Origin of the sequence: Micavibrio aeruginosavorus ARL-13, from assembly GCF_000226315.1 — a bacterium.
Taxonomy (GTDB): domain Bacteria; phylum Pseudomonadota; class Alphaproteobacteria; order Micavibrionales; family Micavibrionaceae; genus Micavibrio; species Micavibrio aeruginosavorus_B.
In genome coordinates, this window is the sequence record NC_016026.1 from 1895350 (window position 1) to 1953020 (window position 57671).

Here is a 57671-nt window from a genome sequence, read left to right on the forward strand (position 1 = left end):
CACATCACCCGACCGCGTTTTGAAGAAGTTTTTGACGATACGATCTTCCAGAGAATGGAAGGTGACGACAACCAGACGCCCGCCCTCCTCCAGAATATGTTCGGACGCGGCCAGAGCGCGCTCCAGCTCACCCAATTCATCATTCACGGCGATGCGCAGGGCCTGGAACGTGCGGGTGGCCGGGTGAATGTCATTGGGTTTGCGACGGCCCGGCATGGCTTTTTCAACGATGGATGCCAATGCGGCCGTGGTTTCAATCGGCGCGACGACACGCGCATCAACTATGGCACGGGCAATGCGGCGGGAATGGCGCTCTTCGCCGTAATTGTAAATCAGATTGGCCAGATCGGTTTCATCCATATCACGGACAATGTCGGCGGCGCTTTCGCCCGCGCTTTGATCCATGCGCATATCCAGCGGACCATCAAAGCGGAATGAAAAACCACGATCGGCATTATCAATCTGCATCGACGATACACCGATATCCAACATAAAGCCCTGAACGCGGTCAATGCCCGCCTGATCCAGCAGATCCCGCACATTGCCAAACGTGCCGTGTAACAAAATCAGCTTATCGCCGTATGTATCCTTCCACGCGACGGCGCGGTCATGCGCGGTTTGATCACGATCAATCCCGACGATGCGGCATCCCGGTGCGCGGTCCAGCGTCGCGCGGGAATATCCGCCCGCACCAAACGTGCCATCAACGTAGGTTTCGCCCGCAACGGGCGCCAATGCCGTTAAAACTTCATCCAGCATCACTGGAATATGCGGCGCTGTATCCTGAATCATGATGCGGCCCCCCCGATGATGGAGGGCAGCGTCAAACCTTTATCCCGCGCATTGGCACGTGCGTGAACCTGACGCGCTTTCAAGGCGGATGGTTCCCACAATTGGAATTTACGACCCAAACCGACGAACGCCACCTGATCCGCAATATTGGCATGCGCAATTAAATCCGGCGTCAACGTCACGCGGCCATCGCCATCGAACGCCATCGGCGTGGCATCACCGAAAATGGCGGTGGCCAGATCATCCTGTTCGGCGGAGAACAAATCGAATTGATCGAGGCGCGTGGCCAGATCATCCATCTTCGCACCATCAAATCCTTCGAGGCAGGCATGAACGGGCGAACGGAATACAACAATGCCCTGAAACGCCTGTGCGCTCAGAGCGGTGCGAAACGCCGCCGGAACGGATACCCGTCCCTTGCGGTCAACGCGATTGATGTATGTCGAAAGAAACAACGCCATGGAGGACGAATGCGTTCCGTTTGCTGCAAAGGGTTCATGTCAAAGAAGGTCGAAGGCCGGCGCCAGCTTCACAGTCCTGACAAGCGCGAATCACGGAACGCCCGCCACGGTGAAACATGGTTCTATATGGGATATCATGGGATGGCATGGAATTCAACGGACGCACCACCCAAAAACCCCGGTTTTCCAAGGGTTTCGGGCACCCCGCTTATCCACAGAGGCGCCCCCAAAATGGGGAAAAGAGAAATGCAGGGAACCCTTGTAAAACCGCATCAAAATCGCTTTTCGCCCGACCCGTTCAGGAACCGAAACACAGGCTTATCCCACCCCAACACACAGAGTTATCCACAGATTGACCCCCATGTTTTTGAATTACCCCCCAGCAGCCACCCAACACCCCTGCCGCCCGCGTAAGCACCGGCCTCAAAACCCGCAGAAATCCACAGCTTTGCTGACCACCCCGCTAAAACGAAATTTTATTATGAAAAAATTGATTGCTCCGCAAGATTCGTTATGGTAAACCATCGATCGTCCTGGCGACAGTGTGTGGAACCGGGACATGTGTGTGAAAAACGAAAACGGGCGCAATACCGCGCCCATCATTTGTGTGTGGGGAGATTTTCCATGATTGCTATTCTGTTACTTCTGACCTTGGCCATTAATGGCGGCCTGTATGTGGGCACCATTTTGCACACGGCCGTTGAAACCGCACGGTTCGATCAGGTGCTGGACCTCTATCAAAAACTCTGGGGCTAATTCGCTCCACCCTGATGTGTCATTCCCGCGAAAGCGGGAATCCAGAAGACCGGGACAATATGCGCCCTATTGCTCTGGATCCCCGCTTTCGCGGGGATGACAAAGAAAAGAAAAAAGCCGCCCCATTTTCAGGGCGGCTTTTCACAAATGAAATAAAAAAACCAGAGCGTCTGTAAGCCGGGTTCTGTATCCATCCGAAGATGGATGATGGCCATTCATCTGGGATGCGTGTTACCACGCACCTCAAGCAACCAACCCGGGCCGCGATGCGGAAACGCACCATATGCGGCCCCTATTCGGTCTTGCGTCCGGTGGGGTTTGCCATGCCGTCCCTGTTACCAGGTCCGCGGTGCGCTCTTACCGCACCGTTTCGCCCTTACCTGTGATCCCGAAAGATCCATCGGCGGTTTGTTTTCTGTTGCACTGTCCGTCGGGTCGCCCCGCCCGGGTGTTACCCGGCACCGTGTTTCCGTGAAGCCCGGACTTTCCTCACCCATCTTGCGACAGGCGCGGCCATCCGACCCTCTGGCGTCGCCACCATCGGGGAAATCGTATGGTTTTGCAAGAAATTATGGCGTTGGCGCCTTGGCGGCCGTGTTTTTCATCCGCAACAGCCAATGCAGCCGCGCCGCCAATTCCCGGTCGCTCCGCCCCCGGCGGGCCGGGTCAACGAAGGCATCGGGCTGAAAATGGCGTTGGAACGCCGGGATCAGCTCATCCAGCTTCAAACGCGGGTCATACCCATATTCCGTCAACGCCCGGTGCAAATCCGCCGCATTGCCAAGGAAGATATCACCCAGATCATAATCACGCTGGTCCGGTTGCGGCCACAGGCCAATGCCGCGCGCGGCCAGCCACGCCCAATCCAGCTTTTCACCCGGGTCCGGTTTGCGCGTCGGCGCAATATCGGAATGGCCCAAAACATAATGGGCCGGAATCGGATTGCGCGACAAAATACCCTGCACCAAAACATGCAACGCATCCATCTGCGCCTGCGTAAAATCGACGTAGCCGTAATTAATGCCGGGATTGACGATTTCAATGCCGATGGAATGGCTGTTGATATCATCGCGCCCATCCCACCATGACGCACCGGCATGCCATGCGCGTTTATCTTCCGCCACGAATTGCGTGACGGTACCGTCATAATCAATCATGTAATGCGGACTGACCGGCCCCGGCGATTTTTGCTTCGGCGGGTTCGTGTCCATGTACACATCTTCGGCATCCTGCGCCGTTTTTGTTCCGGTGTAATGCAGGATCAAAACGGTGGGCGCAACACCGCCCGCCCGTTCGTTGAAGTTTGGTGAATGTTTTGTCCGCATGGTCATGGTTGATTATGCCGCTTTCTTCAAACCTTTTTGCACACCCCAGTCAGAGATGAAACGCAGAACCAGTTTGGTCAGCTTTTGCCCGGCAATTGCCGCCCATTCAATGGTTTGATCGTGGCTCAAAGCCTCGTCACCCATCCCAGCGGCCATGTTGGTGATGGCGGAACACCCAACAACCTTCAACCCGCAATGACGCGCGATAATGCATTCCGACACGGTGGACATGCCCACCGAATCCCCGCCCATCGCCTTCACCATGCGGATTTCCGCCGGGGTTTCGAATGTGGGGCCGAGGAAACCGGCATAGGTTCCCTCGATCAACGGCGTACCAATGGCGGCCGCGGCATTGAACAACATGCCGCGCAATTCGGCATCATAGGCATTATCCATCGGCGGGAAACGCGGGCCCCATGCATCGTCGTTCGGCCCCGCCAGAACGTTCAGACCCGTAAAATTGATCTGGTCGGCAATGGCAATCAATTCACCCGCCGGCGCTTCCGGACGCAACGAACCCGCCGCGTTGGTCAGGAACAAAACCTCAACCCCCAGCGTTTTCATGGTGCGGATCATCACCTTCAGCGGGGCGGGACCCACACCTTCGTACAAATGCGCGCGGCCCTTCAGGAAGATGGCTGGAACACCATCAATCGTACCGGCGATCAGGGTGCCGGCATGGCCCTCAACACTGGGGCGCGGGAAGCCGGGCAAATCGGTGTATGGGATGGTGGCCACAACATCCGCCGCATCGGCCACACCGCCCAGACCGGAACCCAAAATCACGGCGATTTTCGGCTGCATCCCGTTCAAACGGTTCAGAATGATATTGGTGGATTCGGCAATCGCGATATCCAGATTTTCATGTTCTTTCTTGCGGCCAAAAATGCTCATTACTCGGACTCCTCTTCTTCATCGTGAATTGTAAACAAAAACGCCATCCCGACAATCCAGAACAGCAAAATACTGATCATTCCGGCGCGCTGTGTTTCAAAAACCGCCACAGCCAGGCCATAAACAAACGGCCCCACCATCGCCACGGCCCGCCCGGTAAAGGAATACAGACCATACGATTGCGCCACCAGTTCCGGCGGCGACAAACGGGCGACATAGGTCCGGCTGGCCGATTGCACCGGGCCAATAAACAGGCCGAGCGCCAACGCCAGGAACGTAAACAGCATCTTATCCTGCGCCAGCAAGACAGCCGCCCCAGCCAAAATCAGCCCGGCCAGAGACAAGATCAACGTCTGGCGCGATCCACGGTCATCATCCATGCCCGCAAACAAGGCCGCCCCAATGCCCGACGACACGTTCAGCAAGATGGCGAAGATCAGCAAATCGGTGAACGACATGGCGAACGTCGCCGCCGCGTACAGCCCGCCCATGGCGAACAACGTGTTCAACCCGTCGCGGTAAATCGCACTGCCAATCAAGAAGCGGACCATATTTTTCTGCCGCCCCACGGTATGAACAGAGTCTTTCAACTGGCGCAGGCCGCGGCGCACGGATTCCATGATGGAAATTTTTGACCGCGCCACATCCCCCGTCCAGATCAGCATCGGGATGGTAAACAACCCGAACCATATCGCCACCAGCGGCGCGACCAGACGCAAATTCTGGCCGCCGTCCTCCGACACAGGCAGAAAGGGCGGAACATCACCAAGCCCGACCAGCCCAAACAGAGACAGCGCCAGACAGATCAATCCGCCCATATACCCCATACCCCACGCCCACCCGGACACACGCCCAATCAAACGATGCGGGGCAATGTGCGGCAGCATGGCATTGTTGAACACCAAGGCAATTTCATAAGAGACGTTTGCCATCACCAAGAGCGTCAGCACAAAAGCAATATTGCCCGGTGAACCATTCGGCTCGCCAAAATACATCAGGGCGGTACAGACGATACAGATCGCGCTGAAAATCCCGACCCAGGGTTTACGCGCACCAAAATGGTCGGCAATCGCCCCCAAAATCGGGCTGAGCACGGCGATGATCAAACCGGATATGCCAATCGCCATACCCCACTGCGCCGTGCCCGATACTTCGTTACCGACAATATTGCGGGCAAAAAAGACGGAGAAGATGAACGTAATGATCACTGTGGCAAAGGCCGAGTTCGCCCAATCATACAGGCACCATGCCGCAATTGATCGCCGTGTTGTGCGATCAAGCTGTAAAGGCGGCGATGGGACCATTGTTGTGGCCATACCGGAAGACCCAGTCATAGGGGGCCTTTTCTCCTGTTTCCAATGAATTAGATAGTTATAATAGCTAAACGATTGGACCTGAAATGAAAAGCCGGATTCCCCCATTATCCCGCCTCTTCCCGCTGATTTTGCTGGCGATTTTGCTGGCTTTTTATGCGGTTGCAGCAAAAGCGACCGATGGGGCCGTGACGGCCAAACCCAACAACCCTGATTTGGTGAGTACCATGCCCGACAATCTTCCAAAAGCGACCTTTGCCGGTGGATGTTTCTGGTGTCTGGAAAGTGAATTCAGAAAACAGCCCGGCGTTGTTTATACCGTTTCCGGCTATGCCGGGGGCCATGTTGAACATCCCAGCTATGAACAAGTGAGCCAGGGCCGCACTGGCCATGCCGAAGCGCTGGAAATTTATTACGATCCCACAAAAACGAATTACCAGACATTGCTGGATCACTTCCTGCGCCGCGCCCATGATCCGACGACGAAGGATGCGCAATGGGTCGATCACGGATCACAATATCGCTCCGCCATTTTCTATCATGACGAGGCACAGAAAAAGATCGCCGAGGACACCATTGCCCGGATCAACGCCGAAAAGATCTATAAAAACCCCATCGTGACGGAAGTAACGGCGGCCCCCACCTTCTGGCCCGCAGAGGATTACCACCAGCAATATTACGAGAAGTACGAAGGCCGCACCGGGCAAGCCCATGTCCGCGTGATTGCGAAAGAGAAAATGAAGTCAGAAAAATATGGCACGAAATAACGATTTAAACGGTGCTGTATTGCATATCCGCCTGTCCCCCGGCGCATCGTCAGACGGGTTTCGCGGATGGATGACGGATGAACAGGGGCGCGATGTCCTGAAAATCAGCGTGACCGCCATTGCCGAAAACGGCAAAGCGAATGAGGCGTTGATCAAGCTCCTGTCCAAAACACTCAAACACCCCAAAACCGCGATTGAAATTCGTAGCGGCCACACGGACCGGAACAAGGTTTTGTATTTTGACGGGCTGGCGGCGGATACGTTGGCCAGCCGACTGCCCCGTTGATATCCGCATAATAAAAAAGCCCCCGATTACGGGGGCTTTTTAAAAAATCTCTTTTGCTTATGCCGCGGCTTTCAACAAATCCGCCATCACGATATGCGTGACCGCGAACAAATAATATCCACCCAGTTGATACGCACTGTCGATGGCCACGGCGTTCAGCGGATAACCCGTATAAAACGCGCCCATAATGGTCGGCGGCATCGCAAACGCCACCCACAGCAAACACGCCAGAGAAATCAGGCCCGGAGCGGAATGAATATCCATCGCCACGACGAAGAAGGAGAAGAAGAACGCCGCCATCATCCACAGCATGAAAGACACAACGATGGGCAACGGCGTGGGTTGCATGTCACCCAGTCCCTTGCCACGGGCCTCCACCCATTTTTTACCCAGCACCTTCGGATGATACCAGAGCAGACCCAGAAGGAAGGCCGCCATGCCCGATACAACGGTTTCAACGATCGGAAACGCAAAGCCTGAAAATTCCATTCTGATCCTCCTGATAAATTATTTTTTAAAGTGGACGCCCGGTTAGGCCTGGCGCGCCACCATCAATTTCTTCAATTCGGCAATCGCCTTCGCCGGATTCAACCCCTTCGGACAGGCGTTGGTGCAGTTCATAATCGTGTGGCAACGATACAGGCGGAACGGATCTTCTAATTGATCCAGACGTTCGCCCGTGGCTTCGTCGCGGGAATCGATAACCCAGCGATAGGATTGCATCAAAATGGCCGGACCCATAAAGCGGTCGCCGTTCCACCAATAGCTGGGGCAGGATGTCGAGCAGCAGAAGCACAGAATGCACGCTGCCGGACCGCGCCCGTCAGTACCGTTCAACAGGTCCGCATCCTCCGCGCTTTGCAGACGTTCGCGCGTCGGGGCTGGGGATTCCGTTTTCATCCACGGTTCAATCGATTGGTATTGCGCAACGATGTGCGTTTGGTCCGGGACCAGATCCTTCACCACCGGCATATGCGGCAGCGGAGAAATTTTGGCGTCGCCGCTGATCTCGCTGATCGGCTTCAGGCAGGCGAGCGTGTTTTTCCCGTCGATGTTCATCGCGCAGGACCCACAAATCCCCTCGCGGCAGGAGCGGCGGAAAGTCAGCGTGGAATCGACATCGTTCTTAATATGGATTAGCGCGTCCAGAACCATCGGGCCGCATTTTTCCAGATCGATTTCATAGCGATCCTCGCGCGGGTTCTCATCCTTCTCCGGATCCCAGCGATAGATCTTGAACGTTTTTTTCTTCTTCGCGCCCTCGCCCGCGGCTTTCACCGTGCGACCGGGTTTGACTTTGGAATGCTGAGGCAGAGACAATTGAACCATGATGGCAGACGTCACATTGAAGTTTGTTGGAAAAACCCGCCCGTCGAATATTCCATAAAACAGTATAAATCGGGAGCGGTTACGCTTCCTTTAAAGTACGCTTTTGCAGACGCAAAGAAAAGGCGAAAAAACGCCCTTTTCCTGTGAAAAATGTGCGGGTTAGATCGATTTTTCAGGGGAGGATGTCAGGACGGATTGATCGAGCCCGGCTTCAAAGACCGCAATGTGTTCACGGCGACACAGGCTCCTTTGATCCCGCCATTCACCACGGTGGTAAAACGGCGGCTCAAATCATCGATCTGGGCATCATGGCGCGCGCGTTGCGCGGTATCCAGCGTTGGTTGAAATTCCGTCTGCAGGCGCTGGATCTCGTCGCCAATGGCCTTGCGGGCCTTCAGCCGCAAATCCCGGGTCATGTCGTTGACTTTATCATTAAACGCTTCCCACAGGCTCCGACGCGGGTCCGGCGGACCGCCAGAGCCCCCGCCACGGCGGCGCTCTTCCGCCTCGACATCATGCCAGGTGGCGGCGCGAACCTTGGGAATTTCGTTATAATAGGCCAAAATCGCATCCTTTCGCGGGACGAATACGACAATTATCGCAACAAAATACCACGAAAAGAGTTAAAACAGCAATAAAACACCCCTGACCTTACGGTTTAGGGGCGTCTTTCGTCTTATGAATCTGCTGGATCTGCCAGGTCACAAAATCGCGCACCGAAACGGCCACCCGCCCATCCGCGCCCGCCGGCGGGAAATAATCAGGCCGCACGCCATCCGCCACCTGATTGAATTTCTTCAACGGGGTCAGGATAACATCCGGATTCGGGTGCACGAAAAACACGATTGTCTGGCGCGGGGAATGCGCCTCAACACGGTGCCATGACGGTTTCAAATCATTGTTGGTCATCAATCCCAACATCATGCCGCCATTCAGGATCAGCTCGTCATCGCTCTCCGCAACGACCGCATATTCATGGCCATCACGCGCCGTGACGAACAGGCCCGGTTCATCCGCGCGCAGCCATGTCAGGAAGTTCAAATCAAGATGGTTCGCCGCGCTACCCGCCTTTGGGTAATGCAGCAGGCGCATCATGCTTAAACTATCCTGTAATTTGTCATCGAAGAAGGCCTCGTCCTCGCCCATATAAACCGCCAGCGGCTTCACCACACGGGCGGTTAAATCTTCAAACGCGGAATACAACGACATCATCGATGGTTTGAAGGATGATTGGCGCGGCACAGTCAGAATTTTTTGCTCTTGCCCGGCCAGTGGATGACCCGACGGCAACCGCGCGCGAATGTTCCATTGTTCTTTCATATCGGGAACATCTTGCCCGCGCGCCGTTTCATGGTTGCGCGAATACCCGATCAGCCCCTCATTGCCATGCATCTGATGGCGGTCTTTGGTTGCCGGGCGCTTGCGGAAAAACTGGCGCGCATTGTCCTCGGCCTGGGTGATGATGTCTTTTGAAATACCGTGACCACGCACGCGGACAAACCCAAAATCGTGGAATGCTTTTCCGAAGGCGGCGGCAAAGGCGGCCGGATCGGCATCATAGTCACGCAAATCAAAAACGGGGATCATGGCCCGGTTACTCCCTGATAAGTGGTACTTTATTATTTTTCATACTGATTCCACAGGGGCCGCGCCCTGTAAACCCCTGCCCCGCGGGATTCCGCCCCCAATCCCGCACTTTTCAACGCCCCGCCACTCTGGCATCCTCAAACCCAGCTTATAACCCTGACTTAAACAAAGGATACCCCCATGCCCATCGTCCAGATCCATTTGATCGAAGGCCGCACCGTGGACCAAAAACGCGCTTTGGTCGAAAAGGTCACCGCCGCCGTGTGCGAAACCGTCAACGTCACCCCGGAACACGTCAAAATCATCCTGTCCGACATGGCCAAGCATGATTATGCGATTGGTGGGGTGTTGAAGCTGGATGCGCAGAAGTAATTCACGCACCACACGACATAAAAAAAGCCCCCGATCACCGGGGGCTTTTTGTTAATCCTTAGTACACACGCGCCTTTGGCGGGACCGCTTCGACTTCGTCGGTCAGGGTGTGCAGATTGACCGGACGGTAGCCGATGGAGTGGCTGCCATCTGCGCCAACCCATGTCACGCTGTGCTTCAGCCAGTTCTGGTCATCGCGTTCGGAGAAATCTTCACGCGCATGCGCGCCACGGCTTTCCTGACGGTTCAGGGCCGATTGGATCGTGGCGACGGATTGATACAACAGGTTATCCAGCTCCAGCGTTTCAACCAGATCGGTGTTGAACACCAGCGAACGGTCGGTCACGCCGATATCGCCGCGTGCAGCAAAGCACTTCGCGATTTTCTCACAGCCTTCGGCCAGAACATCGCCCGTGCGGAACACGGCGGCGTGGTCCTGCATCGCCTTCTGCATTTCGAGGCGCAGCTTCGCCGTCGGGGTTGAACCCGATGCGTTGCGGTAGCCATCAAAACGCGCCAGCGCGCCATCCAGATGATCGGACGGCAGAGCGCGGTGCGGCGCGCCCGGACGAACAATATCCGCCGCGCGGATCGCCGCAGCCCGGCCAAACACGACCAGATCGAGCAGAGAGTTGGAACCCAGACGGTTCGCGCCGTGAACAGATACGCATGCGGCCTCACCAATCGCCATCAGACCCGGCACCACGCGGTGCGGATCATTGGCGGTCGGGTTCAGCACTTCGGTATTCACGTTGGTCGGAATACCGCCCATGTTGTAGTGAACGGTCGGCAGAACCGGAATCGGTTCCTTCGTCACGTCCACGCCAGCGAACACGCGGGCGGATTCAGCAATACCCGGCAGGCGGGAATGGATGATATCCGGGTCCAGATGCTCAAGGTGCAGGTGAATATGGTCCTTATCCTTGCCAACGCCGCGCCCTTCACGGATTTCGATGGTCATGGAGCGGGATACAACGTCACGCGACGCCAGATCCTTCGCGCTCGGCGCGTAACGTTCCATGAAACGCTCGCCCTCGCTGTTGGTCAGGTAACCGCCTTCACCACGAACACCTTCGGTGATCAGGCAACCGGCACCGTAAATGCCCGTCGGGTGGAATTGAACAAATTCCATGTCCTGCATCGGCAGACCAGCGCGCAGAACCATGCCGCCGCCATCGCCCGTGCATGTGTGCGCCGAGGTGCAGGAGAAATACGCGCGGCCATAACCGCCCGTCGCCAGAACGGTCTGGTGACCGCGGAAGCGGTGCAGCGTGCCCGTGTTCAAATCCCACGCCAGAACACCCGCACATTCGCCTTCCGGCGTCATGATCAGGTCGAGCGCAAAATATTCAACGAAGAATTCAGCCTTATGCTTCAGCGCCTGTTGATACAGCGTGTGCAAAATGGCGTGGCCCGTCCGGTCCGCCGCCGCGCATGTACGTTGGGCCGTGCCCTTGCCGTAGTGCGTGGTCATGCCGCCGAAGGCACGTTGGTAAATCTTCCCTTCCGGTGTGCGCGAGAACGGAACGCCGTAATGTTCCAGTTCGATAATCGCCGGAATCGCCTCGCGGCACATATATTCAATCGCGTCCTGATCGCCCAGCCAGTCCGACCCCTTGATGGTGTCGTAGAAGTGGAAACGCCAATCATCTTCGCCCATGTTGCCGAGTGCCGCGGAAATACCGCCCTGCGCCGCAACGGTGTGGGACCGCGTCGGGAACACCTTGGTGATGCAGGCGGTTTTCAAACCCTTTTCCGCCATGCCAAACGTGGCGCGCAAACCCGCGCCACCGCCACCGACAACGATGACATCATAGAAATGATCGACGATTTGATACGCGTTGGTCATGATTATGCGCCCTTACGCAAATGCGATTTTGAGGATGGAGAAAATGCCGGCAACGCCAGCCGCAATGAATGCCAGGCGGATCGCCGCCAGCTTCACAATCTTGAATCCTTCGTTATGCACGTAATCCTCAACCACCACCTGGGTGCCCAGAACGGCATGGTAGAAGGTCGACAGGATCGTCAGGATCATCAGCACGGCATTGACCGGATGCGCCAGCCATACGGTGAACGTTTCATACGTCCACACCGGCATTTGCGTGACTGTCCAGATCAGCCAGCCCATCAGGACAAGGTTGGACACGGCCGTAATGCGCTGGTGCCACCAATGCGTTACACCGGAATGGGCCGCGCCCAGACCGCGCGCACGCGCCAGCGGATTTTTATGCGGTGTATCGTTCCATTTCATCGACATGTTCAAAAGCCCTATTAGAATTGTTTCAGCGCGATCAGCATGGAATCCACATCGGACCATGGGCAGACATACCACCACAACGCCGCCGTGGCGGCGAGAGCGCCAACCAGAACGAGCCAGCCGCTTTCTTTCGCCGTTTTAATTTCAAAACCGCGCCCGATATCCCAGAACAGGTGGCGAATGCCATTCAGCCCGTGGAAAATCAGCGCAAAGGTCCAGCCGACCAGAAACAGTGTGCCCACCGGATGGGAGGCCGCCTTCTGGAAGAACGCATACGCCTCTGGTCCGATGGCCGCAGCCACCAGCATCCACACCAGCACAAAAGCGCCAATGGCCAGCGCCATGCCGCTCATCCGGTGCAGGATGGACAGGGCCATGGTGATTTCCCAGCGATAAACCTGAATATGGGGGGATAACGGGCGGGGCCGTTTGGTGGATGTGGTCGGTTGCATGGACGCTCCGGCAAAAGACAAAAACAGATTGAATTCAGGCGGTTATAATAATACTGCGCCGCATGAATGCAACCCTCTTTCGCCGGAGAATCCCCAAAATTAAAAGATGATTTTTGTTTTAAATCAAATGGATAGAATTATTCCCCTGACTTAAACGCCAGCGCCACACCGTTCATGCAATAGCGCAGGCCCGTCGGGGCCGGCCCGTCTTCGAACACATGACCCAGATGGCCGCCACAATTGGCGCAATGCACCTCGGTCCGCCCCACCCCGATTTTATAATCCGTCGAGGTTCCGACAGCGTCCGGTGTAATCGGCTGGGTAAAGGACGGCCAGCCCGTGCCGGAATTGTATTTATCGGATGATTTAAACAAAGCCTGATCGCACCCGGCGCAATGAAACACGCCCGCCCGCTTTTCATCGTTTAAGGGCGACGTAAAGGCCCGTTCGGTCCCATGGTCCCGCAACACATGATAAGCCTCAGGGCTCAGGCGCTTTTTCCACTCCGCATCAGACAGGGTGAAGGGAAAAGACTTGGCATCCTGTGTCGTTTTCTTGTCGCCGAAGAGACCCATGGCCCATGCTCCTTGTGTCAAAATGGTGGCGGCGCCCACAGCGCCAAGACCGGATAAAAATGCACGTCTATTGATCATGACCGACATCCTTGTGTTCCCCAGTAAGAATAGACCTCTGGCCGCAAATGACCAGAGGCCTTAAAACACTTAGGAAACAAGCTTTTCTTAAGGCTGGGCGTCGAACCAGCTGCGCGGCAAGGCGTTGGGGGCAGCGTATTTTTTCTCGCTGATCGCACTGCGTTCCAGATTGGCCCAAACGTTGAACACTTCCTGAAGACTGGTCGGGCCGGCATAGGGTTCACCCCGTTTTTTCAGCACGGTAAACCAGGGCAGATACTGCGTTTTTTCGATGGCATAAAAAACATCTTCAACAATGTCCTGGCCACGGGCCGCAACGTTATAAAACGCACACGCCGTTTTGACCGGCATCAACAGCATATTGTTTTTATACAGCCGTACATCATGCGGATCAGGCGACATGGCAATCGCAATCCGCAGCGCATTTGTTTTTTCGCGCATGGATTCAACATCCGGCATCACAAAACCGCGATCAATCGCTTCCGCCATAATGGCCTGATGCAATCTGCTGTCCAGCACAGCATCCATACGGTTTAACAACGCACAGCTTTCAAGATACAGGACCAGATAGGCCCGGTAGATCATTGGATGGACTAAAACTTCCCTGCTTCTTACTGGGGCGCTCATTTGCGGGCCTCCTGTTTCTTTTTTTATTATCGGGCCGGGCTCCCTGTGCCCGGCTTTGTCAGGCGATTACATATACTCCCGCACCAGAATTTCTGCAATCTGCACGGCGTTCAGGGCGGCGCCTTTCCGTAAGTTGTCGGCAACGCACCAGAAATTCAGGCCATTTTCGACCGTCACATCCTCGCGCACGCGGCTGACGAACACGTTATCTTCGCCCGCGATTTCCGCCGGGGTGACGTATTCCATCTCGCTTTCAAGGTCGATCAGGGTGATGCCCGGTGCGCCCTGCAACGCCCGTTTGGCCATGGTAGCATCAATATCATTTTCAAATTCCACATTCACCATCGCGGCATGGCCGATAAACACCGGAACGCGCACACAGTTGGCGCAAACTTTGATTTTCGGATCGAGAATCTTCTTCGTCTCCACCACCATCTTCCACTCTTCTTTCGTCATGTGATCATCCATGAACATGTCGATTTGCGGAATGACGTTGAAGGCGATGGTTTTGGTGAACACTTCCGGTGCGGGCGCATTGTTCATGAACACGCCGCGCGTCTGGTTGAACAACTCATCCATTGCGTCTTTGCCCGCGCCGGATACGGATTGGTATGTCGATACGACAACGCGTTTCACAATGGCCAGATCGTGCAATGGTTTCAACGCCACGACCATTTGAATGGTGGAACAATTCGGGTTGGCGATGATGCCTTTCTTTTTATAATCGGCAATTGCGTAGGCATTCACCTCCGGCACGACCAGCGGGACATCCGGGTCCATGCGAAAATGGCTGGTGTTATCAATCACCACGGCACCGGCCGCGGCGGCACGCGGGGCAAATTCCGCCGACACTTTCGCACCGGGGGATGACAGGACGATATCCGTCCCTTTGAAATCATATTTCGCCAGATCCTGAATCTTCAGCGTATCGTCGCCAAAGGACACTTCGCGCCCCGCCGACCGGGAGGAAGCCAAAGCCACAACATCATCCACCGGGAAATTCCGTTCGGTCAGCGTCGCCAGCATTTCCCGCCCGACATTGCCCGAAGCCCCGACAACCGCCACTTTGTAACCCATAAGAACCCTCATTTTCCGGTAGATGAAATTAACCTTCCTTGTGATAGGATGAACGGGTTTGGAAGACAAGCCCCTCTTAAAACAGGCCTATACGACCCACCATGTCCCGCCTTACGCAAAATCGGGAATTTTTTGAAAATGTGCCGCTGGGCCTCTGCCTGCTGCGCCATGACGACGCCGCCGATAATGGGGGCGCGCTGGATATTCTGTTTGCTAACCATGCCATGATTTACATGCTGCGCCCGCCCAAGGGCGTGGAGGGCCCCGCCATTGCCGGACCGTTTGATGTGATTGGGCGGTCGCTGGATGAAATCTGGCCCAGCCCGTCGATCTGCGATCTGGTCAAAAAACTGAAAAACGGGCAACCGCCGCGCGACATCACCCTGCCCATCTATGACGATGATGATGGCCGCCAACGCTGGGCCAAAATTACGATCAGTGAAACGGAATTCGAAGGTACTGCCTGCTACGCCCTGTGGATCACGGATATTTCCGCAACCAAAGAAGCCGAAGCAAAATTGCAACAGGCCGTGCAGGAGGCCGACCAGGCCGCCGAAATGAAGTCAAATTTTCTGGCCACCATGAGCCATGAAATTCGTACACCGATGCAATCGGTCTATGGCTTCCTCGAACTGATCTCCGAAGAAAAACCGCCCGCCGCCATTCAAAATATGGTGGATACCGCCCGTGGCTCCGCCGCTGGCTTGCTGGAAATTCTCGATGACATCCTCGATCTGGCCAAGATTGATGCTAACAAGATGGAGCTGGATGTTTTCGAAGTTCCCGTGCGTACGCTGGTGCGCGGGATTTTAGAAGCCCTCTCGGTCCGTGTTATCGGTAAGAACGTCTCCCTGCTCGACAACATCGAATCCGATGTACCGTTCGTTATTATTGGCGACCCCAAACGCCTGCGCCAGATTATTATGAACCTGGCGGGCAATGCGTTGAAATTCACAGAAAGCGGGTCCGTGACCGTGCGTGTCAGCACGAAGGCCAAAGTATTACAGCCAAAAGACAACGGCATCATCCTGCGCATCGAAGTGGCCGATACCGGCATGGGCATGACGCCAGAGGTGATGGCGCGGTTGTTCCAACCGTTTAACCAGGCCGACAACACAACATCGCGCAAATTTGGCGGGACGGGTTTGGGCCTGTCCATCTGCCGCCGTTTGGTTGAATTGATGGGCGGGCAAATCGGTGTTGAAAGCACGCCGGGCGAAGGCTCCGTGTTCTGGTTCGAAATTCCGACGGAACAGGTTTCAACCGATTCCCCGACCGTGAATTTGCCAGCTTTGGACGGGCTCAGCATTTTGTCGGTCGAGGATCACCCGCAGGGTGCGCGCGAGATTGTGAAGTCTCTGCAATCCATGGGCGCGACGGTTGAAAGTTGTGGCACTGTCGCCGAGGCAATGGATCTGATCCAACGCCGGCCGTTCGACGTGGCCGTGATTGACCAGGGCTTGCCCGACGGGCTGGGCATTGATCTGATCCGTAACATCATGCAAATCCGTCCCTTTATGGGGCTAATCATGTACACGGTGCGGGATGATATTGGCCTGCAACACACATTGCAGTCTTTGGGCGTCACTTACCTCGCCAAACCGGCCAGCCGTCTGGGCCTTGGCACCGCCGTGATGGATGTGGCCAGCAAGGTCAGCCGCGTCAAAATCGACGGCCCGCGCCGCCTGCTGATCGCCGAGGACACCGCCAGTGTGCGCGCCGTTCTGGAACGGCAGTTACAAAAACTGGGCGTCGATGCCGATTTCGTGGTGAATGGACAAGATGCCCTGAACGCCCTCGAAACCGGGCTCTACGGCATCTTGCTCACCGACCTGCATATGCCGGGTGTGGATGGATATACGGTGGTGGCCACCATTCGTGATTCCGAACGGGACCGTGACGACGATTCTCATATGCCCGTCATCGCCCTCACCGCCGACGTGCAGATGGCACAGCGCCAGACCTATTTGGCCTATGGGTTTGATGAATGTTTGCTGAAGCCCGTATCGCTGGGGCAATTTAAACGCCTGCTGATCCGCTGGGGATTATTGAACGAAGGGGGCGATGCGCCCGCATCATCCAACACCGCACAGACCACCACGGCATCACCTGGTGGCTCCATCGACATTCCCGCCTTGTGCGAGCAGATGGGCACAGACCCCGCCGAAGCCATCGACATGATGCGCATGTTTGTCGACATGACCGCCGCACAAATCGACGCCCTGCAACGCGACGCCGCATCGGGGTCCTACGCCGACATTCGCGAAACGGCCCACAGCCTGAAAGGGGCCGCACGATCGGCCTGCTGCAACCGCCTGGGCGATATCGCCGCCCGCATTCAAAGTGACGCGGAAAATAATGTGATCAATGCCGATTTGATTATTTCCGCCGCCAAGGAATTTGAAGCCGTACGGGCGGCGGTTGCGGCGTTGTGATATGATATTTTGATTTAAAACAAAGCAATATGGCGGGCATTTGCCCAATCCCCATCGATTGTCATGCCCGCGACTTCGTCGCCCGTAGCTTTATGCGAAGGGGGAAAGCGGGTATGACAATGAAGATAAACCCAACGAAACCTAAATCAATTCGGACAGCCAGCTTCCTGGAACACGGTCGGTGAACCTTTAATTGTCATCCAGACGCGGAAGCATGTGGAATTGGCTGGGCACTCAACACTACCGTCAGTATCCAGATCCACCGCCGACCCGCCCGCGACAATTGTATCCGCCTCACACTTGCCAAATTTTTCTTCCAGCTTGGCCAAAGCCGTTTGCAGATAAGAGTCGCTCTTCGTCGTGTGGGTCCAGAAGAAAATCCCGTCATCCCCGTTATAATATTCCCATTTTTCAAACAGAGGTGGCGGCGGCGGCAGGAATTTTCCCGTCTCGGCCGTAAAAATGCGTTTGTGATCCTGATCATCACCAGGATTACCGGGGCAACGCAGATATTCAACAAAATCATCGGCATCGGCAGGCGGGGTTGCGCCTGTGAAGTGCGTCGATGTGGGCTTGATGGGGAATTTTTTATTCGCCCCCGGGTCACTGCCTGTCGGGCTGTTATCAATCGTGTTATCCCCCTTTTCGTGCAGGATCACACATTCCTGAATCGCGGTACGGATATACTCCGCCTGTGATTCAATTTCAGAAATGGTTTTAAAGGTGTTCTGGCTCTGCGTCTGTTGGCCCGATGGCTCCATAAAACTCAGCGTCAGCGCCGCCAGCAACGCAATCGCGATCAGGATGTAGACCAGCGCGCTGCCGCGCTCACGCTTCCGCATATCTTGCTGTTGTATTTTCGCCGAACCAACACCCATTTTAATCACCTTTTTAAAAATACCGCTGTGACCATTATACAAAAGAAAAGCTGGCCATCCAACCCTGGACGACCAGCCTTTCAAACTCAAGCGAAACAGGTCAATGCAAGGGGATCCCCCCCGCACTCTGCTTACCGTTCAACCAGAACGTGGTAGTAGACGTAGTCACCAGAGTTGTTTGCATCATAGCAACCAAACGGCTGGCCTGTAAAATCGAGACCAATCGTTACCGCAGCCGAACCCGGAGCTGTGTAACCTTCGTTCATATAGTTGGTGTTACCACCCTCTTGAGCTCCCGTCGGAATATAGTTCGGCCCGGTAGGAATAGCGTCACCATTCGCATCATTACCGCCTGTAGCAACAATCCCAAGCTCATCGTTAATTTTTCGGCAAACGTTTCTAGACATACCAGGCAGGAAAGCAATCAAGTCATTCCCCCCTGCGCCGTTGATACCAACGTTTGTAATCTCGGCCTGCATGTTAAAATACCAACGACCATCAGCACCAGCTTCTAACATATCAGCCGATGCATTTGTAAACACTGACCCACCGCCTTGCGGGTGAAACACACCGTAGTTTTCTTCCCCAGCGATTGAAGCAAAATCCGACGGTGGATTGAACAGAAGGTCTTCAACCTGTGCACCGGCAATAATCATCCGGACAATTGAAGTCCGAATGCCAGCCGGATACTGTGTCAGCTGCGCTGAGCTAATCAAGTTGGTTTCACCGGACGCGTCACCCGAACCCGAACGGGTGGATTGCGTTACGGCGTAGGACAGGGCGGCAAACAAGGCCACCGCGATCAGGATCAGGAACAGCACGTTCCCGCGCTCCCCCGAACGTTTATTTTCAATCATTGTTGTGGTCATTTTCCACTCCTCTTTCGCTCGAAAAAATGTTTCAGTCGGTAGTATGCAATGACATCCGGCGACAATCCACCATAAATATTAATTCGGCTTGTCGACAGAAACCTTATTCACCTTCAACAGGGCAATCAATTTATCTTTGTCGCATTCGCGGCCCACGCACATACGATCCACCGTGACACGCCAACCGGCGCCGCCATTTTGCATATGGCCGATGGCTTCGCGAAATTCGGCAAAGCGCGATGTGTCCGCTGATGTCACCTGAATGCTGGATCCCGAAGCCTGAATTTTCAGGCCCCGGTAAATTTGCGCCAGGTTTTCAGCAAAACTTTTGACATCGGCCGCAGGAACCGGGATATCCGTCACCTTTGGCACCATGGGCTTCAGCGCCTCAACCTGTTTCAGTTCAGCGCGCAGGGTAATCATTTTCTGGGTCTGGATGGTGGCATACAGGCCGAGCGCGCCAGCGGCGGCCCAGGCAATGCCCGCGGCAATCAACGCATTCTGCCCCGCCGTTTGTGGCAGGTTTTCCAAAAAGCGGTTTAAATCTTCACTGGCCTGCGGCTTCATATATTTTTGAAGCGACCGCCAGTCGAACGACTTGAAGTCCAAAATTATAACCCTTTGACCCGATCAGTTCCTGTCGGTTGATCCGACTTTATGAACCTTAATATAATATCTTAAAGACAAAGATTTAAAAGCTCTTTAAAGGCGTTAGACGTGTTTTTGCATGTTGCGACAGCACCAATCTGAAGCCTTTATTAACAAGGACGCACTATCTGGAAAACGCCCCCATCACAGTGTTACGACGTTCCCACCAAACGCACCCGGCCATCGCCCTCGATCCCCGGTTTGATGGTTCCACGAATCGGCCCTACACCCTGGCTGAACGATTTTGGCACCAGCGCTTCCCACTCAACCTTGCCGCCCTTAACCTCATAACGCACCAGCGTTCCTTCGATCGTGCGCAACGTGTCCAGCAACTCCTGAATCCGCACCATGTGACGAATGGTGTCCGACTGCAACGCGCCATAGGCATTGATCATCAGATCGTTGGAGAGTTTTTCACTGTCCGCCTTCACCTTGGCCAGGTCGCGTTTGACAAACCCCGTCATCAGGAATTGCAGAACAATGACACCGACGGCCAAAAACGAAACAGCCAACCCGGAATACAGCAACACCATCGCCGTTGCGCGCGACAATTTTTCGGTACGCAGGGCCCGGTTCCGCCACGGAATGATGGTCGCAACATCCGGGTTGATGGTGACAAAGTTCGCATCCATGCTCTGGATACGCGGCAACAATGTACGCGCCGCGCCGATATAAACCTGCATCCGCGCCGTTTCCGGATCCCACCGCAAGGCGCTGGCCATACCTTCCTGTTCATACAGGTAAACCGTTTCACGATCCCAGTATTCGCTGTTTCCCGGCAACGCCGCCGCCAGCGGACACCATGTATCCGGCGCACTGGCCAGGGCCACAGACGGCACGGCCAAGTACCAGCAGCGCCCGTCATCGACCGTGTAACAATAATGAACACGTTCCGTACCGCACGCCTGGGACGCGGCATTCCAGACCGCCTCCTCTTCCGTTCCCGGAATATGCGGTAACGATCCGCCAAAAATTTCAGACGGCAGGAAAGGGGAAAGATCGGTGCGGAAATCCTTCGCCTCGCCCGCGATAATGTCGGCCATGCCCGGTCGCATACGCGCCGGCCCCTGATCCGCGCCAACGGACGCCCCCGGCGTTGCACCCGCCCGGGTCATTTTTTTCAATGTGTCTTTCGTCGGGAAAGCCATAATTTTACATTGCTCCGCTCATCAGGCCGCCCATCATGCTGTCCATGCTCATGTTCATCACGGTCAGGGCGTAAATGGCGCTACCAAAGGCGATGGTGAGGTAAACACCGGTGAGACCAAACGCGATCCAGACGATCAGGCTATGCTTCGTCTTCGCCGCGGCCGCACGCATTTCTGCGATTGACTCCAATACTGTAGCAACTTGTCCCAGATCGGACAAGCTGGCCAGTTCCATACGCTCGCTCCGGCTCAGCGGGGCACGGTCCAGCGCCGACCCCAGCCCGACCCCACGCTCCAGCTCGGTATTGGCCTCGGTCCAATAGGCCGCAACCTCCGGCACCGTCGTGGCTTCGGATGATTGTTTCAGCGTATCGGAAATCGGCACCAGCCCGCGCAACATACGCGCCGCGGCCATCATCGAATCCACAAAACCCAGATCCCGCAAATAGGCGCCGATCAGCGGGATTTTCCGTACAATCCGCGCCGTCGGCCAGTCGGTTTTCCCCTTGTTAATCCAGAAGGAGATAACCGCCCACGCCATAAAGGCCCCGGCGGCAAAAGCCGTAAAAATCAGGATATCCCACGTCAGCGCCAGTTGCCCGACCACACGGGTGAATTTTTCCTGCTCCGCCGGGTCGGTCGGGGCGTTGTTTTTGAACCAGTCCAGAACCATGCCCCGGCCCCAGAACAGCGATTGCACAATCGACACCACGTCGATCGCCAGCCACGACATGGTGGCCACGATGGCGCGGGTGTTGCGGCGTTTCTGTGTAATCGAGTGGATCGCGTGCGGGATACCATCCTGCAACTTGTTCGCCCGTTCACTGGCCGCCAGAATGGCAATGGTGCCGTGGTCGAAAATGCGCAACGCTTTGAGCGCGTCAATCACGCCCAGGCCACGCGCCAACGCTTCACGCGCAGGAGCCAGAATGTTCTGGCGCATCGGGTTGGTTTCGGCCTGAATAATCCGCCAGAACGCCACGCCCGGCGATGTCGCCGTGGACCGGAATTGAATCCCGCGCAACAATTGCACCTGCCACCATGTGGACCGTGCCAGCATCCGCTCCATCGGGGAGCGTTCATGCGGACGGATCGAGAGGACGTAACCGCCCTTCTTCGACACAGCACGGCGCACATCATCCGCCGTCGGCAGATAAAAAGATTCCACAGCGGTTTTTGGCCCACTGGAGGAATCATACGCAATTTCGGCGACCCATTGCTGCATAGCTTGAATAAATCAGGTTTGGACTCTAGACCAAGGCGGGCACGTTTGCCCTGCCCCTTATTATAACGGCAAAAAGCTTAATTTTCCAGATTCGAGAGCGCGAGTTTCGGATCCACCAACCCGCTGAGGACCAGATCCACCAGCCCCTCGCGGCGCGTGTGGACAATCACGCCCCCGACATGCAACACCGCGTTCACGTTGGACATCAGCGCTTCGTAAATCTGGTTCCGCTGCGCCGGGCCCATGGGGATCATCACGGCGTCCAGCAGCAATGTCCGGCCCATAATCCCCGTGCGGTTGCACAGATCACAGCCCGAGCTGTTGTGCGTACGCACGATAGCGTCCGGGTTAATGCCCAGCATGTAAATTTCTTCCTGGCTCATCGCCTCGCCGGCGCGCGTTTTGTGGGCGCATCCCTGACACAGCGTTTTCACCAAACGCTGGTTCATGATGGCCTTCACCTGTTGTGCCAGGGTAAAGGTGGATGACCGCTCCCGTTCATGCGGCATCAATGAACGCAGGCGTTCAAATGTCTGCAACGCCGTATCGGCGTGAATGGTGGAAATAACAGTGTGGCCGGATTCGGCGGCCCGCAATGCGGTTTCAACCGTATCGCCATCCCGCATCTCCCCGATCACGATATAATCGGGATCGTGACGCATCGCGGCGCGGATCAAGTCAGCAAACTCACCACCGGGCATACCGGGGCGAACCTGCCACTGCGTCGCGTAACGCAATTCATATTCAATCGGATCTTCAATCGTCAGAACGTGGCGACGGCGACGGTCAATCTGCTGAACGCACGCATACAAGGTTGTAGTTTTACCGGAACCCGTCGGACCGGACAGCAGGATCAAACCACCACCGCCCTTAATATCGGGCGACAACAACTGCGACAAATAATCCGCCACATCCGTATGGCGGCGGAACAATTCGTCAAACCCCTTCAGTGACGCGCGGTCGAGCAAACGCAATGTGATTTTTTCACCGTCCTGCGCCTGCGGCCCGGCAGCCACACGAATATCGATGTTCCGGCCCTGCCACATAAAGGCAAAACGACCATCTTTCGGTGTCGTTCGATCACCGAAGTTCAAACCGGCATCCCGTTTGATCAATGTCGTCAGACGCGCCATGGCATCGGACGGCAGCAAGTGCATCGGGATCATGTCACCGTCAATACGGTAACGAATCCAGTTCGGCGTATCGGGGTTGTTATCCTGCAAAATGTGAATATCCGATGCGCGCATCTGCAACGCTTCGGCCAGCATATCGCGCTGGAATTGGTTCAGCAGCAAACCATTGTCCGTATCGGACAACCATTGCGCCAGCGTCTTCTCCGTCCGGTCCGCAGACAGATCGTGCACAGCGCGCAGTGTTTCGAGTAACTCAGCCCGGTCCCAAACCTCAATCTCAATTCGCTCAACAACCAGGCCGGACCGGTTTGCGGTGGACAACAAGGCTTTGATCTGGCGATCATTCAGTTCGTGCAGGGGCGCAACGCGCAACACGCCATCCTGTAAACCGATCAGGTGAATGGACAGCGGCAACCACGATTGCACTGGCAAAATCGAACGCAGCTGGTCCCCGGACGCGCGGTCACGCAAGCCCTCTTCTTCGGCTTCCGCACCACCGGCCACCGTAGCCCCGGCCATTTCCAGCAACTGTTCCGTAGTTCGGGACACGCCCTGATCCATCAGGATCGCGCGTTCCTTCTGCACCATGTCCAGATAACGTTCGCGGCCTTCGTTCGCGCGCATCCGGCGACGATCCGCCCACATGCGACGCTCCATCCCACCGGGCGCACCTTGTTCCGCCTGACGGCGGTCAATGCGCTCACCCGGCATGCGGCGCTCCTCCCCTTCATAGGAAGGGAAAGCATCGGGGTGGTTCTGGTCGTCTGGATAGTCCTGATCGCTCATCGCTTCAGGTCCTTATGGCGTTGGTGTCGCGCTGGTGGACGACGAGGATGTCGACGAAGATGATGTGGTCGATGACGATGAACGGCCCGGGCCCACATTCACAGAATTGGACGACAAAGCGCGATCAAACAGCAACAGAACTTTTTCATCACCGCTTTGGAATTCAACGCCACTGGAACGGATATTGACGTTCCACAGGAAACCACCAATAACAACTTCTTCGCCATTAAAGACGATACGGCTGCCACCCGGGCCGGTGATAATAGCCCGTTTTGGTGAGTGTGACGTCACCGCGAAACCATCCAGCACCGTGGCCGGATCAATATCGTTATCACGAACGATAATTTCCTGACGCGTTTCACCCGACGAGCTGGTCACAACCGTTTCGGCCAGACGAACAGCCTGATTATCCTTGCTGACAATCCCCGTGGCCGTCCCGCGAACCGGCAGAACGAGAATGCCGCGTGCGCCATCGTGCATAATTTGGATGTCATCCAAAATCGCCCCTTCACGCACCGGATTCCACACGACCGTCAACGGGCAAGCCTGCACCGGTTCCAGCATCATGTCCGGGGCACAGCCATTTTTCGAAATCGACAACCCCGTATCCGTGTTGGACAAACGAATGTCATTCAGAGTCAAAGCCACATCACCCGCGTTTACCAATGACACCGTCATGGCGGAAGATGTGGACACGCCCGTTTCAAAGTTCACTTCTTCCTGAGAGGATACCAACAACCCTTTGCCCGGGATTGCTTCCGGGAACGGTTTGGCCTGCTCCAGATCTTCCGGATCGAATTCGCCCAAAATGGGTACGCTGGCCACGCTGGTTGGGCCAGAGTGTTCAACAACAAGCACGCCAGACACCTGACCACGCAGGATCGGTGACCAGATCACAGACACGATACAGGCCTGCCCCGGCCCCAATTTTGCGCAATCGGTGCGGAAGCTGATCCCCGATTTATCGGCAGCCTCAACATAGATGGCTTCAATATCAATGGCCTCGGACGTAATGTTCCGGAACACGACCGGTTTGACGACGGGCTGGCTGGTGTCGACATCTTCGAAATCCAGCTCCGTTGGGATGGCTTCGATATCACTGCGGAACACATCGGTATCATCATCGTTCGCCTGCACGTCACCCACGACTGTGGCGGTGACCAGACGGGTGGTCCCGCTGTGGCGCATCAGCATTTCAATACGAAAACGTCCTGCCTGCAAACCCTTGACCGACAGACCAATGGCGCACACGGCACCGGGCGGCAGCATATCGTCCGGCGACGATCCCTGGCATTCATTGATCGCCACAGACGCGGACACGCTGGATGACGGATACAGATTGATGGCACCCGTCTGCAACGGACGCCCACTGTCGTTACGGAACAACACCACGACCTGCGCCGTGGACCCCAGTGAAATCTGGCCCGTATCGACGTTGGGCTGAACCGGGGTCAAGTCACCGATCACACCGCCCTTGCCCGTCACGTTCCGGCCCGGATCATCAAATGCGCTCTGCGCGGCGGCCTGCGATGAAAAACCGGTCCACAACAACCCTGCGCCAACAGCGCCGATCACACATGCACGCAAACCCCGTGAAATCAGGGTGTGTGCGGACGATGGGGCCATATTCAATAATGTCATCATCGGATCATTTACCTATCAATATGTTCCGGTCAGCCGGCCGGATTCGAGAAGATCCACCGGAGCCCCGTTATTAGACGGTGCCGTCATGCGTGCGTCGCGGGCCAGCGTTGCCGGTCGCTGCGTATCCAGCGGCGCAACCTCGACCGACGAATCCATCGGCGCGCCGGCCGCGGGAACAACAGGCGCGATCGGCGCAACATTGGCCTCCGTCACAGGCGAAACGAACGCCTCACCGCCCGTTGATGTCGCCACAGGCGCAGGTGCCACATAAGGCGTTTGCCCCGGTGACGGTACGTCCGGATTTACCGGCGCATCGGACGGGGTCGGCATGGCCGATCCGCGAATGGCATTACGCTGCCCTTCTTCCGAATTCGTGTACACCACCACACGCGGACGCAGCAGGAAGACCAATTCCTGGTTCGTTGTTACGGTCGAACGGTTGGTGGGCACAATCGGCTCCATCAGCCCCAGACCGTTGGTATTGAAATTGTCCGATTCCTGGACCAGTCCAGCGATCAGAACGGAATCGCCCGGACGGACGCGCACCTGGGTGTTCAATTCACGCTCGGTCGTGCGCGGCAACTGAATGGTTGTCGACCCACCGCCGGTGGAGTCAAAGGCAAAATCCTCAATCTCCAAAACATCGGTCAGGGCGATTTCAATATCGGCATAGACGGTCGCGTTATCCCACGCGCTGCCGACCGTCAGGGTAAAGCCCGTATCCACCGAATCCGTGCTGACCGACGTGGTCGATTGACCGTTGTCCAGAGTTTCGGAGATTTCCGCGACATAGTTCTGGCGTTCCGCCGCGCGCAAACGTGCCTCAGACCCTGACAAAACGGTAATTTGCGGTTGGGATACGGTTTTCACCGCACCAAATTGTGACAGGAAGTTGAAAATTTCACGGGCACTCAAGGAACCATCCGCACCCTCAATCCCCTTTGTCGTCGGCAGGCCGATGCTGATCGGGTTGGTGAACCCCTCGCCCAGCGTTGCATCATTGATGCTGAACCCGGTGCCAAACTTGCCCAGATCGGCCAGCATATCCCAACGGATACCCGTGGCGTTACCAGCGTTCAGCGACACTTCCCAAATATAGGTTTCAAACACGATCAACGCGGTCGACGCGCGCATGCGTTGGAAATACCGCAACGCCATATCGGCAGAATTTTGGTTCGCCGTATAGACCAATGTGCGGGTCGAACTGTCGATAATCGGCGACGTCCCGACAATTGCCGCCAGACCAGCGGCCACGTTCTGCATGAACGATTCATCTTGGCTGATCGGCGGGATTTTTACGGTGAAGGTCTGGCTTTCTTTCACGACCAGAACACCATCTTCGAACGAGCAATAAAGCTGAGCCAATCCGCAGACCTTATTCACGACGGAACTCAACGGTCCGCGCAAATTCGCCACAGTGATGGTGCGCGTCAGACCTTCGTTGCTTTCAAAGGCCAGCGGCACATCATAATCCGCCAAAATCAACTGCAACGCACCGGCCAAAGTTTCACCGCGCAGCTCCAGCGGCCCCACCATGTCATTGGGCAGCGGATCATCCATGGAAATTTCAGGGATCAGAACATCGCGCCCCAGTGGCAGATACATCACACTGTCCGGGCGTTCGTTGATGGCTTCCTTGCGCTCTTCGGCAAAGGCTGGCGCGGGAATATCCAGATCGCGCGCGCCCGGCACGTTCGCCTGCGCACAGCCCAGCAACATCAACGGCAACAACGCAGCCGACATCAATTGTCGCGCCATACCTTTACGGTTCTGCATCTTGCGTGCGTGTGTATTCATCATCATGTCCCCCGGGTCACCAGCACCCGTTCAATCGCTTTAATCAACCTGTCTTTCACAACCGGCTTGATCAGAACAGCACCGACACCCCACTTGGCCGCCTGTTCCAACAAATCGGTCGTTTGATCGCCCGTCACAAGAATGACCGGCGTTTCCAAATCTCTGCCGCGCACCGCGCGAATAAAATCCAATCCACCCATCGGCTCCATACGCACATCGACAACAGCCGCCGCAATATTGGCGCTCATCAACCCGAGTGCTTCGTGGCCGTCTTTTGCTTCCACCGTTTCATGTCCGGCATCTTTCAAAAAACGGACGATTTGCATCCGTACAAAATCATTGTCTTCGACAACTAAGATCTGGGCGGCGGACATGGGACGAGCCGGGAACAAAAGAAGGACTGGAGGGTGGTCTGACGTGATTCGCCAAACCGGATAAATCATAACAAGGGTAAACAAGGAACCCCTTTGATGCAAACGCTTTTGGCGCAAATCCGTGGTTTCCGGCCCGCGACACGCAAATATTAACGATTGCTTCAGCTTCGTAAAATCGCTGTGAATCACCATGCCCCCGCATATTGAGCCCCACCCCGCCCGGGTGTAGGGTCAGCCCCATCGTTTTTCCCGATAAACCGCCTCATAAACCGATGGAAAGACTGGCATGTTGGACTGGGTGGCGCTGTTATGCCTTGCGGGCGCGATTGGATTGCTGATCGCGCTGGCCATCATTGATCTGAAAACCTGGCTGCTGCCCAACGTTTTGGTCGCGCCCTTTGCTCTGCTCGCCATCATTTTCCATTTTGTCGCCCCCACCCAATCCCTGCCTTTGCCCGACATGATCGCCGGGGCAGCCCTCGGCTTTGGCGTATTATGGATTATCCGTTATTTTGGCAGTCGTTATTATGGCCAAGACGCGCTCGGCCTCGGCGATGTGAAATTGATGGGCGCCGCCGGATTATGGTTAGGGACTGAGGGCATCACACTGGCTCTGACCCTTGGCGCAACCGCCGGGTTACTGCACGGGCTGGGCGTCGCCGCCCTGACCGCGCGGCGCGAAGGCGGCCCGATGAAGCTATCCCGCCTGCAAATTCCCGCCGGCCCCGGCTTCGTTGTCGGCATCTTGTGTGTCGGGGCCTATCAATACATGCATTTCCGGATCGGGGGGTAAACAACAATGACTGGCGCACTGAGCAATATCCGCGTTCTCGACCTCTCCCGCGTGCTTGCGGGGCCGGTTTGCACACAAATTCTGGGCGACCTTGGCGCCGACATTATCAAGGTTGAGCGCCCGGGTGAGGGCGACGACACCCGCAAATGGGGCCCGCCCTATCTGCTGGATGAAAACGGCGCGCCCACCAGCGAAAGCGCCTATTACCTGTCCGCCAACCGGAACAAGCGATCCCTCGCCGTCGATATCACGACGACGGAAGGGCAAGAGATCATTCACGCCTTGCTCGAAAAATCCGATGTGATGATCGAGAATTTCAAAGTGGGCGGGTTGGATAAATACGGGCTGGGTTGGACCAGCATTCAAAAACGCCATCCGCATATTATCTGTGCCTCCATCACCGGGTTTGGTCACACTGGCCCACTGGCCAGCGAGCCGGGTTATGATCTGATGGTTCAGGCCATGGGCGGCATGATGGCGATTACGGGTGAACCCGGCGGTCAGCCCATGAAAATCGGCGTGGCACTCAGCGATGTGATGACCGGGCTTTACGCCACCATCGGTATTCTCGCCGCACTGAACGCCCGCAAGGAAACAGGCAAAGGGCAACATGTTGATGTCGCCTTACTGGATTGCACACTGGCGGGCCTGACCAACCTTGCGCAATATTATTTAACATCCGGCACCGTTGCGAAACGTCAGGGCAATGCCCACGCCACCATCGTTCCCTATCAAGCGTTTGAAGCGGCCGATGGATGGATGGTGATTGCCGTTGGCAATGACACGCAATTCAAACGCTTGGCCACCGCCCTTGGCCATGCCGAATGGGCGGATGATGAGCGCTTCGCCCGCAACCAAGCCCGCGTGAAGCACCGCGACATTCTGGTGCCCATGATCGAATCCGCCATGAAAACACGCAGTGTGGAGTCATGGGTGTCGTTGTGTCGCGACATTGACGTGCCCGCCGGCCCCGTCAACAAGATGGATCAGGTGTTCGCCATGGCGCAGGTTGATGCCCGCGCGATGAACATTGAAATGAACCATCCGCTGTCCCCCACACCGATCCATTTGGTGGGCAGCCCGCTGAAACTGTCCGACACATCCGTCGATTATCGCCTCCCCCCGCCGATTTGTGGGGAACATACGCGCGATATTTTGCAGAGCCTGTTGCAGATGGATGATGCGGATATCCAAGCCCTGATGACGCGTAACATTGTGGACCAACACTGAAATGAAACACTGCACCGGCATACAGAATTTAAGCGACGCGGATATTGACGCCATTTTATCACGCGCCCAAACCTATGCCGATCAGATCAATGCGGGCCAGCCCATCACCCCCTCCTTAAACGGACGGATTGTGATGAATCTGTTTTTCGAAAATTCCACCCGCACGCGTACATCGTTTGAAACGGCCGCCCTGCGTCTGGGGGCCAATGTCATTAACTGGGACGTTGAATCCAGTTCGATCAAAAAGAACGAAAGTTTTTCAGACACAATCCAGACGCTGGCCGAATACGACCCAGATGCCATCATCATCCGCCATTCCGAATATGGCGCGCCCGATTATGTGGCCTCCATGGTCAAATGCCCGGTGATCAATGCCGGGGATTCATGGCGCGAACACCCGACGCAAGCGTTGTTGGACGCCTTCACCATCCGTCAGGCCAAGGGCCGGATCGAAGGATTGACCATCGCCATTTGCGGCGATATCGCGCACAGCCGTGTCGCCGCATCCAACATGGCCCTGTTGACCCGATTGGGGGCAAAGGTCCGCGTGATTGCGCCCGACTTCCTGATGCCGGAAAAACCGCTGGCCGCTGGCATTGAAAAATTCACATCAATGGACGCGGGCTTGCCCGGTTGCGACATTGTCATGATGTTGCGCAATCAAAAGGAACGCATGGACCCATCGCGCATGCCATCCGACATTGCCTTCTTCAATCAATATGGCCTAACCATCGATCGTCTGGATCTGGCCAAGCCGGATGCGTGCGTCATGCATCCGGGCCCCATGAACCGGGGCGTGGAAATTGCCGATGACGTCGCCGATGACCCGACCCGATCCCTGATTTTAAAACAGGTGCGCAACGGCGTCCCCGTGCGCATGGCCGTGCTCGACCTTTTAATCAACCGCTAACGAAACGACGTACCATAAATGACCAGCGTTCTTCTCTTCTCCGTCTTTGGCTATCTGCTGGGCTCGATCCCGTTCGGGTTGGTGCTGGCGCGTCTGGGCGGATATGGCGATATTCGCAAAATCGGATCCGGCAATATTGGCGCCACCAACGTGCTGCGCACGGGCAATAAACCGCTGGCGTTTCTGACGTTGATTTTGGATGGGGGCAAGGGCGCGCTGGCCGTGTTCATCGCCAACCATTTTGGATCGTTCGATGCCGCCATGGCCGCCGGATTGTTCAGCATTCTGGGTCATTGCTTTCCCATCTGGCTGCAATTCAAGGGCGGCAAGGGCGTGGCCACCACGCTGGGTATGGTTCTGGCACTGGCTCCGTTTACGGGTCTGGCTGCGTGCACCACATGGCTGGTCGTCGCCGTGATCTCCCGTATATCTTCTCTGTCGGCCTTGATTGCGATGATTTCAATGCCCGTTTCGGCATTTGTGATTTATCACGATATCAAACTGGCCGCCGTATGCGCGGGCGTCGCCGCCTTTGTCTGGATCCGCCACAAGGCCAACATCCAGCGCATCTTGAAAGGCGAAGAACCAAAAATCGGGAAGAAGAAAAAAGACGCTTAGGGGCGCGGAGTCGCAATAATGGTCCGTGGGCGCGGTTTTTGCAAAGACGGATCAGCCGTCACTATGCCTTTCCAAACGTTGCGCAGGGCTTTAACCCGGTCATCCCGCACCGGGTGCGTGCCGAATAATTTTTCCATCGCAGTGGACATCGATGGCTCCGGCGCATCCTCTTCATAAATACCACCGGGGCCCGTATCGTCCAGCCGATCAATCAACGACACGGCCGCATTAAAATCCCGCGTCAGGCGTAATGCATTTTCATCGGCGCGATATTCCTGTCCCCGCACAATTTTGGCGGCCAGCGCCTTCTGCGCGAAATGATGGACGTAGAAAAATCCCGCCCATGACGCACCATACAACGCGGCACCGATGGATCCGCCTGTTGCAACAACGGCGGCCGCCAAACCGAGACCCGCAATCGCGCTCAGGAAAAGAGATCCCTGAACGGCGACGCGCATCGGAATCTGCACACGCACATCATTCGCCCGCATATGTGCCATTTCATGCGCCAGAACAAATGTCCGTTCCGCACAGGGCATGCGTTTAAAACGGGACGACACGTAAATTGCGGTTCCGGTTGTTGCCGCCACATCACCGATCATGTTCAGGCCATGAAAATCCCGATCATCAATCAAACGCACGGGGGGCGCAGCCAACCCAAGACGGCCCGCCAAAAAAGCCACCATGTCCTGCACCGCGGGAATCGTTGGCGCATGGGCATAGGCCCGGTCAAAATCACGATCGCTTTCAATCTGCAGCGCACGGATTAAAGCGGCCCCATACGCCACCCCCGCAACGCCCAGCCCCACCAGCGGAGCAAACCCAAACATCGCCGATGCCATCATGGCCAGCCCGGCGGGCGCTCCGAACTGGGCCAAAACCATCCCAGCGCCGCACAGCAGACGGGAGCGGAGGGTGGGCAGGCGCAAAATCGGTATTGGGGCGGTTTCCGGCATACATGTCGGTTTACATATACTTAAAACTTTTGTCAAAAACTGTGCATATCCCCCACACCTCCAGGTTTAGGCAGGATTTCACCCCCAACGGGTGATACATACTTAGGTATGGCCCGCATACACGAACATGCCGCAACGTCGCATTTTGATGACGATATGATCCGCGACTGGCTCCGGCTGGCGCGCACGCCGCATGTTGGCCCCATCACCTTTTACCGCCTGTTGCAAAAATTTGGCACCGCCCGCGCCGCGTTGGACGCCCTGCCCGATCTGGTACCGGCGCACGGCAAGCAAAAAAAGCTGACACCTGCACCCCTGGCCGATATCGACCACGAATTAAACGCCCTGCACAAAATGGGCTGCATGATTCTGTGCGCCGATGATGTGCGATACCCCGCCCCCCTGCGCGCGGTGGAGGACGCCCCACCCGTGATCACCGTGCTGGGCAATATCGAATTGTTGAAACGCCGCTGTGTCGGGATTGTTGGCGCGCGCAACGCGTCGATGAACGGACGCAATTTTGCGCGCAAACTGGCCACCGATTTATCGGCAACGGGCATCGGTGTTGTGTCTGGCCTGGCGCGCGGCATTGACACCGCCGCACACGAAGGATCGCTGTCCGGCGGCACCATTGCCGTGGTCGCGGGCGGCGTTGATATCGTCTATCCACCGGAAAACCAGAAACTGTACGATTCCATCCGGGCAGAAGGATTGATTGTCGCGGAAAGCCCGCTAGCGCAGGAACCTTTTGCCCAAAGCTTCCCCCGCCGCAACCGCGTGATTTCAGGATTATCACAGGGTATTGTGGTGGTGGAGGCTTCGCTGCGCTCCGGTTCACTGATCACCGCGCGCGTGGCCGCGGAACAGGGGCGCGATGTTTTCGCCGTGCCCGGCCACCCGATGGACCCGCGCGCCGAGGGGACCAACAGCCTGATCCGCGACGGCGCGGTTATGGTCCGCAGCGCGCAAGACATTCTGGACGATCTGCGTACATTGCAGCCGGACGAATTTCACACAGCGGCAGGCGTCATCCCAGGCGGATTGTTTGACCGCGCAACCGGGTTCTTCCACGACGACAAGACAAAACATGACGACGATGTTTTCGCCGATCTGGACGATGACATTCTGGACATGATGCTGGATTTGGGCGTACGCCCGATCCCAACCAGTCCCGCGTCCAATCCCGCCGATTTATGCGAAGCGATTTTGGATCATCTATCAACCACCGCCGTTGATATCGACGACCTGATCCGCACGCTGGGTCATTCCACCGCCACGGTGCAAAGCGCCCTGTTGACCCTGGAACTGGCGGGCCGGGTCCAACGCCTGCCCGGGAACCGGGTGGTCCGGCTGGCGGCCTGAAAACAGGCACCCGCCCAAAAAGCTTGCAAATTTCCATAAGCTTTACCATGATCCGGCCATGCTCAAGCCAACCCGGGTCATTTTTAACTACGCTGCACGGTGCAATATGCCGTGCCAATTTTGCTACATCCCATTCAATGGGGTGCGGTCCGCGCTGACCGACCGGCTGGCCGCCATTGACCGTGCGGCCGCGATGGGCGCGGAACTGATCACCTTTGGCGGCGGCGACCCGCTGCTGGACCGCGATCTGGAATCCGTCTTTGCGCACACGGCATCCCACGGCATGAAAATCCAGCTGGATACAAATGGGCTACTTTTGAATGCAGGCACCCTGCCCCTGCTGCAACGTTATGTCAGTTTCATGAGCCTGCCGCTGGAGGGCGACGCTGACACCCACACAGCGATGCGCGGAAACAAAAAACACTTCGCCCACGTTCTGGATATCATTCCGCGCGTGCTGGATGCGGGCATACGATTGAAGATCAACACCGTGGCCTGCACCAAAAATCTGCATGCCATGCCGACACTGGCCGACACGTTGTTGCCGTTCGCAAACCGTGAACACAATTCATTGGCGCGGTGGAGCATCTATGAATTCATCCCCGCCGAACGCGGAGACATGAACCGGATTGATTTTGAATTATCCCCCGGGCGGTTTCAGTCCGCAATGAACGAACTGTGCCGTCGCTTCCCCGATCTACCTATTGAACCCGGCGCGCGCAGTGCGCGTAAATCGGCCTATTTCTTTATGAATGATAATGGCACGGTTTATGCCACCAACCCATCAACGGATTGCGACAGCACGGTCTTTCTGGGCCACATCATGGATGACGACATCCATGAAAAATGGTCCGCCCTGATTGAGGGGACGGACCATGGTGTTCGCTTTCACGATCGCGCAAATTTACGCTTGAAACTGATATAGTTATTTCGGTACTGGACCGGATGGGGCCGCAGCTTTCTTCGCCGCCATGATTTTCAGACAATCATCCTTGGTCAGTTCAAACAGAACGTCCTTGGCCTCACCCGTCGCACGGCGTGTAAATTGATCATGGAACGCGCTGGCGTCGCGCGTCAAACGATCACAATATTTATCGACCATCACATCCGGGCTGGCGTTGTCGCGTGCGTCCTGTTCACGTTTGTTTTCATTCCACAGATGAGCCACCCCGATGATCGTAATCATCGTCGCATAGAACAGGGCCGTTTGTCCCAGCGTTACTTTTGACTGTTTCATAACCATGGTCTCTTTCCCCGCCCAAACCGGACGGATACGAAATCTGTTCAAGGGCCCACCCTAATCATCGATTAAAAGTTATGTCAACAAAATCGCCGCTTTTGTATTTTTCATAAAAACCACCCTGTTGACGAACGCCCCAACCCGTGTCATTCCCTGAAAGGACACTTTATATATAGAGGCAGGATTTTCACTTGAGCGCTTCCAATCTCGTCATCGTTGAATCCCCGTCCAAGGCCAAGACCATTAATAAGTATCTTGGCCCGGATTATGAGGTTTTAGCCTCTTACGGCCACGTCCGTGACCTGCCGCCCAAGGATGGCTCGGTGGACCCGGAAAATGGCTTTGCCATGCTTTGGGAACTGGGCGATCGCGCCGCAAAACCGGTCAACGACATTCGCCGCGCCGTGAAAAAGGCCAAAGCCCTCTATCTGGCGACTGACCCTGATCGTGAAGGGGAAGCGATTTCATGGCACGTACAGGAACTGTTGAAGGACGAAAAACTGTTGGAGGGCAAACAGGTCTTCCGCGTGACCTTCAACGAAATCACCAAGAAAGCGGTTCAGGAAGCCTTCAAAAACGCCCGTGATCTGGACGCCCCGTTGGTTGAGGCGTATCTGGCCCGCCGTGCGCTGGATTATCTGGTCGGGTTTAACCTGTCCCCGGTTTTGTGGCGTAAACTGCCCGGCTCTCGTTCTGCGGGGCGTGTGCAATCCGTGGCCCTGCGCCTGATTTGCGAACGCGAATCCGAAATTGAAAAATTCCGCGCCGATGAATATTGGACGATTGAAGCGCGATTGCACAACCGTGACGGCGCCCCGTTCACCGCGCGCCTGACCCACTTGTCCGGCAACAAGCTGGACAAATTGGATATCGGGTCCGAAGCCCAAGCCACCGCCGCCGCCAACCGCATTCGCGGTAAAAATCTGGTCGTGCAGAATGTTGAAAAGAAACAGGTCCGCCGTTTCCCGCCGGCCCCGTTCATCACATCGACATTGCAACAGGAAGCATCGCGCAAACTGGGCTTTGGCGCGTCCCAAACCATGCGTTTGGCCCAACGTTTGTACGAAGGCACAGAGATCAACGGCGACACCGTTGGCTTGATCACCTATATGCGTACCGACGGCACGACCTTGTCCGAAGACGCGGTGACGCAATGCCGTGATGTGATTAAATCGAATTACGGGCCGAAATACCTGCCCGATGCGCCGCGCCTGTATAAATCCAAGGCCAAGAACGCACAGGAAGCGCACGAAGCCATTCGCCCCACCGATTTGTCGCGCACACCGGACGAAGTCCGCATGTATGTCGATGATCAAATGGCGCGCCTGTATGAACTGATCTGGAAACGCACCATGGCGTCCCAGATGGAAAACGCCGTGATGGACCAGGTGGGCGCGGATATTTCCGATGGCACCACCGATGTCGTCCTGCGCGCTACCGGCTCCACCGTTGCATTCGACGGTTTCCTGACCCTGTATCAAGAAGGTCAGGATGATGATGAAACCGACGAAGAAAACCGCCGCCTGCCCGTTTTGGACAAGGGCGATGCGACCAAGTTGATCGACGTTGCCCAAGACCAGCATTTCACCCAGCCGCCCCCGCGTTATTCGGAAGCATCGCTGGTGAAGAAAATGGAAGAACTGGGCATTGGCCGCCCGTCCACATACGCATCCATCCTGCAAGTGTTGCAGGACCGCGATTATGTGCGTCTGGACAAGAAACGTTTCATTCCGGAAGATCGCGGCCGTCTGGTCACCACCTTCCTGTCGAAATTCTTCACCCGTTATGTCGATTATGATTTTACCGCGACACTGGAAGAAGAGCTGGACGCCATTGCCGCAGGTCAGGCCCATTGGAAAGATGCACTGGCCCAGTTCTGGAAGGATTTCAGCAAGGCCGTCGGCGATACCAAAAACCTGACCATTACCGAAGTCATCGACAATCTGGATGCCGAGCTTGGCCCCCACTTCTTCCCAGTGGTTGAACACGGCAAAGACCCGCGCATCTGCCCGGCCTGTAACGAAGGGCGCTTGTCCCTGAAGCTCGGGAAATTCGGTGCCTTTATCGGTTGTGCCAATTACCCGGATTGCCGCTATACCCGCCCGCTGGTCGTTCCATCTGCGGATGAGAACGCCGAAGGTGGCGAAGCCGGCGGTGAAAGCGGTCTGGCCGCCCAACTGGCCAACGCTCCGAAAATTCTGGGCCATGATCCTGTCACGGGTCGTGCCGTATCACTGCGCCGTGGTCCATACGGCCCGTATGTGCAGATTGACCCGCCGGAGGCCCCGCCCGCCCCCGCCGTCGAAGAAAAAGCCCCCGAGGTCGAAGACGGCACCGCGAAAAAGGGCAAGGGCAAAGCGAAGAAGAAAAAAGAAACCGCAGAAAAACCAAAACGCCAAGGCGTTCCAAAGGGCCTGAAGCTGGAAGACATTGATCTGGCCGCCGCCCTGAAATTGCTGGAACTGCCGCGCGAGGTTGGCCTGCACCCGGAAACCAAAGAAATGATCAAGGCGGGCATTGGCCGCTTTGGCCCGTTCCTGGTCCATCAGGGGTCGTACACGTCAATTCCGAAGGGTGATGACGTTCTGACCATCGGCATCAACCGCGCCGTTGATTTGATCGCGGCCAAGGCCGAACGCGCCGCCAATGGCGGTGGCCGCCGTGGCGGATGGGGCAAGAAAAAAGCCAAAGCTGATGGCGACGACGCCGCACCGAAAAAAACAGCGGCAAAGAAAAAGGCCCCGGATAAAAAAGCCGCCGCCAAGAAACCGGCGGCCAAAAAGACAGCAGCGAAAAAACCCGCTGCAAAGAAAACGGCAACCAAGAAACCCGCCGCGAAAGAATAACAAAAAAGAAAACCCCGATCTGTTCGGGGTTTTCTTTTTAATACGCCGCCATCTGATCCGCCAAAATCGCCGTCGTGCGCACATTCACATCAAAGCGTGGTTCGTAATGCACCTCCGCCGAATGGATGGTGATGGATTTAACGGGCATGAATTTGCGTTTGAATTTATCCAGCGTTTCGGTTTCGGACCCACCAAAATTCATCCATGCGATATGATCCGCCGCCATGGCCCGGCATGTTTCAACAACCTGAAAATCCGCCAGTCCGGAAATCATGGCATCGCTCAAATTCGCCAGCAGATTTGACGTGCCCATATACGGGCGGTCATACACGGTGAACCCAACCGGAAAATCACCGCGCAAAAACACCAACCCACCAAACAAATGCGGCCATTTTTGAATCACGGAAAACAGCATCGTGTAATAGGTCGATAAATCCATATCGTCCAGTTCGCGCAGAACCATGGACCCCTCCCAATATTTCTGGGCGGCACGCATAGCCTTTAACGCGCGCGGATCGGACAAGGACAGCGTTGAAATGTCATCTTCCACCTTGCGGCATTTGTTACGGATTTTCATGAAGGCCGTGCCCTTCATCTCCGCCACGCGCGCGGTGTCCAGCACATGGACCGGATAGCGCCAATCCATCACCGTTTCATCAATGCGTTCGATCCGGGCCACGCGGTCATCCCGCCGGGCCCGGAGCGCATTTTCCAACTGGGCGAGATCCTGGTCCGTAAACCGGGCCAGGCGCACCCCGCCGGGTGGCGGGTCCAACCCGCACAGAACAGAGGCCGCCAAACGCCCACGCGCTTCCTGTCCAATCTCGGGGAAAGCCAGCAGGCCCGTGGGATTATGCGGATCGCGGCACACGACCATGGCCGCGCCATAGCCTTCGTGCAGCCATGCGCCGCGCCGTCCGGTCAAAACATAATAAATGGGAGCATTCAGATAGGTGTCGTCCCGGACCGCGCTGGACCGGTGGATCAGGTCATCAAATTTTTCATACGAAAAACCGCTTAGCACAATGAAAACCGTTCCCGTGCCCTGCACCTATATCCCGGATTATACAATCTTTGGTTGCAAACGCAACTAGCTTGCATCTTTTTTTGAGGATTCGTACGGAGGGATGATGGCGTTGCCCCAGAGATATTCGAACCGCTGTTTTTCCGCTTCATGGGCGGACCGGCTGTTCACGACGATGATCATCGCTTCCTGCCATAATTGCAGAGCCACCTTGTCGCCATAGATGAACGAGCTCATCCCCGCGCGGAACACATCGCGCGGCAGCCAACGATAATATTCAGCCGGTTGAACGAAATAGGCATCGCCCTCACACGCCAGCAGGCGTTCAGTGATGTTATGGGCCTTCATCCGCGACAAATGCGCCAAAAGCTTGTCCGGGTGCGATTCGTGGGACCGGCGTTCGTCCAGGTTGGCGATCAAAACCTCACCCCCGCTGGCCTTCATCGTCTCAAAAATATCATCCCACAATAAAGGCAGTGCATCAGCCCCCTTCAGGACCTTGACTGTGTCCCGGCGGCGTTGCACACCATAGTCACCCACAAATTCGATATCGGACCGTTCAAACGCCAGACGGATTGATTCCAGCGATTCCGCCCGGACATCATTCGTGCCCCGTTCGAAATTGTTGATAGCCGTCTTGGACATCCCCGCCGCATCGGCCAGGTCCTGTTGTGTCCACCCCAGAAGGCCGCGCCCGGCCCGACATTGCTCTTTCGTAATCATAGAATCAGTCTACCACGAACTAAATTCAAAAGAAATTGAACTTTGTACCGTTTTTTGTTGCAATTGTATGATTTTCGGAATATTGTTCAAATATCGTTGAATTTTGACACACTGATCAATGGAACACCTTGAAGGGGGGAAGACCATGGATGCCAACACACTGATGTGTGGTCAGCTGGCGCTGGATCGCTGCAAGAATTATGTAAATCATATTCATGCGATTCTGTTCCTCTGCGGCCAAAATGACGCCGCGCTGGATGAAAAGGCCATCAGCCACATCCACCGCATCGCCAGCCTGCTCGGGGAGGAGCTGGAAACCGGGTTTCAAATGCTGATGCCTGAAGCCGCAGACGGAGACCAAAGCAACGTTATTGAGTTTTCTGCGTACATTTAAAAACGCTACACACGCACACACAAGCAAGCCGGCCACCGCCAAAAATCGGTGGCCGGTTTTGTTATCGCCCCACGTTTCTCCGTACAAAAGACCGCTTTCGTGCTATCCATTTATATATGAAAAAATTTGACCCCTCTGCCATTACCGACCTCCTCAACGCCAGTCCCGAGCCGCTGACCAAGCGCCAGATTGCCGAAGCCCTGAACATCCGCGGCGAGCAGGAACGCGTCGAATTAAAAGACGCGCTGCGCATGCTGGAAGATGACGGCATCATCATCAAACAACCGGGCCAAGCCTACGCCATTCCCGAAGCCCTGCCCGCCGTGGCCATTATCGAAGTCACCGACATCGATCTGGACGGTGACACGCTGGCCCGCCCGGTGGATTGGAGCGAGGAATATCAAGGCCCTGCCCCGCGCATTGAAATCACGCCTGACATGAACAAGGGCCACCCGGCCCTTACCCCCGGCGATCGCGCGCTGGTCAAACTGAGCCGCGTTGCGCCGAACATGTACGAAGCCCGCGTGATCCGCCAGTTGGATACCGAACGCGGCCGCGTCATGGGTTTGGTCGTGCGCACGAAAAGCGGCTTTATCCTGCGCCCCGCGAACAAGAAGGCCAAGTTTGATTTCGACATCGCGCAGAAGGATTTGAACGGCGCGGATGAAAACGATCTGGTCGTCGCCGAAATCCAGCCCAGCCGCGGCGTGCGCAACGGCAAGGTGCGCGTGAAGGAAATTATTGGATCGCGCAATGATCCAAAGGCGATCAGCCTGCTGGCGTTGAACGAAGCCGGCTTGCGCGAAACATTCCCCGACGCGGTCATCCGCGAAACGGAAAAAATGACGGTGCCGACATTGGACAAGCGCGATGATTTGCGCCGCTGGCCGCTGGTCACCATTGACGGCATTGATGCGCGCGATTTCGATGACGCGGTCTTTGCCGAAAAAGATACCGAAAATGGCGGGTACCATTTGATCGTCGCCATTGCTGACGTCGCCTTCTATGTCCGCCCGGACAGCAATCTGGACCGCGAAGCCTATCGTCGCGGCAACTCCACCTATTTCCCCGACCGCGTCGTACCGATGCTGCCGGAAGCGTTGTCCAACGATCTCTGCTCGCTGCGCCCGAACGAAGACCGCGCCTGCATGGCCGTGCATATGTGGATCGACGATCACGGCAATCTGCAGAAATACAAATTCGTGCGCGGATTGATGCGATCCAAGGCTCGCCTGATTTACGAACAGGTCCAAGCCGCCCGCGATGGCACACCTGATGCCATCACCGGACCGTTGATGGATGAGGTCATCAACCCGCTGTATGAAGTGTATGAAGTCCTGCAAAAATCGCGCAATGAGCGCGGCGCGCTGGATCTGGATATTCCCGAACGCAAAATCGTTTTGAATGATAAAAACGAAATGACCGGCGTGGCCGTGCGGGCGCGCTACGATTCCCACAAACTGATCGAAGAATTTATGATTCTGGCCAACGTGGCCGCGGCCATGGCGCTGGAGGCCCGTAAAGCCCCGTGCATGTACCGCATTCACGATCGCCCCAGCCCGGAGAAGATTGACGCCGCCGCCGATTTTATCGACAGCTTTGGCCTGTCTTTGCCGCGTGGGCAAGTCATTCGCCCGGCGCAATTGAACGGCATTTTGCGTCAGGCCGATAAACTGCCCTACGGCCATCTGGTGCACCAGATGATCCTGCGGTCCCAGGCGCAGGCTATTTATCACCCGGACAATATCGGGCACTTTGGTCTGGCGCTGGAAAAATACGCGCACTTCACATCCCCCATTCGCCGTTATGCCGATTTGGTCGTGCACCGCAGTTTGATCCGCGCGTGGAACCTCGGCCCCGGCGGATTGAGCGATGAAGAAGTCGTGCAGATGGAAGAAATCGCCGACCACATTTCCCAAACCGAACGCACATCGGCGGAAGCCGAGCGCAATGCGGTGGACCGCTTTGCCGCCACCTTCTTGTCCACCCAAGTGGGGGCGCAGTTTTCGGGGCGGATCAGCGGCGTGACCCGCTTTGGCCTGTTCGTCACGCTGGATGAAAGCGGCGCGGACGGGATTGTGCCCATCCGCACCCTGCCCAACGATTTCTATGACCATGTCGAAGACCAGCACGCCCTGATCGGGCAGCGTTCGGGCCGGATTTACCGCCTTGGCGCCTCTATTGCGGTGCAGCTTAAAGAAGCCGACCCCCTGACCGGAGGGACAGTTTTCGCGGTTATTGGCACCGAAGGGGCCGATATTCCCGGGTTAACCTTCAAGAAAACTTTGCATAATTCTGGAAAACCCTCTAAGAAGAAACCATTCCATAGAGGCGGCCCGCGCAAGGGGTCCGGCAAGCCAAGCCACCGCAAAGGGCAAGGCGGCGGATTTCGGGGTGCTTCGGATGGTCAGCCGGGCAAAAAGCCGGGCGGACCAAAACGTGGAGGGAAAAAGCGCCGTTAGCGTATTGAACGGCCGCCCCCCTTTGCACCACTCTAAACCCAGTTAGAACAGGGAGCGTATCCATCGTGGCTAAGAAAAAACAAACCAATAACAACCACGCGCATAACAACGGACGCAAAAACAGCAACGGTAATGGCGGCGCACCGCGGGGCCGGAATATTTCCCCGACCGCGCAATCGATCAAAGTCAGCATTGCCGCCACCAACGACCAAACCCCAACCGACCCCGATGCGTTCAAAGCATCCACCATTACAACGGCGGTTCTGAACAGTTTTAAAATCAAGGAGCCGCATGACGCCGCCGCTGTGGCCGAGGCCACAACCGTGGTTCAAACCGTTGACAGTTCCGCCGTGCGCAAGGATCTGACCCATATTCCGTTCGTGACGATTGATGGCATTACATCACGCGATTTCGATGATGCCGTTCATGCCGAACCCGACACCGCCGCCGATAATGTTGGCGGATATCTGGTCAATGTCGCGATTGCCGATGTCGCCTGGTATGTCCGCCCGGGCAGTGCGCTGGACGATCAGGCTTTATCCCGCGGTTTCTCGGTCTATCCGCCGGATCGTGCGGTGCATATGCTGCCGAATGAATTGTCTGAACAGGCCTGCTCGCTGAAACCGAATGTTGACCGCTATGCGCTGGTTGCGCATATCCGCGTGAACAAGGATGGCGATGTACTGGACAGTTCCTATAGCCGCGCCATTATCCGTTCCCGCGCGCGCCTGACCTATGAAGGCGTGGATGAATTTCTGGCCGGTGAATTAAGCGGCGTTCCATCCGTTGCCGATACGCTGATCCCGCCCTTGCACGAAGTTTATGAAATCCTGAACCAGAATGCGATGAACCGTGGCAAGCTGAAATTCAGCTTTGGCAAAATGTCCAGCACGATTGGCGCGGATGGCTTCGTCAACGGCTTCGTGAAGGACGACAACCGTGAAGGTTCGCGTGAGCTGATCGAGGAATTAATGTGCCTGGCCAACTGTGTCGTGGCGCGGGACTTGCTGGCCCACGGCCAGTACCCGGTTATGACCCGTGTGCACGAAGAACCGGCCGAAGACCAAGTGACGAAAGCCAAAGCCCTGCTCTCCGCTGCTGGCATCACCAAACGCCATGGCGAAGAATGGACATTGGCCGATATCAACAAAATGCTGGATGATCCGGCCTATGCCGACAAGCATGATAAAATCCGCTCGGCCGCGATGAAGCTGATCAACCGTGGCGAATATGCCATTAACGAAACGGGCCACTTTGGTCTGGCGTTGAAAACATATTGCCACTTCACCTCGCCCATCCGCCGTTACCCGGATTTGCAGGTTCACCGCGCACTGATCTCTGCCTTTAATCTGGGCGAAGGCGGCATGGCCAAGGATGTTGATTTGAAATCCATGTTCAATCAGGCCGCCGCGATCAATGCACTGGATAACCAGGCCGATGCCGTGTATCGCATCGCCACCGACCGCTACGCCCTGGCCTTCCTGCATAAAACAGGCCCGGTGCATCAGGCCACGCTGAAGGACATCAAAAAGGATGGTGCGCTGGTTCTGGCGTTTGAAAATACGCCCCTGAAACTGACCGTCGACAAATCCTTTGTCCCGGCGGATGATTTCCGCATCAATATGAAGAAACGCCAGCTGGTGGACGATATGGGCACGGTGATCGGGATCAACGACAATGTGCCGGTGCGCATTTTGTCCTGTAACCCGCTGACCGGAACCTTCTCCATCGCCATGGACGGGTATACCTACCCCAAAGGCGGGACCCTTCAGCCCATGGCCCAAAAGGACCGGAAACAGGCCCCCAAAAACGGGTAAAATCCTAAAACCTTAAGAAATCCGGGACTTTCCCGGATTTTTTATGGGTTTGGCCATCGAAAAGCGCGGATATTTTCCATTTCATTTGTTGACTTTCCGGGCGAAATCCGCAATATGACGACCTGATTTCAAATTTGTAAGTGTTCTTGAAGGACCGAGAAAATGGCTAAAAAAGGCAACGCCGTTAAAGTGCGCATGGAAAGCTCCGCAGGTACGGGCTTCCGTTACTACACGAAACAAAACGCGAAAGCGCAAGGCAAGAAGCTCGAGCTGAAAAAGTTCGACCCGTGGGCCATTCACCCGGAAACCGGTAAAAAAGGCGCGCACGTTCTGTTCGAACAGAAGAAAATGCCTCCCTCAAAGAAATAAGAGTCCAAAAAATAGTTTTGGATTTGCATATGAATTCAAAAAGGGCGCCATCGGCGCCCTTTTTATTATTCCATCATCTGCCGGGCCTCTTGCCGGAATTTGTCCGGGTCCAGCGGGCCGATATCTTCAAAGATCGTCACGTTCCGCCCGCCATTCTTGGCCGCGTACAAACATTTATCCGCCCGCTCCAGCACACTTTGGACCGTGTGGTCACCAGAACGGATAATCGCCCCGCCGATTGACGTCGTCACAGTCAGAGCGCCCGCAGGAATATTCACATTAAACGGCTTGTCCCCGATGGAGCGGCGCAGACGTTCAGCCACAAACTGAGCCATGTCATCCGTCACATCCGGCAAGATCACCACAAATTCTTCGCCCCCCATCCGGGCGACAAGGTCAAACGAGCGCAACGAATCTTTCACGCGATAGGCAAAGGTTTTCAAAACCTCGTCCCCCACCCCGTGACCATAGGTGTCGTTGACGCCTTTAAACTTATCAATATCCATCATCAGAACGCAGAGCGTCTTCTTCGACTGCTCGTTTTTCTGTAGCAATTTCTGCAAATGGACTTCGAGATAGCGACGGTTATACAGGCCCGTCAGAGAATCGGTCAGCGCCATGGACAGGCTGATTTCGTAATTCGCACGCAAGCGGTCCTGGAACCGTTTGCGACGAATTTGTGTGCGGGCACGGGCCAGAAGCTCGTTCCGGTCGATCGGGCGCAAAATATAATCATGCGCGCCAATTTCCAGCCCGTGGGCAATACGCTGCATATCCTCGTCCGTGGCGACCATTAAAATCGGGATGGCGCGTGTACGTTCATTGGACCGCAGATGCGAACACAGGCGCAAGCCATCCTCGGATTTTAAATTCAGACTGACGATCAACAGGTCAAAATCGGATTTCGACGTTTCTTCGATCGCAGCCATGCCACCGGTAACGGATACAATATGGTCCTGATCCACCTGAAACGTCTTGGTGATCTTGTCGGTTTCGAAATTCTGATCTTCCACCAGCAGGATGCGCGCGTTTTCAAAAGATTCATCCATGACCGTCTTGTTGTCATCGGTCACACCCAATTGCGTCGCAGTATTTTCACGCACACGCCATTCATCCACCGTCATCTTCAGCCGCACCAGTGACCGCACACGGGCCATCAGGGCCACATCATTGACGGGCTTGGACAGAAAATCATCGGCGCCGGCTTCCAGTCCGCGAATGCGTTCAGCCGCATCGGTCAGGGCCGTAACCATGACAACAGGAATATGCGCCGACGCGGGATTGGCCTTGATCCGTTTACACACTTCAAACCCGTCCATGCCGGGCATCATTACATCCAGCAGAACGATATCGGGGCTGTCCTGTGCCACACGGTTCAGCGCTTCCTCCCCACTGGTCGCGGTGAGAACGTCGTAATACTCGCTGGACAGCTTGGCTTCCAGAAGCTTTACGTTCGGCAGAATATCATCAACGACAAGAACGCGTGCAGACATGGTTCAGATTCACAAAATCACTGTGTTGCGCCCAGATATTTCTGGATCGTTTCAATAAAATGCATCACGGAAATCGGTTTCGAAATGTAATCTTCGCACCCGCCTTCACGAATTTTTTGCTCATCGCCTTTCATGGCGAAGGCCGTTACGGCGATCACGGGAATGACTTTCAATTCCGCATCCGCCTTCAGCCAGCGTGTCACATCCAGCCCGGATACTTCCGGCAACTGAATGTCCATCAAAATCAAATCGGGTTTTTCGCGACGCGCCAGATCCAGAACCTCGTTCCCGTTTTTGGTGTCGACCGTGGCAATGCCATGGGCTTCCAGCAAATCGCGGAACAGCTTCATGTTCAGTTCGTTGTCTTCAACAATCAGGACTTTTTTTGTCATGCGCGCTCAAATCTTTTCAGAAAGGCTTACCGTGGATGGACGAATCGCCCGGATGGTGTCTTTGGAAGGATTCCCCTGCCCAAAGATAGGGCCCAAGTTATTGCCAAACCGTTAAGAAAACGGCGCACTTACCATATTGCAGATCTTTATTTCGGGGCTTTATTTCACCGACTTGGGCTGGGCACCATTGCGATGGCCGCCAACGGCCCCACAATCCTCGACGGGCAGTTTTTCCAGGGCCACCAGACTTTGCGTCACCGAAAATTCATCATAGGTGACATACATATGGCTGATCATGCCATTGTCGTGGAACACCGCATCCATTTCGTAATCCGATTGCGGTTCGGGATTGGATTGCGGAAAGAACGCCAGGTGCATCCGCCATGCCGGCGTGTTGACCAATGTTGGGTCGACGGTTGTGCCGAAACTGCGCTCATCCATGGCATTGATTTTTTTGCCGATGAAGACACTGACATCCACCGGGCCTTCTTCGTCACTGCCATCAAACATGGGCAGGGTCAGAAACGTTTTACCATCCCGTGCGGCCTTTAACGTGGCCAATGTGTGCCCCATGGGGAACAAGATATCGGGCGACAAACGATAATCCAACCCATCGGGTTTGCTGAACTCAGCCTTGCCGCCCTTGGAATCAACGGTTGCACGGCCGCGCAACTCCTGGAACACCGTACCATCGCGGCGACGACGGGATGTGAAATCAAACGTGTCACCGTCCAGTTGTTCATACGTCGCAAAATCACTGGTAATCCGCATGGGCGGCGTATCGGCGTATTCATACAGCATGTTAAAACGATGATCGCTGATCCACGCATCACAGGTCTTTTTCAATTCGAAATACATCTGACCACTGATGTTCAAAACCTGTGACCCGCTGCGGCGCTCAACCATCTCAATGTTATAGATGGCCTTGTGCGGGACGATGCTCGCCATTTCATCCTTGTAAACCTGCGCCAGGTTTTTGCGGGCTTTGGCGGACTTGGCCGGCTTTTCATCGCGGGCCGCGCCCATCACCGGATCATCCAGCGACACGTTAGCGCCCGGCACGTCGCGCAGGAACGTCACAGCGCCATACGCCGCCAGCCCCGCCACAGCCACACTGCCCAACAGAATAAGTGTCCAAATCCGCATCATTGGCTTTATCTATACGCCCTTCATGAAAACGACTACTGCGGCATCATACCCGAAAAAGCGGGCGGGGACCAACCGGGCAAAAAACGCCTAGTGTCCATAATCGACCGGGAAAAACGCGCCATTCCGGCCCCGCCCGCCCGGCAGGCCACGCGCCAGACCCTTGAAAACGCTCAATTTTAACCCCTCAAAAACTGGCACAGCTTTCGCAATATTAAAACCGAACGGGCAATCAACCCCACAAGGGGACGCCGGTTCGTAATAAGGGGTGTATTCGACGGAAGGGAATGCGTAGCAATGACAACCGACATCACATATCCAACGCAACAGGATCTGGTCACCAACACCGGGACCAATCCAATTTCGACCACATTGGTCAATCGCATGTACCGCGACAGCGTCACCCGCGCGCGGCCCGTCGGGAATGGACATCAAGATCCGGATCACGCCGACCAACAGCACAAGATCATCACCAATCTGGTTCACAACCACAATATGGAGCGCGAAGGATGGTGGAGAAAGATGAGCGCGACTGTCGCCCTGCTCCGCCATGCCAACAGCATTATCGACCAAGCCGAATCCAAAATTCGTGCCCAGCAGGAGCGCATTTTCATGCTGGAAGATCTGGCCACGGCCGACGATCTAACCGGGTTGAAAAATCGCCGTGGTTTCTTTGAAGCCTTTGAACGCGAGCTGGATCTGTGCAATCGCGGTAAATCAAATGGCGGGCTGTTGGTGATGATTGATCTGGACAACTTCAAAACCACCAACGACACACACGGCCATCTGGCGGGTGATGCGTGCCTGCGCCTGGTGGGCCGGACATTGCAGAATGAAATTCGCGCCATGGACACCGCCGCCCGTATGGGTGGGGATGAATTCATCCTGTTGCTGTCCAACACCACACGCGATGACGCCACCGCCCGCGCCCAAACCATTGCGGCACGATTGAACAATCTGTCACTGGCCTGGTATGGCGATTTGATCCCGATCCGCGCCAGTGTCGGTTTGAAAAATTTCGGTGCCGGGGACCAGATTGATTTGATCATCCGCGATGCCGATGCGCGCATGTACCAGACCAAGGCCGCGCGCAGCCGATCCCTTTCATACCCGGTCCACAGCACATCCGTGCCGGACCCGGCCAACCGATAGGGGGAAAAGAAGGAATGCGCCGGGAATATCCGGGGGCCTAACCCCGCCCACCATTCCATGGTTTTCCAGTCGCCACCCCGTGTTGCCCCCTGACCCAACCCCAAACCCCAGGGCAACAGGCGATCCCCCAGCCCGGCTTGCGTCCCCCATGCAAGCCGGGCTCTTCTTTTGGGGGCCAACCGACCCCCAAATTAACCTTTTCAGAAAATCTTGCTTTTCGTTCAGCGTGGCCTTAAAACCATAAATATGAAAAACGGGGATTGGGCCCCGCTTCAGGAGCAAAAAATCAGATGCCTGACCGTTTGTCGCTGACAAGCTCTTTCAACACCGCCTTGCTTCCCCTGATGGACGAAGACATGGTCTGCGCCCCATGGAACAAGGCGCTGAAGAGCCTGGATCACGTCGCCATGTGCGGGCTGATGCAACAAGGCCTGGCCCCAGACCATCCCATCGACCCGCTGGGCGGCACAGCGTTGCAGTATTTAATCCATCTGGAACCCAAAAGCGATATGCACGCCGGAAGCATTGACCGGGCCGTAAAAAATCTGATCCGCTATGGGGCCAATTTGTTATCGCCGAATTATTGCGGATTACTGCCCGCCGATTATGCGCTGTGCGGCGACAACCAACCGCTGGCCCATACCGTGACCATGCACACTTTGCATCAGCAAATCAGACGGGGCGCACAACTCTTCTATCCAGCCATCGACCGTTTGTTTTCGATCCTGCCGGACCGTGAAGGACGGCGGCTGGATGCCTGGAACAACCTGCGCGAAAATCTGGACATGATCACCGATTACATCAACGCCGCATTCAGCAGCGAAGATTTTGAACCGTGGCTGTTGCAGATGAGCGTGAAAGATTACAACTACTGGCAGGACCCCGTGCAGGATAAAAAACTGGTGAACCTGCCGGACCCAACGTCGCAAATGGAAGATTTATTCGAAAAATTTAGCTTTATGCGTAACAATCTGAATTTGCGCGGCACTTTTTCGCAATATACGAAAACGCATGATTTAAATGCGGAATTCAATGCTGCTCTGGCCGCAGAACAGGATTTGCGTCACGCTGAATACACACGTGCCCGTAAATATCCACGCCCCCGGCCCTAATTCCTTAAGCTCTGTAATTTTTCTGTAAGATTGATCCCGTACTGTCATATCTACGGGACAGCTTGACGTTTTACACCAAGTGCCTAAATCACTTCTATCGGGTGGTTTGCAGGCCAGCCGTGTCGCGTAAAGCGTGTGGGGTCCGTGAATACTGGCGACCCGTTCCAGCCTGCGTAAACAAGTCTTGGAAAAAACACACGTAGGAGGCCCACAATGGCGTTCTCAAATCTTGTACCGTTTCAACGCAAAACGCTGACCTCCGATCATCCGGGCCTGCGCGGATGGGAAGAATTCAGCCGCGAAGTTGACAAATTATTCGACAGCTTTTTCAGCGACGGGTTTGACCGCACGGTATCGCCGAATTCTGCCATGACCGGCGGGACGCTGGGGCTGAATATCGATATCAGCGAAACCGATGCGGCCTATATCATTGCCGCTGATCTGCCCGGCGTGGACCGCAAGGATGTGGACATCACGCTGGAAGATGGGCTGCTGACTCTGTCGGGACAGAAAACCATTGAGTCGGAAACCGAAGGAAAAACGTTCCATCGCATCGAACGCCGTTACGGCAGCTTTAAACGCCTGCTACAACTGCCCGACGACGCGGACGAGAATGCGGTTGAGGCCACGATGAAAGATGGCGTTCTGACCGTCAGCATTGGCCGCAACAAGGCCGCACGCCCGGAAACGAAAAAAATCGCCATCAAGGATGTGCAATAGATACCGTCCGAAAAACGGCAAAAGAATACCCCCGGTGCGTGAATCCACACCGGGGGTCAATTCTTAATCGATATGGCGATTAAGCGGTTTTCTTTTCCGCCGTTTCAACCTTCACCGGCATAACAACTTTCAAATGCAGGTCGCGCAATTGTTCCGGGGTCGGATCGCTTGGGGCCTGCATCATCTGGTCTTCATACGCGCCGTTCATCACGAAGGCATAGACTTCGCGCAGGTTCGGTTCGTTGGCCAGCAGCATGACGATACGGTCAATCCCGAAGGCACAGCCACCGTGCGGCGGTGCGCCGTAGCGGAAGGCGTTCAGCATACCGCCGAATTTTTTCTCCAGCACATCCTTGCCATACCCGGCAATGGCGAAGGCCTTTTCCATGATCTCGGCCTTGTGGTTCCGGATACCACCCGACGCCAGTTCAAAGCCGTTGCACACGCAATCATACTGGTTCGCCAGAATATCCAGCGGGTTTTTGTGTTCCAGCGAATCCATTCCGCCCTGCGGCATCGAGAACGGGTTGTGCGAGAAATCAACCTTGCCGGATTTTTCATCCATTTCGTACATCGGGAAATCAACGACCCAGCAGAATTTGTAAACGCCCTTCTCGCGCACACCCATGTCATCACAGATACGGTCGCGAGCCTTACCCGCGAATTTCGCGGCCTTTTCCGGCATATCACAGGCGAAAAAGATCGCATCGCCATCTTGCAGGCCGGCAATGTTTTTCAGCACGGCCAGCGCCTCAGCCGGAACGAATTTCGCGATCGGGCCTTTGCCTTCGCCGCCTTCGATCTGGATATAGCCCAAACCTGCGGCCCCTTCGCCACGGGCCCAGTCATTCAGCTTATCAAAGAAGCTGCGCGGTTGGCCGGCCACACCCGGCGCACGGATGGCTTTCACCACGCCGCCTTTGGCCAAAACGCCCTTGAACGCGTTGAACGTCACGTCTTCGCGCGCAAACACTTCGGTCACATCAACGATGATCAACGGGTTGCGCAGATCCGGCTTGTCCGAACCATATTTGGACATGGCGTCGGCATAGGTCAGGTTCGGCAACCATTCAACGCGGTGATCGGTTCCGGTCCAGTTGGCGAAATCCTTGAACACGCCATCAATCACCGGGGTCATGGTGGCAAAGATTTCTTCTTGGGTCACGAACGCCATTTCAACGTCGAGCTGGTAGAATTCGGCCAGACGGTCGGCACGGCCATCTTCGTCACGGAAGCATGGCGCGATTTGGAAGTAACGGTCAAAACCGGACACCATCAGCAATTGCTTGAACTGCTGCGGCGCTTGCGGCAGAGCATAGAATTTGCCCGGGTGCAGACGCGACGGCACCAGATAGTCACGCGCCCCTTCCGGTGACGACGCGGTCAGGATCGGGGTGTTGAATTCCTGGAACCCTTGGTCCCACATGCGGCGACGCATGGATGCAATCACGTTGTTGCGCAGGCGGATGCGTTTGTGCATCCCTTCGCGGCGCAGATCGAGGAAACGGTATTTCAGGCGGATGTCCTCGCCCGCGTTGTCTTCGTCCGCGACCTGCAACGGCAGGACGTCAGCGGCGGATTGCAGGATGGCGTTGTCGATATACACCTCGATATCGCCCGTGGTCATTTTGGCGTTTTCGGTGCCAGGGTGACGCGCCTTTACACGACCTTCGATCGTGATAACGGATTCAGGGCGCCATTTTTCGATTTCCTGCAATTGCGGGCTGTCCTGGTCCACCACGCATTGGGTCAGGCCCGTCGTATCACGCAGGTCAATGAACAGCACACCACCATGGTCGCGTTTGCGATGGATCCAGCCGGACAGTTTCACCGTCTGGCCCTCGTCCTTTTTCGTCAGTTGGCCGCATTTATGGGTGCGATAGGCGTGCATGGTCATAAAACCCCGTCAAAAGTGAAGAAATACAGGGGCGGACAATAGCCCTAAGCCCCCGGAAATTCAAGAAACAATGGGGTTTTCACCCCCAAAAGGCGCAAAAAAGCGTGACAAACCCTATCCCCTTGGCTAAAAGCGCAGTTATTCATAATCATTTACAATAAAAAGTCAGGGATCGCGTTATGTTGAGTGATAAATTTAAGCAGCTTCTGGACATTCAGGAGGAGCGCCTGAGCGCCATCCGCGCCGATTGCGCCCCCTTTGCCGGGACCGAAGACGCCCCCCAAAAAGTGCACCAGCGCATCGTGGACGACATTGATCGCATTATTGACCTGACACGCGCGTTCCGCGCCGCCACGCCAACCACCGCACAGGACAAGCAGAACGTCCTGCAAACCTATGGCCAATCCTCGAAAATCAGCATGGAATTGTCCGGTTTCATCTTTCAGAACAGCCATTGTTCCGGTGCGTTCCGCCACGTCGCCCTGCAGAAGCACGGGGCGCTGGTTCATGTGATTGCCCGGGAACAGGTCACCACATGCGTCAATATGGGCTGGGCCCTGATTGAGGATATTCTGGCCGCCTCGCGGAAGCGGACATCGGAAACCGGCCCCATCGTCGCCAGTGCCAATACAGCCGCCGATACAGCCGATATCCCCTACACCCCCGCCCCAATGGATCAGGCTGCGCTCGACCGCACCAGCCTGTACAGCCAGGATGGCAATATTTATACCTTGCGCCCCCGGAATAAGGACAAGAACGGCCCGAGGCCGGAATAATGGCTTAGCTCTGGACCATCAGGCGGGCTTCTGCCAATATGATCCGGCCCTTCACACTATTACCATAAAGCGAATGACCATTATTTCCGCGACCGATGAATTAAAAACCCTGTGCCATGATCTGGCACAGCACCCGTTCATAACGGTCGATACGGAATTCCTGCGCGATAAAACTTATTTCCCGGTTTTATGCCTGATTCAGGTTGCCTCGCCCGATGGTCAACCCTATGCCGTCGACCCGCTGGCCGAGGGCATTGATCTGACGCCGCTGTATGAATTGATGATGAACCGCGCCGTGTTGAAAGTGTTCCACGCCGCGCGACAGGATTTGGAAATCTTCTTTAACATGATGGGGTCCATCCCCACACCTGTGTTTGACACCCAGGTCGCCGCCATGGTGTGCGGGTTCGGGGATCAAATTGGATACCTCAATCTGGTGCAGGAAATCTGCCACCAGAAACTGGACAAGGGCGCGCAGTTTACCGACTGGTCCCGCCGTCCGTTGTCGGACAAACAAGTCAAATACGCGTTGGATGACGTGACATGGCTGCGCGATGTATACCGTAAGCTCGATCACGATTTGAAAAAACGTGATCGCACCAGCTGGGTCAACGAGGAAATGAACATCCTGACCGACCCCGCCACCTATACCAACCCGCCCGACACGGCGTGGAAGCGCATTAAACTACGCACCGAGAAACCAAAAGCCTTGGCCGTGTTAAAAGAAGTCGCCGCATGGCGCGAGCGCGAGGCCCAACGCCGTAACGTTCCGCGCGGGCGCATCCTGCGCGATGAGACGCTGGCCGACCTGGCCGTGCATGGCCCGCGCACACCGGATGAATTGAAACATATCCGCAATATCGGCGAAGATGTCGCACGCGGCAAACTGGGCAAAGCCATTTTGGAAGCCGTCGAGGCTGGGCTGGCCCTGCCCAAGGAACTGGTCCCGGTGATTGAGAAGAAAAAGCCATTGCCCATGTCGATGGTGCCGGTGGTGGAGATGATGAAGCTTCTCCTGCGCATTGTCGCCGCCGAAAATGAAGTGGCCGCGCGATTGATCGCCGACCCGGACGAACTGGAAGCCATTGCCCGTGATGACGATGCCGACGTTGCCCCGATGAAGGGATGGCGGTTTGAAGTTTTCGGACGCGAAGCCCTGGCCCTGAAACACGGCAAGATCGCCCTGGGCGTTGATGGGCGCCAGGGTATCCGCCGGATTCCGGTGCAATAACCCCAATCCCCGCATTGCAAAAACAATTCATCTGGCCATGACAGCACATGACGGCTAGTCTGCGGATCATGGATGACAGGCACACATCAGACAGCATTGACCATTATGAATTGCGCGTGACATTACTTCCCGCCTTTGCCGCCGCTGTACGCGGGGGCACCGGGGAACAAGCGCTGTGGCCCCTTTATCGCATTTTGTGCGCCAACAATCTGCGCCTGGAAAACTATCTTGATCGTGTCATGCGCGTGTGCACCGCATTGGGTGATGACCATCCCAACACGATCAAAATGAAAAAACTCCTCAGTGATGAAGGATTCAAAAACCAGATCGAGGATACGTTCTGTCTGATCCCGGAATCCGGCACACCGCTCAACCGGCGGGACCGCGCCTATCTGGCCAGTGTGTTCAAGACTGCATCCCTGTCGCGCTATGTGTTCGGGTATGAATGGAACCTGATCCAGACCGCGCAACCATCGCGGCCGCCCACACCAACACGCTGATTTCCGCCGATTTTTGCATCGCAACAACCAATAATTTTGCCCGGTTCCTGCCGTTTGGAGTACAGTCCCGCATCCTAAAAACAGAACAATACAGGGGCGGGCACAATGGGACAGTTTCAAGCCGTTTTAGTCGATATTGATGGCACCACAGCCGATTGCGAGCAACGCAACCGCGGTGTGCTGGAAGATGTCGCCGCCGCCCATGGCGGAAAAATTGAAAAGCAGGACTGGCTGATCCTCGCCGGAACCAACGATCATTTCATTCATGGCTGGCTGGCCCAACAATTTAAGACCTTCAACATCGCCGCCGATGATTTCGTTATGGAAGTCAAAAAGGGTTATCTGCAACGCGCGTTCGAAGTTGTGGCGCGCGACGGCATGGTCGATAATTTCAATCATATCATCCGCAACAAAATGCCCATCGCGGCCGTGACCAATTCCCCAACCGATATCGCCCTGTCGAACATCACCGCCACTGGATGCCTGCCATACATGCAGTTCGTCCTGACCGCGGATGATGTCAAGGCCGCGGGCCGCCCGATCAAACCGGCACCGGACCCGTATTTGATGGGGGCGGAACGTCTGGGCGTTGCCCCCGAAGACTGCATCGTATTTGAAGACAGCAAAACCGGCGTCACCGCCGGGGTCGCCGCCGGATGCACCGTCATTCAAATTGTGGATGATCCGGCCTTTGCCGCACCGAATGCGCATTATCACGCGTATAATGCTCAGCAATTGCGGGCCATCTGCAAGAAATTGATTCCTTAAAACACACGGACTGCATCATCATGCGCATCGGCATCGACCTTGGCGGGACCAAGACGGAAATTATTTGCCTGGATAAAAACAACGGCAAGGAATTGTACCGCCAGCGTGTACCGACGCAAAAGGGATCATACGAATCCACCATCACCACCATTCGCAGTCTGGTCGAACAGGCGGAAGCCACGCTGGGCCAAACCGGCACCGTGGGTGTCGGCATTCCGGGCACCGTGTCACGCGATACTGGCCTTGTTAAAAATGCCAACAGCACATGGCTGATCGGCAAACCGCTGGACAAGGATTTGTCCGACGCGTTGGGCCGCCCGATCCGGACCGAAAACGATGCCAATTGCCTAGCCGTGTCCGAAGCCACCGATGGTGCGGGCGCGGGAAAATCCGTCGTCTTCGCTGTGATCATTGGCACCGGATGCGGTGCGGGGATTGCGGTGGATGGACGCGCCGTGCCGGGCATTAACGGGATTGGTGGCGAATGGGGGCATAACCCGTTGCCGTACCCCACCGTCTATAACCCCGATGCACAATCATTATACAGCGCGTTCGAATCCGCACCGGGCGTCACCGATACGCTGCACACCTACTTCACCGACGATGTGAAATTGTCCGAATATCCGGGCCCGTTGTGCTATTGCGGGCGGCGCGGCTGTCTGGAGACATGGATTTCCGGCACCGGATTTAAAAACGATTATCACCGCGTAACGGGTGAGGCGATATCCACCCACGACATCATTGCCGCATCGAAAGCGGGTGAGGCCAAGGCCGTGGCCGCTCTGCACCGTTATGCCGACCGTGTGGCGCGCGGGTTGGCCGGGGTCATCAACATCCTCGACCCCGATATCGTCGTCCTGGGTGGCGGGATGAGCAATGTTGATGCATTGTACGATCTGCTGCCCAAAATCTGGGGCCGCTATATCTTCTCGGATCACGTCAACACCGCCCTCGCCCCAGCCCGCCATGGTGATTCATCGGGCGTGCGCGGTGCCGCATGGCTGTGGTCCCGTGATGAAGCGGCATAATTCGCAATTTACATGCTTGATCCTTAACCTTATCGGTTTATTCTTATAGGCAAGGATCGTACCCATGCGTCAGCTTTACATTCTCCGTCATGCACAGGCCGCATCCCCGCAAGGGGTTGATGACAAGCACCGCCCCCTGACCCGTCAGGGCTTGGCCGATGCGCGCGCACTTGGTCAATTGATGGACCGGATGGAATTTAAGCCGGATTATATCCTCTGTTCTCCCGCACGCCGCACGCGCCAGACGCTGGCCAAAATTCAGGAAACGCTGGGACCGGATACACCCGTCGGTTATGCCAGCGGACTGTATTTCGCTACGACCGGACAATTATACGACCACATCAAACGCGTGGATTCAAAATACCGCAATATCATGCTGGTATCGCATAACCCGTCGGTTCACGGGCTGGCCCGTTTCCTGACCGGATTGGGGCCGCCGGATTTATTGATGCTGCTGGAACTGGATTACCGGGAATGCACGATGGCCGCGCTGGATTGCCCAATTGATTCATGGGCCAGCCTGTTGCCAGCGCAATGCGATTTGAAAAACCTGCTAATCCCCGGAAAAGATTTCCGCGGTGAGATTGTCGATTAAAATTCGTCCTGTATCTGCGTCAGAACATCGCGCACCAGCGGCACGGAAATCGCCCGCTTCTGCGCCAGCGCCAACGCATCCGCCCGCGTGACCAGATCACGCGCCGCCGCGAATGACCGCTCCATCCGTGGCAGCAGATAGGTCATGACATCCTGCCCCACTTGCAATTGGCGGTCGGCGAACATTTTCACCAAAACCGCGCCCAGCAGAGTTTCATCCGGCGCATGAA

The 57671-nt window shown here is 55.9% G+C and carries 58 protein-coding genes and 1 other RNA gene (2 of these 59 only partly in view); 25 read left to right on the plus strand and 34 right to left on the minus strand.

All coding sequences use genetic code 11. The features are described 5' to 3' along the window. Positions 1 to 792, minus strand: partial view of a 16S rRNA (cytosine(1402)-N(4))-methyltransferase RsmH gene (gene rsmH / locus MICA_RS09025; protein WP_014103440.1) — the 5' portion only. 216 nt of this gene lie to the left of the window's left edge; only the first 792 of its 1008 coding nucleotides appear in the window; the start codon lies at positions 790 to 792; the stop codon falls past the left edge of the window. Next, on the minus strand, positions 789 to 1253 hold the full coding sequence (mraZ, locus tag MICA_RS09030) for a division/cell wall cluster transcriptional repressor MraZ (RefSeq protein ID WP_014103441.1): 465 nt from the start codon (positions 1251 to 1253) through the stop codon (positions 789 to 791). Before mraZ ends, rsmH begins: the two co-directional genes overlap by 4 nt. 624 nt (positions 1254 to 1877) lie before the next feature. On the opposite strand from mraZ, the gene MICA_RS12415 reads away from it, so the two are divergent. Then, positions 1878 to 2009, plus strand: a complete 132-nt coding sequence (locus tag MICA_RS12415) for a hypothetical protein (protein ID WP_014103443.1) — start codon at positions 1878 to 1880, stop codon at positions 2007 to 2009. 157 nt (positions 2010 to 2166) lie between these two features. Here MICA_RS12415 and rnpB read toward each other — a convergent pair. The 4 genes from rnpB to MICA_RS09045 form a co-directional block, all read right to left on the minus strand. After that, positions 2167 to 2538: RNase P RNA component class A (gene rnpB / locus MICA_RS11970), an RNA gene on the minus strand. A 40-nt stretch (positions 2539 to 2578) separates the two neighbouring features. Further along, positions 2579 to 3340, minus strand: a complete 762-nt coding sequence (locus MICA_RS09035) for an N-acetylmuramoyl-L-alanine amidase (protein ID WP_014103445.1) — start codon at positions 3338 to 3340, stop codon at positions 2579 to 2581. Positions 3341 to 3346: 6 nt separating this feature from the next. Continuing rightward, on the minus strand, positions 3347 to 4228 hold the full coding sequence (locus MICA_RS09040) for a purine-nucleoside phosphorylase (RefSeq protein WP_014103446.1): 882 nt from the start codon (positions 4226 to 4228) through the stop codon (positions 3347 to 3349). Further along, positions 4228 to 5562 (minus strand): MFS transporter, encoded by a 1335-nt coding sequence (locus MICA_RS09045; protein ID WP_014103447.1) that lies wholly within the window; start codon positions 5560 to 5562, stop codon positions 4228 to 4230. The genes MICA_RS09040 and MICA_RS09045 overlap by 1 nt, the downstream gene beginning before the upstream one ends. 65 nt (positions 5563 to 5627) lie before the next feature. Between MICA_RS09045 and msrA the strand changes: the two genes are divergently transcribed. Together msrA and MICA_RS09055 are read left to right on the plus strand one after the other, a co-directional pair. Continuing rightward, positions 5628 to 6308, plus strand: a complete 681-nt coding sequence (gene msrA / locus MICA_RS09050) for a peptide-methionine (S)-S-oxide reductase MsrA (protein WP_014103448.1) — start codon at positions 5628 to 5630, stop codon at positions 6306 to 6308. Next, positions 6295 to 6594 (plus strand): DUF167 domain-containing protein, encoded by a 300-nt coding sequence (locus MICA_RS09055; protein ID WP_014103449.1) that lies wholly within the window; start codon positions 6295 to 6297, stop codon positions 6592 to 6594. Before msrA ends, MICA_RS09055 begins: the two co-directional genes overlap by 14 nt. Positions 6595 to 6651: 57 nt before the next feature. Here MICA_RS09055 and MICA_RS09060 read toward each other — a convergent pair whose 3' ends face one another. From MICA_RS09060 to MICA_RS09075, 4 genes are all read right to left on the minus strand, one after another. Further along, positions 6652 to 7083 (minus strand): DUF1761 domain-containing protein, encoded by a 432-nt coding sequence (locus tag MICA_RS09060; protein ID WP_014103450.1) that lies wholly within the window; start codon positions 7081 to 7083, stop codon positions 6652 to 6654. A gap of 42 nt (positions 7084 to 7125) precedes the next feature. Continuing rightward, positions 7126 to 7923 carry a succinate dehydrogenase iron-sulfur subunit gene (locus MICA_RS09065; protein WP_014103451.1) on the minus strand — a complete coding sequence of 266 codons (798 nt, stop codon included), beginning with the start codon at positions 7921 to 7923 and terminating at the stop codon, positions 7126 to 7128. 185 nt (positions 7924 to 8108) lie between these two features. Beyond that, complete coding sequence (locus MICA_RS09070) at positions 8109 to 8486, minus strand: hypothetical protein (RefSeq protein ID WP_014103452.1); 378 nt, start codon at positions 8484 to 8486, stop codon at positions 8109 to 8111. Positions 8487 to 8574: 88 nt separating this feature from the next. Beyond that, positions 8575 to 9510, minus strand: a complete 936-nt coding sequence (locus MICA_RS09075; RefSeq protein ID WP_014103453.1) for a 2-oxoglutarate and iron-dependent oxygenase domain-containing protein — start codon at positions 9508 to 9510, stop codon at positions 8575 to 8577. A 180-nt stretch (positions 9511 to 9690) separates the two neighbouring features. Between MICA_RS09075 and MICA_RS09080 the strand changes: the two genes are divergently transcribed. After that, positions 9691 to 9882, plus strand: coding sequence for a 4-oxalocrotonate tautomerase (locus MICA_RS09080; RefSeq protein WP_014103454.1), 192 nt, complete (start codon positions 9691 to 9693; stop codon positions 9880 to 9882). A 58-nt stretch (positions 9883 to 9940) separates the two neighbouring features. Here MICA_RS09080 and sdhA read toward each other — a convergent pair whose 3' ends face one another. The 6 genes from sdhA to MICA_RS09110 all read right to left on the minus strand — a co-directional run bounded on the left by sdhA (position 9941) and on the right by MICA_RS09110 (position 14951). Then, entirely contained in the window at positions 9941 to 11731 is a 1791-nt protein-coding gene (sdhA, locus tag MICA_RS09085; protein WP_014103455.1) for a succinate dehydrogenase flavoprotein subunit, read from the minus strand. A gap of 12 nt (positions 11732 to 11743) precedes the next feature. Beyond that, positions 11744 to 12142, minus strand: a complete 399-nt coding sequence (sdhD, locus tag MICA_RS09090; RefSeq protein ID WP_014103456.1) for a succinate dehydrogenase, hydrophobic membrane anchor protein — start codon at positions 12140 to 12142, stop codon at positions 11744 to 11746. A gap of 14 nt (positions 12143 to 12156) precedes the next feature. Further along, positions 12157 to 12594, minus strand: a complete 438-nt coding sequence (gene sdhC, locus MICA_RS09095) for a succinate dehydrogenase, cytochrome b556 subunit (RefSeq protein WP_014103457.1) — start codon at positions 12592 to 12594, stop codon at positions 12157 to 12159. Positions 12595 to 12731: 137 nt separating this feature from the next. Further along, positions 12732 to 13247, minus strand: a complete 516-nt coding sequence (gene msrB / locus MICA_RS09100) for a peptide-methionine (R)-S-oxide reductase MsrB (protein ID WP_321162939.1) — start codon at positions 13245 to 13247, stop codon at positions 12732 to 12734. A gap of 87 nt (positions 13248 to 13334) precedes the next feature. Beyond that, on the minus strand, positions 13335 to 13832 hold the full coding sequence (locus MICA_RS09105; RefSeq protein WP_014103459.1) for a hypothetical protein: 498 nt from the start codon (positions 13830 to 13832) through the stop codon (positions 13335 to 13337). A 108-nt stretch (positions 13833 to 13940) separates the two neighbouring features. Beyond that, a complete protein-coding gene (locus MICA_RS09110; protein ID WP_014103460.1) occupies positions 13941 to 14951 on the minus strand; it encodes an aspartate-semialdehyde dehydrogenase in 1011 nt (336 codons plus the stop codon). A gap of 101 nt (positions 14952 to 15052) precedes the next feature. Between MICA_RS09110 and MICA_RS09115 the strand changes: the two genes are divergently transcribed. Further along, positions 15053 to 17386, plus strand: coding sequence for a response regulator (locus MICA_RS09115; protein ID WP_014103461.1), 2334 nt, complete (start codon positions 15053 to 15055; stop codon positions 17384 to 17386). Between the two features lie 146 nt (positions 17387 to 17532). Here the strand turns inward: MICA_RS09115 and MICA_RS09120 are convergent, their stop codons facing one another. From MICA_RS09120 to MICA_RS09160, 9 genes are all read right to left on the minus strand, one after another. Continuing rightward, positions 17533 to 18264, minus strand: a complete 732-nt coding sequence (locus tag MICA_RS09120) for a hypothetical protein (protein ID WP_049782182.1) — start codon at positions 18262 to 18264, stop codon at positions 17533 to 17535. Positions 18265 to 18395: 131 nt separating this feature from the next. Continuing rightward, complete coding sequence (locus MICA_RS09125) at positions 18396 to 19133, minus strand: hypothetical protein (protein ID WP_014103463.1); 738 nt, start codon at positions 19131 to 19133, stop codon at positions 18396 to 18398. Between the two features lie 78 nt (positions 19134 to 19211). After that, entirely contained in the window at positions 19212 to 19742 is a 531-nt protein-coding gene (locus tag MICA_RS09130) for a hypothetical protein (protein ID WP_014103464.1), read from the minus strand. Positions 19743 to 19933: 191 nt separating this feature from the next. Continuing rightward, positions 19934 to 20929, minus strand: coding sequence for a hypothetical protein (locus MICA_RS09135; protein ID WP_014103465.1), 996 nt, complete (start codon positions 20927 to 20929; stop codon positions 19934 to 19936). 4 nt (positions 20930 to 20933) lie between these two features. Further along, complete coding sequence (locus MICA_RS09140) at positions 20934 to 22154, minus strand: type II secretion system F family protein (RefSeq protein WP_014103466.1); 1221 nt, start codon at positions 22152 to 22154, stop codon at positions 20934 to 20936. Positions 22155 to 22231: 77 nt separating this feature from the next. Beyond that, complete coding sequence (locus MICA_RS09145) at positions 22232 to 24073, minus strand: GspE/PulE family protein (protein ID WP_014103467.1); 1842 nt, start codon at positions 24071 to 24073, stop codon at positions 22232 to 22234. A gap of 12 nt (positions 24074 to 24085) precedes the next feature. Further along, positions 24086 to 25717 (minus strand): hypothetical protein, encoded by a 1632-nt coding sequence (locus MICA_RS09150; RefSeq protein WP_014103468.1) that lies wholly within the window; start codon positions 25715 to 25717, stop codon positions 24086 to 24088. A 15-nt stretch (positions 25718 to 25732) separates the two neighbouring features. Then, the gene (locus MICA_RS09155) at positions 25733 to 27520 is read right to left on the minus strand and encodes a type II and III secretion system family protein (RefSeq protein ID WP_041793990.1); all 1788 of its coding nucleotides are present in this window, start codon (positions 27518 to 27520) and stop codon (positions 25733 to 25735) included. Further along, positions 27517 to 27888, minus strand: coding sequence for a response regulator (locus MICA_RS09160; protein WP_041793992.1), 372 nt, complete (start codon positions 27886 to 27888; stop codon positions 27517 to 27519). The genes MICA_RS09155 and MICA_RS09160 overlap by 4 nt, the downstream gene beginning before the upstream one ends. A 286-nt stretch (positions 27889 to 28174) precedes the next feature. Between MICA_RS09160 and MICA_RS09165 the strand changes: the two genes are divergently transcribed. From MICA_RS09165 to plsY, 4 genes are read left to right on the plus strand one after another with little or no spacing between them, the layout of a single operon-like run. Beyond that, on the plus strand, positions 28175 to 28681 hold the full coding sequence (locus tag MICA_RS09165; RefSeq protein ID WP_014103471.1) for a prepilin peptidase: 507 nt from the start codon (positions 28175 to 28177) through the stop codon (positions 28679 to 28681). Positions 28682 to 28687: 6 nt separating this feature from the next. After that, complete coding sequence (locus MICA_RS09170; protein ID WP_014103472.1) at positions 28688 to 29911, plus strand: CaiB/BaiF CoA transferase family protein; 1224 nt, start codon at positions 28688 to 28690, stop codon at positions 29909 to 29911. 1 nt (position 29912) lies between these two features. After that, positions 29913 to 30821 carry an aspartate carbamoyltransferase catalytic subunit gene (locus MICA_RS09175; RefSeq protein WP_014103473.1) on the plus strand — a complete coding sequence of 303 codons (909 nt, stop codon included), beginning with the start codon at positions 29913 to 29915 and terminating at the stop codon, positions 30819 to 30821. 18 nt (positions 30822 to 30839) lie between these two features. Further along, complete coding sequence (plsY, locus tag MICA_RS09180; RefSeq protein WP_014103474.1) at positions 30840 to 31439, plus strand: glycerol-3-phosphate 1-O-acyltransferase PlsY; 600 nt, start codon at positions 30840 to 30842, stop codon at positions 31437 to 31439. Here plsY and MICA_RS09185 read toward each other — a convergent pair. Beyond that, positions 31436 to 32395 carry a M48 family metallopeptidase gene (locus MICA_RS09185; RefSeq protein ID WP_014103475.1) on the minus strand — a complete coding sequence of 320 codons (960 nt, stop codon included), beginning with the start codon at positions 32393 to 32395 and terminating at the stop codon, positions 31436 to 31438. The two genes, plsY and MICA_RS09185, sit on opposite strands and share 4 nt — an antisense overlap. Before the next feature lie 108 nt (positions 32396 to 32503). Between MICA_RS09185 and dprA the strand changes: the two genes are divergently transcribed. Both dprA and MICA_RS09195 read left to right on the plus strand, forming a co-directional pair. Further along, positions 32504 to 33757 carry a DNA-processing protein DprA gene (gene dprA, locus MICA_RS09190; RefSeq protein WP_014103476.1) on the plus strand — a complete coding sequence of 418 codons (1254 nt, stop codon included), beginning with the start codon at positions 32504 to 32506 and terminating at the stop codon, positions 33755 to 33757. 58 nt (positions 33758 to 33815) lie between these two features. Next, positions 33816 to 34682: a radical SAM protein gene (locus MICA_RS09195; protein ID WP_041793995.1), complete on the plus strand. Its 867-nt coding sequence runs from the start codon at positions 33816 to 33818 to the stop codon at positions 34680 to 34682. Here the strand turns inward: MICA_RS09195 and MICA_RS09200 are convergent, their stop codons facing one another. After that, a complete protein-coding gene (locus tag MICA_RS09200; RefSeq protein ID WP_014103478.1) occupies positions 34683 to 34994 on the minus strand; it encodes a hypothetical protein in 312 nt (103 codons plus the stop codon). A gap of 194 nt (positions 34995 to 35188) precedes the next feature. Here MICA_RS09200 and topA point away from each other — a divergent pair, with 194 nt between their 5' ends. Beyond that, complete coding sequence (gene topA, locus MICA_RS09205; protein WP_014103479.1) at positions 35189 to 37843, plus strand: type I DNA topoisomerase; 2655 nt, start codon at positions 35189 to 35191, stop codon at positions 37841 to 37843. Between the two features lie 37 nt (positions 37844 to 37880). On the opposite strand, the gene MICA_RS09210 is transcribed toward topA, so the two are convergent. Both MICA_RS09210 and MICA_RS09215 read right to left on the minus strand, forming a co-directional pair. After that, positions 37881 to 38867, minus strand: coding sequence for a hypothetical protein (locus MICA_RS09210; protein ID WP_148260459.1), 987 nt, complete (start codon positions 38865 to 38867; stop codon positions 37881 to 37883). Between the two features lie 66 nt (positions 38868 to 38933). Continuing rightward, complete coding sequence (locus tag MICA_RS09215; protein WP_014103481.1) at positions 38934 to 39590, minus strand: helix-turn-helix domain-containing protein; 657 nt, start codon at positions 39588 to 39590, stop codon at positions 38934 to 38936. A 145-nt stretch (positions 39591 to 39735) separates the two neighbouring features. Between MICA_RS09215 and MICA_RS09220 the strand changes: the two genes are divergently transcribed. From MICA_RS09220 to rpmG, 4 genes are all read left to right on the plus strand, one after another. Continuing rightward, positions 39736 to 39984 (plus strand): hypothetical protein, encoded by a 249-nt coding sequence (locus MICA_RS09220; RefSeq protein ID WP_014103483.1) that lies wholly within the window; start codon positions 39736 to 39738, stop codon positions 39982 to 39984. A 116-nt stretch (positions 39985 to 40100) separates the two neighbouring features. Further along, on the plus strand, positions 40101 to 42446 hold the full coding sequence (gene rnr, locus MICA_RS09225) for a ribonuclease R (protein ID WP_014103484.1): 2346 nt from the start codon (positions 40101 to 40103) through the stop codon (positions 42444 to 42446). A 65-nt stretch (positions 42447 to 42511) separates the two neighbouring features. Then, a complete protein-coding gene (locus MICA_RS09230; protein WP_014103485.1) occupies positions 42512 to 44263 on the plus strand; it encodes an RNB domain-containing ribonuclease in 1752 nt (583 codons plus the stop codon). A gap of 162 nt (positions 44264 to 44425) precedes the next feature. Further along, positions 44426 to 44632: a 50S ribosomal protein L33 gene (gene rpmG, locus MICA_RS09235; RefSeq protein WP_014103486.1), complete on the plus strand. Its 207-nt coding sequence runs from the start codon at positions 44426 to 44428 to the stop codon at positions 44630 to 44632. Positions 44633 to 44697: 65 nt separating this feature from the next. Here rpmG and MICA_RS09240 read toward each other — a convergent pair whose 3' ends face one another. The 3 genes from MICA_RS09240 to MICA_RS09250 form a co-directional block, all read right to left on the minus strand. Continuing rightward, positions 44698 to 46125 (minus strand): PleD family two-component system response regulator, encoded by a 1428-nt coding sequence (locus MICA_RS09240; RefSeq protein ID WP_014103487.1) that lies wholly within the window; start codon positions 46123 to 46125, stop codon positions 44698 to 44700. Positions 46126 to 46142: 17 nt separating this feature from the next. Continuing rightward, entirely contained in the window at positions 46143 to 46517 is a 375-nt protein-coding gene (locus MICA_RS09245) for a response regulator (protein ID WP_014103488.1), read from the minus strand. A 159-nt stretch (positions 46518 to 46676) separates the two neighbouring features. After that, positions 46677 to 47666: a cell envelope integrity EipB family protein gene (locus MICA_RS09250; protein ID WP_014103489.1), complete on the minus strand. Its 990-nt coding sequence runs from the start codon at positions 47664 to 47666 to the stop codon at positions 46677 to 46679. 294 nt (positions 47667 to 47960) lie between these two features. Between MICA_RS09250 and MICA_RS09255 the strand changes: the two genes are divergently transcribed. From MICA_RS09255 to MICA_RS09265, 3 genes are all read left to right on the plus strand, one after another. After that, a complete protein-coding gene (locus tag MICA_RS09255; RefSeq protein WP_014103490.1) occupies positions 47961 to 48815 on the plus strand; it encodes a GGDEF domain-containing protein in 855 nt (284 codons plus the stop codon). 290 nt (positions 48816 to 49105) lie between these two features. Beyond that, positions 49106 to 49927, plus strand: coding sequence for a hypothetical protein (locus tag MICA_RS09260; protein WP_014103491.1), 822 nt, complete (start codon positions 49106 to 49108; stop codon positions 49925 to 49927). A gap of 213 nt (positions 49928 to 50140) precedes the next feature. Further along, positions 50141 to 50647: an Hsp20/alpha crystallin family protein gene (locus MICA_RS09265; RefSeq protein ID WP_014103492.1), complete on the plus strand. Its 507-nt coding sequence runs from the start codon at positions 50141 to 50143 to the stop codon at positions 50645 to 50647. A 79-nt stretch (positions 50648 to 50726) separates the two neighbouring features. On the opposite strand, the gene aspS is transcribed toward MICA_RS09265, so the two are convergent. Further along, positions 50727 to 52538 carry an aspartate--tRNA ligase gene (gene aspS, locus MICA_RS09270; RefSeq protein ID WP_014103493.1) on the minus strand — a complete coding sequence of 604 codons (1812 nt, stop codon included), beginning with the start codon at positions 52536 to 52538 and terminating at the stop codon, positions 50727 to 50729. 185 nt (positions 52539 to 52723) lie between these two features. Here aspS and MICA_RS09275 point away from each other — a divergent pair, with 185 nt between their 5' ends. From MICA_RS09275 to MICA_RS09300, 6 genes are all read left to right on the plus strand, one after another. Continuing rightward, the gene (locus tag MICA_RS09275; protein ID WP_014103494.1) at positions 52724 to 53320 is read left to right on the plus strand and encodes a hypothetical protein; all 597 of its coding nucleotides are present in this window, start codon (positions 52724 to 52726) and stop codon (positions 53318 to 53320) included. 73 nt (positions 53321 to 53393) lie between these two features. Next, the gene (gene rnd / locus MICA_RS09280; protein WP_014103495.1) at positions 53394 to 54551 is read left to right on the plus strand and encodes a ribonuclease D; all 1158 of its coding nucleotides are present in this window, start codon (positions 53394 to 53396) and stop codon (positions 54549 to 54551) included. A gap of 47 nt (positions 54552 to 54598) precedes the next feature. After that, complete coding sequence (locus MICA_RS09285) at positions 54599 to 55051, plus strand: hypothetical protein (protein ID WP_148260461.1); 453 nt, start codon at positions 54599 to 54601, stop codon at positions 55049 to 55051. A gap of 105 nt (positions 55052 to 55156) precedes the next feature. Continuing rightward, positions 55157 to 55819: an HAD family hydrolase gene (locus tag MICA_RS09290; RefSeq protein ID WP_014103497.1), complete on the plus strand. Its 663-nt coding sequence runs from the start codon at positions 55157 to 55159 to the stop codon at positions 55817 to 55819. A 20-nt stretch (positions 55820 to 55839) separates the two neighbouring features. Then, positions 55840 to 56847 (plus strand): ROK family protein, encoded by a 1008-nt coding sequence (locus tag MICA_RS09295; protein WP_014103498.1) that lies wholly within the window; start codon positions 55840 to 55842, stop codon positions 56845 to 56847. Between the two features lie 64 nt (positions 56848 to 56911). Next, complete coding sequence (locus MICA_RS09300) at positions 56912 to 57442, plus strand: SixA phosphatase family protein (protein WP_014103499.1); 531 nt, start codon at positions 56912 to 56914, stop codon at positions 57440 to 57442. Here the strand turns inward: MICA_RS09300 and MICA_RS09305 are convergent. Then, positions 57439 to 57671: the 3' end of an HdaA/DnaA family protein gene (locus MICA_RS09305; RefSeq protein ID WP_014103500.1), read on the minus strand. It continues 466 nt past the right edge of the window; only the last 233 of its 699 coding nucleotides appear in the window; its start codon lies beyond the right edge, outside the window; its stop codon occupies positions 57439 to 57441. The genes MICA_RS09300 and MICA_RS09305 overlap by 4 nt on opposite strands.

Bases quoted from the DNA above. Each gene is read 5' to 3' on its own strand.
- MICA_RS12415 (WP_014103443.1), top strand. From the start codon at position 1,878: ATGATTGCTATTCTGTTACTTCTGACCTTGGCCATTAATGGCGGCCTG.
- MICA_RS09295 (WP_014103498.1), top strand. From the start codon at position 55,840: ATGCGCATCGGCATCGACCTTGGCGGGACCAAGACGGAAATTATTTGC.
- dprA (WP_014103476.1), top strand. From the start codon at position 32,504: ATGGCCCGCATACACGAACATGCCGCAACGTCGCATTTTGATGACGAT.
- MICA_RS09060 (WP_014103450.1), bottom strand. From the start codon at position 7,083: ATGGAATTTTCAGGCTTTGCGTTTCCGATCGTTGAAACCGTTGTATCG.
- MICA_RS09125 (WP_014103463.1), bottom strand. From the start codon at position 19,133: ATGACCACAACAATGATTGAAAATAAACGTTCGGGGGAGCGCGGGAAC.
- MICA_RS09080 (WP_014103454.1), top strand. From the start codon at position 9,691: ATGCCCATCGTCCAGATCCATTTGATCGAAGGCCGCACCGTGGACCAA.
- msrA (WP_014103448.1), top strand. From the start codon at position 5,628: ATGAAAAGCCGGATTCCCCCATTATCCCGCCTCTTCCCGCTGATTTTG.
- MICA_RS09115 (WP_014103461.1), top strand. From the start codon at position 15,053: ATGTCCCGCCTTACGCAAAATCGGGAATTTTTTGAAAATGTGCCGCTG.
- MICA_RS09240 (WP_014103487.1), bottom strand. From the start codon at position 46,125: ATGTCTGCACGCGTTCTTGTCGTTGATGATATTCTGCCGAACGTAAAG.
- MICA_RS09200 (WP_014103478.1), bottom strand. From the start codon at position 34,994: ATGAAACAGTCAAAAGTAACGCTGGGACAAACGGCCCTGTTCTATGCG.
- MICA_RS09065 (WP_014103451.1), bottom strand. From the start codon at position 7,923: ATGGTTCAATTGTCTCTGCCTCAGCATTCCAAAGTCAAACCCGGTCGC.
- MICA_RS09170 (WP_014103472.1), top strand. From the start codon at position 28,688: ATGACTGGCGCACTGAGCAATATCCGCGTTCTCGACCTCTCCCGCGTG.
- MICA_RS09150 (WP_014103468.1), bottom strand. From the start codon at position 25,717: ATGATGACATTATTGAATATGGCCCCATCGTCCGCACACACCCTGATT.
- plsY (WP_014103474.1), top strand. From the start codon at position 30,840: ATGACCAGCGTTCTTCTCTTCTCCGTCTTTGGCTATCTGCTGGGCTCG.
- rpmG (WP_014103486.1), top strand. From the start codon at position 44,426: ATGGCTAAAAAAGGCAACGCCGTTAAAGTGCGCATGGAAAGCTCCGCA.
- rnd (WP_014103495.1), top strand. From the start codon at position 53,394: ATGACCATTATTTCCGCGACCGATGAATTAAAAACCCTGTGCCATGAT.
- sdhD (WP_014103456.1), bottom strand. From the start codon at position 12,142: ATGTCGATGAAATGGAACGATACACCGCATAAAAATCCGCTGGCGCGT.
- sdhA (WP_014103455.1), bottom strand. From the start codon at position 11,731: ATGACCAACGCGTATCAAATCGTCGATCATTTCTATGATGTCATCGTT.
- MICA_RS09155 (WP_041793990.1), bottom strand. From the start codon at position 27,520: ATGATGATGAATACACACGCACGCAAGATGCAGAACCGTAAAGGTATG.
- mraZ (WP_014103441.1), bottom strand. From the start codon at position 1,253: ATGGCGTTGTTTCTTTCGACATACATCAATCGCGTTGACCGCAAGGGA.
- MICA_RS09300 (WP_014103499.1), top strand. From the start codon at position 56,912: ATGCGTCAGCTTTACATTCTCCGTCATGCACAGGCCGCATCCCCGCAA.
- MICA_RS09165 (WP_014103471.1), top strand. From the start codon at position 28,175: ATGTTGGACTGGGTGGCGCTGTTATGCCTTGCGGGCGCGATTGGATTG.
- MICA_RS09285 (WP_148260461.1), top strand. From the start codon at position 54,599: ATGACGGCTAGTCTGCGGATCATGGATGACAGGCACACATCAGACAGC.
- MICA_RS09290 (WP_014103497.1), top strand. From the start codon at position 55,157: ATGGGACAGTTTCAAGCCGTTTTAGTCGATATTGATGGCACCACAGCC.
- MICA_RS09055 (WP_014103449.1), top strand. From the start codon at position 6,295: ATGGCACGAAATAACGATTTAAACGGTGCTGTATTGCATATCCGCCTG.
- MICA_RS09120 (WP_049782182.1), bottom strand. From the start codon at position 18,264: ATGGGTGTTGGTTCGGCGAAAATACAACAGCAAGATATGCGGAAGCGT.
- MICA_RS09260 (WP_014103491.1), top strand. From the start codon at position 49,106: ATGCCTGACCGTTTGTCGCTGACAAGCTCTTTCAACACCGCCTTGCTT.
- MICA_RS09245 (WP_014103488.1), bottom strand. From the start codon at position 46,517: ATGACAAAAAAAGTCCTGATTGTTGAAGACAACGAACTGAACATGAAG.
- MICA_RS09035 (WP_014103445.1), bottom strand. From the start codon at position 3,340: ATGACCATGCGGACAAAACATTCACCAAACTTCAACGAACGGGCGGGC.
- MICA_RS09105 (WP_014103459.1), bottom strand. From the start codon at position 13,832: ATGATCTACCGGGCCTATCTGGTCCTGTATCTTGAAAGCTGTGCGTTG.
- MICA_RS09145 (WP_014103467.1), bottom strand. From the start codon at position 24,073: ATGAGCGATCAGGACTATCCAGACGACCAGAACCACCCCGATGCTTTC.
- MICA_RS09265 (WP_014103492.1), top strand. From the start codon at position 50,141: ATGGCGTTCTCAAATCTTGTACCGTTTCAACGCAAAACGCTGACCTCC.
- MICA_RS09255 (WP_014103490.1), top strand. From the start codon at position 47,961: ATGACAACCGACATCACATATCCAACGCAACAGGATCTGGTCACCAAC.
- sdhC (WP_014103457.1), bottom strand. From the start codon at position 12,594: ATGCAACCGACCACATCCACCAAACGGCCCCGCCCGTTATCCCCCCAT.
- MICA_RS09220 (WP_014103483.1), top strand. From the start codon at position 39,736: ATGGATGCCAACACACTGATGTGTGGTCAGCTGGCGCTGGATCGCTGC.
- MICA_RS09045 (WP_014103447.1), bottom strand. From the start codon at position 5,562: ATGACTGGGTCTTCCGGTATGGCCACAACAATGGTCCCATCGCCGCCT.
- MICA_RS09040 (WP_014103446.1), bottom strand. From the start codon at position 4,228: ATGAGCATTTTTGGCCGCAAGAAAGAACATGAAAATCTGGATATCGCG.
- rnr (WP_014103484.1), top strand. From the start codon at position 40,101: ATGAAAAAATTTGACCCCTCTGCCATTACCGACCTCCTCAACGCCAGT.
- MICA_RS09175 (WP_014103473.1), top strand. From the start codon at position 29,913: ATGAAACACTGCACCGGCATACAGAATTTAAGCGACGCGGATATTGAC.
- MICA_RS09110 (WP_014103460.1), bottom strand. From the start codon at position 14,951: ATGGGTTACAAAGTGGCGGTTGTCGGGGCTTCGGGCAATGTCGGGCGG.
- MICA_RS09160 (WP_041793992.1), bottom strand. From the start codon at position 27,888: ATGTCCGCCGCCCAGATCTTAGTTGTCGAAGACAATGATTTTGTACGG.
- aspS (WP_014103493.1), bottom strand. From the start codon at position 52,538: ATGCACGCCTATCGCACCCATAAATGCGGCCAACTGACGAAAAAGGAC.
- MICA_RS09195 (WP_041793995.1), top strand. From the start codon at position 33,816: ATGCTCAAGCCAACCCGGGTCATTTTTAACTACGCTGCACGGTGCAAT.
- MICA_RS09075 (WP_014103453.1), bottom strand. From the start codon at position 9,510: ATGATCCCCGTTTTTGATTTGCGTGACTATGATGCCGATCCGGCCGCC.
- MICA_RS09215 (WP_014103481.1), bottom strand. From the start codon at position 39,590: ATGATTACGAAAGAGCAATGTCGGGCCGGGCGCGGCCTTCTGGGGTGG.
- MICA_RS09135 (WP_014103465.1), bottom strand. From the start codon at position 20,929: ATGGCTTTCCCGACGAAAGACACATTGAAAAAAATGACCCGGGCGGGT.
- MICA_RS09275 (WP_014103494.1), top strand. From the start codon at position 52,724: ATGTTGAGTGATAAATTTAAGCAGCTTCTGGACATTCAGGAGGAGCGC.
- msrB (WP_321162939.1), bottom strand. From the start codon at position 13,247: ATGATCAATAGACGTGCATTTTTATCCGGTCTTGGCGCTGTGGGCGCC.
- MICA_RS09140 (WP_014103466.1), bottom strand. From the start codon at position 22,154: ATGCAGCAATGGGTCGCCGAAATTGCGTATGATTCCTCCAGTGGGCCA.
- MICA_RS09250 (WP_014103489.1), bottom strand. From the start codon at position 47,666: ATGATGCGGATTTGGACACTTATTCTGTTGGGCAGTGTGGCTGTGGCG.
- MICA_RS09185 (WP_014103475.1), bottom strand. From the start codon at position 32,395: ATGCCGGAAACCGCCCCAATACCGATTTTGCGCCTGCCCACCCTCCGC.